The following is a 57,671-nucleotide window of genomic DNA, read 5'->3' as shown; positions in this document are numbered from 1 at the left end:
TAACTACCAGCTGGAGTCCAAAAACAATTCAAACTCTTATCAAGAGACTTGTTTCCAAAAAAGCTCTTTCCTGCGAAAAACAAAGCCGGGTATTTGTCTATACTCCATTAGTCCAAGAAGATGAATATATACGCCAGGAAAGCAATTCTTTTTTAAAGCGATATTATAATGGAAATCTTTCTTCTATGCTGGCTTCTTACCTTGAAGACGATAAGCTCTCTTCAACAGAAATTGATAACTTACGCCATTTATTATCAAAACATCAGAAATAGGAGGTTTTGAATGAGCAACTGGATCATCCACTTTTTAATCAGTAATATCTTCATATGTATTTTTACACTTGTAATAATCGGAACAAAAAAACTTCTGAAAAAATATTTATCTGCGACTACACAGTACCATCTCTGTTTTCTTTTATTTTTATTACTTGCCGTGCCATTTTTTCCTGTACAGATTCATGGCTCACAACTTTTTTCATGGTTACATTTTTTTCAAACTGACTCAGGACTTAACTCTGGTACCGACACGCTATCCGAACTTACCAGTAATACACAAAATATTTTGTTAAACCAGGTGAATGATTTTTCAGTTTCCATCAGTAGTCAATTTTCTGGAGGCTTGAATACCATACTCTTTCTAATATGGATAACGGGTGTTATGATTATGTCAGTCCTCACCCTTCATTCATTAAACTATGTACGTTCCATAAAAAGATCTGCTCTCCCGCTTCAAAATCAGCAGGTAAAAACTATTTATTACAATTGTTTAAAGGAACTTAAAATCTCTCACCCAGTATCAGTCTACAGTACTGCATTTTTAAAATCACCAGTTTTAATCGGAATAATACATCCCAGAATTTACATTCCCATCCATTTAATTTCCGAACTGAATCCTGATGATATGCGTTTTATGCTGCTACACGAATTACAGCATTACCGTCACAAAGATACATTTATTGGCTTCCTCATGGTCATAAGTAATATACTCTACTGGTTTAACCCTTTTGTTTGGTACACTTTAAAAGAAATTCTCTGTGACCGTGAAATAGCCTGTGATTCTGCTGTATTGCAGATGATTTCTGCTGATGAATACCAAGCTTATGGAACTACACTGATTAATTTTGCAGAAAAAATATCCTCTTTTTCCTCTCCACTGGCAGTTGGAATGTCCGGAAATTTCAGGCAGATGAAACGACGTATTCTCAACATCGCCGTTTTTAGGAAAGAAACTCTTTATCAAAAAATGAGAGCATTGATAATTTATCTGGTCATTAGTGCTGTTTTTATTGGATGTACACCCATTTTATCCATTGATGCCTCTACTCAAAACGTATATCATTTTAGTGATACAGACAAAAATATCTCCCTGTTAGATATATCCGAAACATTTGGAACATATGATGGATCATTTGTTTTGTATGACAATAATTTGGATTCCTGGAAAATATACGATCTTGAAGAAGCCACCAAACGTATTCCGCCAGAGTCTACCTACAAAATATACGATGCATTATTAGGGTTGGAATCCGGAATCATCACACCAGAACACTCTTCCATGACATGGAATGGTGATGCCTTTCCTTTTCCATCCTGGGAAGCTGATCAGGATTTAAACTCTGCTATGCAAAATTCCGTTAACTGGTATTTCCAGGCAATTGATTCGCAGCTCGGAATTAACAGAGTCCAGGAATTTTTGAATAAAATAGAATATGGAAACCAAACAACCAGTTCAAATCTGGATTTATACTGGTCCGATTTTTCATTAAAAATCTCGCCTTTAGAGCAAGTAACATTATTAAAAAAATTTAACACAAATGAATTCCATCTAAATTTCCAAAATGTATTTTCTGTTAAAAATGCTATAAAAATTGCCAGTACACCTAATGGTAATTTCTACGGAAAAACTGGAACCGGTCGTGTCAACGGACAGGATATCAACGGCTGGTTTATCGGATATGTAGAAACTTCCGATAACAGCTATTATTTTGCAACCAATATCCAAAGTGATTCTAATGCAACTGGCAAAAAAGCATTTGAAATCACTTCTGATATCTTAAAAAAATTACATATATGGAATTAACAAATATGAAAGGGCTGATAGTTGTTATCAGTTCTTTCTTTTTATTCTATATTGATATTTGGGAACTTCTTTCGTACCATTATTCAGAATTTTATTCCCCATATATTTAAAACTCTTATCATCGTTGAACTTAACAGTCAGCTCACTTGTAATAACGGCATCATTACATATAAATGTATCACATACAGCATCAACAACCAACACACTGTTTCCCTCTCCGCTATCTCTTATTTCAACGACCTCCGGTAAAGATGTTCCAAAATGAGTAGGGCTATAATTTAAACAGCCTAATCGTTCCCAGTCATAAGTTTGATGTTCCGAATCAAATACTGCCCATTTTTTAATTTGATCTGCTGTTATCGGCAAAAACTCCATTATCAGATTTTCAAACTCTTCTGCCGGAATTCCACTTGAGTTACCTGAAAACTCATATCTCTCCCCGTATTTCATTCGATATAAATATTCATATAAACCATTATAATCTAACCCTTCCATATCAGATCTATCCCAATCAGAACATAAAAGATTATTCCCCTGATATCCAAGCAAATACACACACCTCTTTGAAACTTCCCTGCATTCATCACTTAAAGGTTTAATTCTTATCATAGAACTGCCATCAACCGCTTCTGATACTTCCGGATACTTTGGAACGCATAGCGTATAACCAAACCAGCCTTTTTCTGTATATTTCCATTCTTCTATCCTTGTATACGAAACATATACAATAGATGGATTGTCGTTCATACCCCAAACAGCTTTCACAGCCAGCAAATACATATCTGTCCCATCATAATTGAATTTGAGTCTTTCTATCCCACCATCCCTGTTAATCCTATATAAGACGATATCTCCTGTCAGATCCTGTTCTGCCCTGAAAAGAAATTCTTCCATTTTAGAATAATTAGCCATATTTGAATACGGTGCTGATGTAATAACGGGGACATTTTTTTCCTTTAATACTTCCTGCATTTCTTCCATTACTGTCTCAGAAACTACTATATTCGATGAAGTCCCTTTATCCGCCTTTTGATAAATGACTTTCATCTGATTCATAACATTCTTACAATCTTCAATAGCTTCTTCTTTCACGACTTCATCTACTGGCAAATCATATCCTCTTTCTTGTACAGCATAATTCGCAGTTTCCTGTGAAATATATTCTAAATCAGCCCCTTTACATTTTGTATTTCCTATGAAAAAGCATCCCGAAATAAATAAAACGCTCATCATCTTTTTCAGTTTTCTTTTTGTAATCATATCAATTATCTCCATAACATTCCTCCCACTTTTCGTCTGATAATCTTTCCGTATACCAGGTAACCTCTATTTCTGACCTTGATACATAATTGGATACATATTGAAATCTATCTTTATCTAACAGCCGAATGGTTACGCTATGACAAAACGCCTGATCTAATTCTTTTTGTGGCCATACCGCATTTACTTCCAGTGTTATTGTTCCATCTTGATTTTCTATGTAGGAAACAACTTCCGGATATGGAATATATGGTGTGGGAGCAAAATCATATACGATTCCTCTGGTTCGATACCGATATGTCTGTATTTCTGTGTGAAATACCGTTCCTGTCTGCAGTATCTCTGCGCTTATATTAAAATATTTTTGAAATATCGTTTCAAATGATTCTTTTGGGATTTCATAAGTCTTTCCTTCCTTAAATTCATCAGTTTTTTCTTCCATTGAAAGTAAACGATCAAAAACATCATAAAAATTTATTCCATCATAATTTTTTTCACTCCAATTAGAAGTAAACAATTTATTAAGTGTATATCCAAAAGGAAGTATATATTTTCGATTCAACTCCCGACATTTTTTATTTAACGGTGCTACCCGAAAGTCCCGATATCCAGACGGTCCATCATATCCTGCCGGATGATATTCTTCTATAAAGAAATGCCCGTTTTCTGTATATTTCCATGAATTAGCTCTAAACTCATGATAATATGTTTCCTGCCAAGTGTCCTCTTTCCATTTAAAAGAGCTTACTTCAACGTCTATTTTCCCCTGTTTGGTTTTCAGATCATACCGGATAAAATAATCCCCTGCTATAACTTGAAATATAGTAGTTTTTCCATTCTTCTCTTTTTCTGCTTTTTTCAAAAAATCATCTACTTTAATACTTTGAACCATATCCAGCTGATTGTAGGAATCAATTACTGCATATCCATATTTTCCAAAATAATCCATACTTTTTTGTATTGTACTCAGCTCATATAGTGCATTTTCTTTCACAGCATTCTCATATATGTTCCGATAGCCTTCTGCTAGCATTTCACACTCTCTGTAAATTTTTTCTTTCGTATCTTCAATTGTCTTTTTCTGCTCTTTCTTTATGCCACATCCACTACAGACAGCAAGAAAAATAACTCCCACAAATATTTTCCAAATTTTTTTCATATCATTTTCCTCTTACATTTGTAATATTTAAAGGTAAAAATTATTCATTACCAAGATATTCATCCAGTATCGCCTTATCCTTTTCCACCACATAACCGCTTCCTCCAATATCTTTCACATTCTCTACCATACTGATGAGCAAAATAGGATTCTTTGTATCTCTATCTGTAGTAAAAACTGTAAACCAGCCAATTTCTGTTCCAGATGTATCTTCTTTTGTAGCTTTCAGTTCCGCTGTTCCGGTTTTTCCTGCTAATCTAATGTCTTCCCGGCATGCTCCATAACCAGTTCCTTCCGGGTTATTCACTACACCCTCTAACCCCTCCATAACCTCCGAAACAATTTGTGGTGAAAAAGCATCTTTTATCCAGATTTCACTGGAAGTGCTTCCACCATCCGCGTGAAGATATGGCTTTATCATATTTCCATCATTTAGAAAAGCCGTATAAATGCTTGCAAGATGCAAAGGATTTACCAGAATCTGTCCCTGTCCATACCCACTGTCAGCAAGCTGGATTTCTGTTTCTATCTTGTCCATATTAGAATATTGGGACTCTGACATTTTAATATCAAATGGAAGTTCCTGATTAAATCCTATTTGATTTAGAGACTGCATCAGTTGATCCGCACCAATTTTTAATGCTGCTTTTGCAAAATAAATATTATCTGAATAAATAAGCGCATTTTTCAAGATCACAGGTTCATAATCATGAAGTGTAGTCACTGTATAATCTCCCCACGAGGAATCTTTCTGCCACGCCAGACCCTCATTTCCAAAATCGTCATTTGCAGTAAATGCCCCCACTTTTAATCCAATTGCAGCAATTACAGGTTTAAAAGTTGAGCCAGGACACCATGTCTGGCGAAAGCGGTTGTATAAAGGCCTGTCTTCATTTTCATTTAATGCACTCCACTGGCTGTTGTCCATTCCACGTACAAAATCATTATTATCATAAGATGGCGTACTTACCAACGCCAATACTTCCCCTGTATAAGGATTCAAAGCTACAGAACATCCTCTGTCTTCTTTAAATTGTTCATAAAGAGTACTTTGAAGATCACCATCAATCGTAATATGGATATCTTCTCCATCTTTTCTAGGCTCATATGCAATAACACTTTTTTTATTTCCATTTGCATCTACAATACAGATTTCACACCCATCTGTTCCTTTTAGTTCTTTTTCATAAAGCGTTTCCAGTCCAGTCTTTCCAATCACACTGTTTGTACGATACCCTTCCCCTTTATGTTCCTGCAAATCTTCGGCTGTAACCGCCTGTACATACCCTACCAGATGAGAGGCAGCTTCTTTTAGATAATAAGTTCGTACTTTTACATCAGATAACATAATACCTGGAATCTTCAATAATGTGTCCTGCTTTTCTTTTTCTTCCAGAACAGTTTTATCCGGATTCACTGTCAAAAGATCGACCTCTTGTATTTTAGGAATTGTTGCTACTGGTACAAAAGAATCTGCTTTTACCCAACCAGCTTTTAACTTATCCTCAATTTCGTCTGCTCCAATTCCAAGATACTCTGCCAGTTTTTTTATTGTATCTTCTCTGTTCTCCATCCTGCCCGGAACAATTCCTACCGAAGATGCAGTTCCCTCTCCAGCCAACTGACGACCATTTCTGTCTAAAATATCTCCTCTCTTTGCCTCTTCTGACGTTACCTGAACTTTATCCGTTGCAGATAACTCTGGAAAAATCAACTGATCCTGCCAGATTAAATGATATCCTGTCCAATCATGTGAAAATACCGCATCGTTGGTAAATTCTACATTTCCTGCAGCAGTCTGCATATTTGTTGTATAGGAAACTGCCGCATTTCCGTTTTCTTGTCTTTTTACTGTAATATCGGTTATGGACAGATCAGACATCTCAATGCCTTCATATATTTTAGAATTTCGTTCTATAAATTCTTCCTTACTGTTCATGCTGCTTTTTTTCTGATCCAGCATGGCATACATTTGCTCATATTCCCCTTTTTCAATATATTTCATATATTCCATTAGTCTTTTTTCAGGAACATTACAATTCATTATTGTTACAATACCGATTCCACCACCAATCAATATACCGCTAAATAAAACTATTTTTGTAATAATCTTCGTGTGTTTTTTTCTTTTCTTTTTTCTCATATAGTTTTATTTCTCCTTTTTTCATATTTTCTTAAATATTACACTTGTAATATTTAAACGTCAAGCTTTTTCTTAGGTTTATATATGTAGACAAGAGAAAAGATTTGCATAAAAAAGAAAGGGCATCTCAAAGCCTTCTTTGATAAAGAACTTTACGACACTCTGAGGTAATGGTTTCTCCGGATGTTTCCCAAACGCTATAATCACTCTCCAGAAGAACCAAAAACGATTTTTAATTTTCTCTCAGAAAAAAAAGAACTACTCTAAATCTGCTGATCTTTGAAATAACCCTGCTCGTTTCTTATAATCACAAACATATTCAGACAACACATTCTTTGCTGGCAGATTATTATAGCAGAAAACGCAACAAATCCCTTTATTAACTTTTGTTCCATATATTTCCTGTACCAATCCTATTGTTTCATCATCTGAACAAAAGCTCTTCGGAATCTCCCTACAATCCCTGATAATAACGCAAATCTGTTTACTATGTCCTCTCTGTTAGTATACAAGCCAGCTAATCTCTTTATTATAGTATCTAAATACTTCTTCCCAATTCCACTACTCAAAATTTCTTCAGTCACTATTTCTGCAGATGTGTTTTTATATCAGCCAGAGTTCCCCTGGCTGAATTCTTCCAATATATACCTGTTAACACTTCTCAAAGTTCCCGACATTGGGGTCAGACCCTATTAAACATACTGGACAAAAACGATATTGGCTCCGGCCCAAGCGGTTCGGACTCCATCCGACAGCGAAAGGTGCAGAAGCGATGGGGCAAGAGCCACCAGCGGTAGGATGCTCACAATGAGCGCAGCGATACTAACTGATTGAAATTTTTTCTTTTCCATAGTTTTACCTCATTTCTTTTTTCCCAAATTGGGTGACAGCCAACGCGAAAAACAGGCCAAACACTACAATCGCGCACGGCAGGAACGGAAACACCGAAAACGAAAAAGCGGCGTCGGAAGTTTCTGCTGTAAAGTCATGGAGAGAGCAGGAAACGAGATAACCGCTGTAACAGTACGGGTAGGCGATCCACAGCGGCGTATTCGCAACCAATACACCGGGAATCACAAGCAGCAGATTTAATCCCACAGAAAGAAGCGGTTTTTCAAACAGCACAGTGATGGCCCACATAGCCGCAATGCACGGCAGCATAGTCAGAAACAGCCCCAAGCACCATTTCAGAAGATATAGGATCGGCAGGGTTTCTGTTACTCCCATTGTCTGTGTCGCAATCAGCCCAGCGATTACAAATACGACAAGAAACACCACCATCTCCATAAACAGATAAAAGGTAAGCACACAGAATTTGGCAATGGATAATGCGCAGCGGCTGACCGGTAGCGCCAGCATTTTCAGAATCCCGTTATTTCCTGTTTCTCGTCCTGCGATCATCACGCAAACCACGATCATGCTGAATGGAAGCAGATAGTAGGCGTAAACAAGCGCACTTTGAATAAACATGGCAGGCCACGCATTGGTGTATTCCGGTGTAAAGTAGTTGCTCAAATTCGCAACCCCGGAAACCACCACCAATAAAGGTGCAATGAAAATCAGGGGTACGATTTTGGAGCGTTTTACTTTCATAAACTCGATTTTGAGTAAATCCAAAAAGCTCATTTCTTATTATCCCTCCTTACTCGTAGCGTCTGTACTTCGCCAGCCACAAGCCCACAGCAAGGAACAACAGTGTTTCCACCAAAGCGACAAGGGCAACCGTCGAATCAGGCTGGGCACTCATGGCTACTGCTGGTTTCAGAATAATCACAAAAGGATGCACCAGCAAAAGCATCAGCCCCGAATTTGCAAGGGCCATACCACTCAGAAAACCGGCAACACCAATTCCAAGCGGCACCCACATATTTTCAAAGCGCGAGAAAATCAACAGCATAAACGACAGTACCGGCATGGATGTGAGAAAAGAGTATCCGGCAAAGCGTACCAGCGTACCCATCTCAAATGCTCCGTCCGGCAAGTCCGTCATTCCAATCTGTGCAAGTGCCAGGTTTTGCAGCACGATTGCAACCAAAAACATGACCGTCAGAATCAGAAATTTGCACAGATACATGACTGGGACGCTGACGGGAAGCATATACATCTTCTTTACGGCACTTCCCTTAAATTCCATGTTGTAGATCATGCAGGTAGCAACCACGATACCGAACAGATTCAGCACCATAATCATGCCGTAGAGCTGGGTCAACAAGACATCCATCGGGGCCAGCGGCAGATTCAGAAGTGTGTCTTTCCGCACAATGAAATTGACAAATGCGTAGGCGGCTCCCAAGACACCAACGGCCAGCAGCACAGGAATCACGCCGGTTCGCTTTTCTTTCCGAAGTTCGATTGCCAGCGTTTTCATAATTTTGCCCTCTGCTTTCTGTCCATGTTATCTTTCTCAACCATAGAAAGGAACACATCTTCCAGATTGTCCGCAGCGAAGCCGGATTGCAGGGCGTATTGACGCAGATCATTCATGCTTCCCTCAAACAGCAGCCGCCCGTGGTTGAGAATTCCAATGTCATCTGCAATCAATTCGATTTCAGACAGCATATGGGACGAGATCAGCACCGTGCAGTCGTAAAGGCTGGGCAAGGATTTTACCAGATTGCGGATTTCATGGATACCAGACGGGTCAAGACCGTTTGTGGGTTCGTCCAGAATCAGAATCGGCGGACGCCCCAAGAGCGCCCCGGCAAGGCCCAAGCGTTGCTTCATTCCCAGCGAATACTGTTTTGCCAGCCGGTCGCCAAACTCGGTCAGCCCTACCAGTTCCAGAGCATCTTCCACATCAGCTTTCGGCAGTCCCAAAATGCGGCGGATAATGTCAAGATTTTCCCGCCCGGTGAGATTCGCGTAGAAAGACGGCGCTTCGATGAAAGAGCCGATCTCTTTGAGAATGGAAATCCGATCCTGCGGAAACTGTTTCCCATCAATGGTAAAGCTGCCTTTTGTGGGAGTGGTCAACCCCAACAGCATTTTCATGGTAGTGGATTTGCCTGCCCCGTTCGGGCCAAGAAAACCATAAATGCTGCCCTTGCGAATATGAAGCGAAACATGATTGACCGAAGTGAAGTTCTTATATTTCTTGGTCAACTGTTCCGTTGTAATGATATAGTCCATAGAAACATCTCCTTTCGATGCTTCTATGGTACAACTTCAACCTGACATCTACATTCTCCCGTCCTTACTTTTACCTTACTTTTCAAGGAACAAGAACGCAGAATGGACAGCCCATGATATAATAGAAACAAACAAAATCAGATTGGAGAAACTGCTATGGATAATTCCTTTTTACATACTAAAAGGCTCCTGTTGGTAGATGATGAACAGGAACTATTGAAAATGGTTTCAGATATATTGAAAGATGCAGGATTTGAAACTGTCCTTACCGCAATGACAGTCAAAGAAGCTATTTTGACCGCAAAAGAGGAAACTCCCGATTTAATTGTTTTGGATGTCATGCTGCCGGATGGGGATGGCTTTTCTCTGATGCAACATTTCCGCACTTTTACCAATGTGCCGATCATTTTCTTAACAGCAAAGGACGAAGCAGCAGACAAATTATCGGGATTGGGGCTTGGTGCAGATGACTACATTTCTAAGCCCTTTATGCCGCAGGAACTGTTACTGCGTATCTATGCGGTACTGCGGCGGACCTACAAAGAGGATTCACCGCTGCTTGTTTTGGATGGATGTACGATTGATTTCAGCCGGGCCGAAGTCCATAAGGGCAGCGAAATTATCTCCCTGACAGCCAAAGAACATACTTTACTTGAAACGCTTGCCCGTAATGCTGGAAAGATTGTTACCGTAGATGCGCTTTGTGAAGCCCTCTGGGGGGATAATCCTTTTGGCTACGAAAACAGCCTCAATGCTCATGTCCGGCGCGTCCGGGAAAAAATTGAAACCGATCCATCAAAACCCGTGTCCCTAATAACCATTAAAGGATTAGGCTATAAGCTGATAGCAAGGAAGTGATGTCATGAAATCATTCGGAAGTTATATATCTAAATATCTTGTGTCGTTCGTTGCCTTTATTCTGATATTGCTTTTTCTTAATGCAGTAGTATTCGGTCTGACTTTTCAAAAGATTGTGACCGAGGATTATGGCGATTCATCCCCGCAAGCCATGTTGGAAATGACTGCTACCGCTGCTACACCGGAACAATTATCGGATGAGGCGGTGCAAATGCTCCGACAGAATCATATTTGGGCGATCTACTTGAACACAGATGGTCAATGTTATTGGTCGGTTGATTTGCCGGACAATGTGCCGAAAAATTACACAATTCAAGATGTCGCACTATTTTCAAAAGGGTATATTGAGGATTACCCGGTTTTTATTTGGAACACCGATGATGGGTTGTTGGTGCTGGGCTATCCCACAGACAGCTACACAAAACTCACCAGCAATTACTATTCCATTGCAGCACTTCAACGACTCCCCATCTTTGTGCTGGGGATGCTTGGCTTGGATTTGCTGTGCCTCTTTTCAGCCTATTACTTTTCCAAACGCAGAATCATTCACAATACCGAACCGATTGTGTCCGCTGTGAAAACTTTGGCAGACGGAAAGCCAGTTTCACTTCATATCAGCGGAGAACTATCGGAAATTGCAAGCAGTGTAAACAAAGCTTCTTCCATTTTGAATAGGCAAAATGAAGCGCGGGCGAACTGGATCAGCGGCGTTTCCCATGACATCCGCACACCTCTCTCCATGATTATGGGGTATGCGGACCGTATTGCAGAAAGTAAAGCTGCCAGCAAGAGCATCCGTGAACAGGCGGAAATAGTACGGAAGCAAAGTGTAAAAATCAAAGAGCTGGTGCAGGATTTGAATTTAGTATCGCAGTTGGAATATGAGATGCAGCCGCTTCATAAAGAGATGGTTCGCTTATCCAAACTACTGCGATCCTATGTAGCAGACCTGTTGAATACAGGAATTTCCGATAGCTACAACATCGGAATTAAGATCACTCCTGACGCCGAAAATGCTGTGTTGGAATGTGATGCCAGATTGATTTCGCGAGCTGTAAACAACCTTGTCCAGAACAGCATGAAACACAACCCACAGGGCTGTGAAGTCTGCCTTTCGCTTACAGCATCGCAAAACCATCTTATCTTGGCGGTTACGGATAACGGAACGGGTCTGTCTGCTGAAAAGCTGCAAGAGCTGGAAGAAAAACCGCATTATATGGAAAGCACAGATGAACGGCTTGATTTAAGACATGGGCTTGGATTGCTGATTGTCCAACAAGTCGCCATAGCTCATAACGGCACTTTCAAACTTACTAATGTTTTCCCGAAAGGGTGTGAAGCCACTTTAATATTCCCGTATATCGGATAAACAGGCAAGTACAAATCTATAAGACAACGCCAGATGCAGAGGTGCTACGCCCCTGGATCTGGCGTTGTCTTAATAAGCGCACTTCAAATCGGTATAACCTTCTTATTAACACTGACAAAAAACAGGCTCATCAAATGAAATTTTATCAAAAATATTTTACAAGCTGCTTTAATCCACGGCGGATACTGTCTCGGACACGGCTTGGGTCTACACCTTCTACTTCGGCAATTTCGTTTACCGCCATTCCCAGATAGTATCGGGCATGCAGAACAGTTTTCTTATGGTATTGCAGACAAGACCAATCATATCCGCATCGCCTTTTAAAAAAGGAATGATATGGTCGATTGCCTCCATCGTGTCATTTCTGTTTCCTTTATCAAACATTGCGGTTACTAAACATTCATCCGCATCAAAATTCATCGCCAGATCCATCATAATTCCACCTCTCCTTTCTTATGTGTCTTGGATTTTTCTGTTGTCTTATTCTGCTCCTGTGCTTTTGCCTTTGCCTGAAAATCTTTTAAAGACTGCAGCACAGACTTCTTCACTTCACCTTTTGCTCTGCTTGCAGGTTCCGCCTTTTGTGTCTGACTCTGACTTACAGATACCGGTTCCTGCTTTGCCCTTCTGTCTGCCGTAACCGCAGAAGGTTTCTGTCCACTTCCTATTACTGTTTCTGCCGTATGTTCCGTTTCCTTTACCCTTCCATGCTTTTCATCCAGATACTTTTCCATGTCTGCGATTGCTTTCTGCACCAGAGAGCTTTCTTTATAGTGAGGAATCATATCTATCAGATCACGCTGTATCCGGTCTGCACTCATCAACTCATATTCCCCGGAATAATCTTCATCACCATCTTGCAGATCAAATCCGATTCCTTTAATCCCATGCAGTCTCTCTGCTGGGATACTCTCATATATTTTAATGGCTTCTTCTAAAGTGAGGTTATTATGGTACTCTCCCATGACTGGAAACTCCATGCACTCTGCGACATAAAAACTGATCGTAGCTTCTGGCTGTTCCTGTTCTGGCTGTTTGTCAAAGATAGAAAGTCGCTCTGTATCTTCCAAACGGGAAAGTAAAGAACGGGCAGTTATCACATCGCTGTCTATATCGGATTCCTCGGATACCTCAAGCAGCCAGTCCTTGATAGCTTCTGTTTTCTTATTCAAAATATCCTCCGTGAGTTTTTCCACCTGTTCTTCTCTATTTTCAATCGTATCGTTATACTCATAGGTATCAACGTCATAACTAAAATTATCCAGATCCGCAGCGAGCTTTTTAATCTCCTGCTGGTCAAGATATTTTTCAGATTCTTTTATATACTCTGCCAGAGTGATTCGCTCCTCTGCTATCGGATTAATGTCCACCTGGATTCCTGCCATCGCTATACCAGATTCATTTAAGGCATTGAAAAAGCTATCTTCTCGAATATCACCTTTATAGGAAAGAGCTATATCAAGGTCAGAATCTTCCCGGTAAAGATCTTGTCTGCTTCTGGAACCATACACTCTTGCAGCAAGCAGCTCTACCTCCTGTTCCATTCCCATATCTTCTAATACTGCCTGTGCATGATACAGAACCCCTCTTTCTACTTCTGCCCTGCTCAGGCTATTTAATGCCAGTTCATTTCTTCCAATCTCAGAAGTCACACGAAGTTCCCCCTCCTGCAATAAATCTTTAGAGTGCTGGATCGTCATTTCCTCAAATTCTTTATAATCCACTTTGACACATTCCATGTCATCCATTCTCTCACTTTTAAGAATTTCATAAGCGGCTTCCTGGATAAATGCGTCGGGATTATCATAATCACCTCTCTGGATTTCATGCAGGTCAAAGTCATAAAAAATAAAAGAATATCCTTCTTCTGTTGCCTGTATGGTCAGATACCCTTTACTCCTGGTAAACTGCATTGCGATTCCCTCATAGGTTTGCAGTGCTTCTTCTCTGCGAAATCCTTCAAAAATACTTGCCGGGCAGTTCTTTTCTAATTGTATCCGCTGCATCTGTTCTTCCTGAACTTCTTCCACATCTGCCATCAGTTCTTCATAATCCACTACTTTTGCATCTTCCAGTGAGTACCCTTTATCTTCTAAAATATCACTGGCAGCTTCATCCACATAGATTGTCGGATTGTCATAGATTCCTCCATCATCCTCCTGATAATCTTCATTGTAAAATGTATAGTCATAGCCATCTTCTGCGGTCTGGATTGTAAAGTATTGTTTTCCAATCTGATATGCAATCTGTACCTCATTCCAGTCCAGCATGTTTTCCATTTTATTTACCGCTTCATATATTTCTGGATTCAGCCACCCTCCGATCTGTTCATACGCATGGGTCAGCCGATCTATCCCGTTTTCACATCGGATAAAATCCATGCTTTCCTGCATCGTTTCCGTATTCTGGATACCAAGCACTTTTTTCTGATGATTTGGCAGACGTAAATATTCCTGCATCGCTTCATCCAGTGATTCATACCGGTTTACTTTTACTACACCCTCTGCATTTACATCTTCCATCACATAAAAATTATCAATGTAATGAATCTCTGGCATTTTTAACTTTATGCCTTCCGGCAGCTGCACCTCACTGACTGCATGAAAATTAAACCGGACATCTGTTCCCGATTCATTTTTTCCTGCCATCGTTTCTTCCCATATGTCTTTCTGTACTGCCTGTATTTCTTCGATTGTAAGTGTCTGTCCACTCCGCAGGGTTACAACAGAATCTTTCGGGAATTCCGTCAAGTCATAAAGTGTTGTTCCATTTTCCTGCAGATATTCTGATACAGTTTCTAACGCTCCTTCATCAAATCCATTCCATAAGTCCTCCGCTACAAGCTGTCCATTTTCTGCTACGATAATGCCAGCCACATCGGAGCCAAATTCATCATGTTCCATTAAGAAAAACTTTTCCCCAGCATATTCCTTTTTATCAACCGTATGCCATGTCCCGTTATGTCCTTCTGCTTCATATCCTCTTGTCTCTGCTGTGATCGTCACTTCGTTTTCTCCTATCGCCTGTTCTATCCTCTGCATCCGGATCTCAGCTCTTGCCATGTCGATAAACCCATCTAAAACTGCCGGGTGGCTTTCAATCACATAATCCAGGTTCAGATTTCTGCCCCGGCTGATATTTTCCGGGATTTCGATATGCTCCGCCCAGTCTTTGTTCTGTCTGGAAAATCTTCCATCATGAGAAAGTTCACGGATGGTGTTTGCCATAACAAAATTCATACGTTCTTCCCCAAAGCGTTCCACGACTTCTTTTGCCGCACCCTGCTTTAAGTGCAGTCCGTCAAAATTCTCCCGGATGGCTTCTTCGATGGCTTTCTTACAGTCCAGGTTTAACTTTCTGGAATCCAGATAAGCATCCACATCCCGTTCTCCCATTGCCTGTTCCAATGTTCCTTTATAAACTGGCGGATATGCCCTGACGGAATTATGTTCCAGCATGTTCATTCTCTGCTGGACAAACTCCGGAAGTTCCTGAAATCCAAAAGAATCTACATAATAGGCTGTAATCTCTGCACCCCTGTTTATCACGATCACATCACTTACCGATAAGGAATGACCACGGAAATCTTCCGGTCGATCAATGTTAAATCGTTCAAATATATTGTCTAACGTGATCGTTGGCATCCATGGTGCTGCATAAACCATCCGGTAATCCTTTCCATCAATGGTATAGCCCAGACTCTTTGCGGATTCTATTCCCATAAACTGATAAGTATGCTCATCTCCACTATCCATCTGATAAATGGCAAACCTTCTGCTTTCTCCATGCAGAAGAAGTGTCTCATCAATCTTTTCCGCACTGTCCTGTTCCAGTTTTTCCTGTCTGGCGGCAGTTGCTTCTCTTTCTTTATGTACTTCCCATTCTGCTTCCGTGATACCAAAAATACCGTCATGTCCCAGGATTGCATTTTCTGTTTCTGCAAGAATCTGTCCTGCCTGCTCTGGATTGTCTGGATTTCCATGTAAGAGAAAAACTTCCGCACCCTCACGATACAATTCTACTGCCCTGTTTTTTTCAAGAGGATACATGTGTTCCAGTCGGATTCCTGCTTCGTGCATTTCTATAAAACCGATCATGCCATCTGGGAAATTGTCAATCTGTGCCTGTGTTTCATTCATAAGGTTTCTCGTATATTCACTTTCCGGTCTGCGGATTGCGGTCATCATACGGTTCACCAGTCCAAGCACTTCGTCTTTGTCATCCATCTTATATGCAAAATTCACAATAAGATTTCTCTGGGAATCTGTGAAATTTCCTGTATTTGCAGCTTCTGCCGTTTCAATCAGACGGTGGGCATACTGCATGGCTGTTTCTTCTGCAATCTCCGGTTCCTTCACTGGGAAGTTTGCCCTTGCTGCCTGGATCACTTCATACACCAGCTTTGAACCGGCTTCATCGTAAGATTCCCTCATATCCCATACCAGGTCATTCAGTCTTTCCACCTGTCCGGGGAAGGTTTCTGCATATTCATTTACAAATGCCTTTTCATTTTCCGAAAAAATATTTCTTGGAAACTCTGCTTTTTGCACCAACATCTCTGCCTGATCTTTCGGAGAAAGGTCAGAAAAAGAAGTAACGCCTGTGTCCGCATCATATTCCACATCATAAAAATCAATCGGATAGTTCTCTCCGTGCCCACTGCTGTCATAGAGTGGTGTGACGGCAGCACCTTTTTCTTCCAGAAAACTTTCCAGTGGTTTCTCATTTTCCTCTATCTCACCACTTTCCAGAAGGCGGACGTATTCACCCACATTCTGTTCTAACTGTTCCCTGCTCATATTTTCGATCAGATCATAAGTAAACTCGGAACCCATGCTGCCCGAAAGATGCAGAATCAAATCTTCCTTATGGAAGGTATCCCGGATTGGTCTTTCCATTTCCAACTCGTACATCTGTGCCTCGATATTCTCAATGATCTCTGCCGATGTTTTTCGGATGGTATCCATAGATGCTTTCAACGCCTTCATATCCCTGCTCTCGCACCAGCTGGCGATATAGGTAAACGAATATTCTGAAGTATCCAGACCAAAATGGTTGCAGACAATATAAGCAATACTTTCTGCTTCCACTTCCTTTGTTGTCTGGTCTTTTAAGACTCCTTCCGCATCCATTACTTCCCGGTCATGCAGCAATGCGTGGCTCACCTCATGGACTCCGGTTTTCATCGTCTGTACATTACTCATATCTTCCTTTATCGCAATATATTTTTCTGTCTGGTGATAATAGCCTTTTGCATCCCCTTCCACATTCATCATACGGATCGGCACAGGAGAAATATTCTGCAATGCCTGCATGAACGTATCATAAAACTGTACACTTCCGGTAAGCTCCGGCACCTCCAGTTCTGCGATCGGTTCCCCCTCTGTCTGGCTGACATCAAACACTGTCGTTACACGGAATCTCGGTATCACCATCTCCACGATCTCTGTTTCCGGCTGTCCATCATCCCCGATCACAGGCTCTTTTGTTACCGGGTCGATCTTTTCAATCTCCTGTTTCTCCCGTATCGGTGCTGGTGCGATGATCTGGATTCCTTTCTCTCCACGTTTTACATGACGGTTAAATTTCTTCTGCCATGCATGATACCCGGCCACCAGTGTTGCTTCCGGTTTCTGCATGGTGATCAGCAGCGTGTTATTAAAGCTGTAATTGTGGAACTTTGACATGGTATTCAGATATTCGGTATATCTCTCCGAAGTAAAGATTTCTTTTACTCCCTGCTCCAGCCGTTCCGATATTTCTTTTAACTGTTTTTCTATATTATTTGCCATAAACAAACCCTCCATTTTATGTCCCGCCAGAGAAAACTCTGACGGGAAATCTTTTATAACTCCTGTTCGTGTTTTTTCTTTGCAGCTTTCTGTGTAACGGTCGGTTCCGCTGTATTCTGCTGTGCCTTCTCCTGTTTTAAGCGTTTCAGAATAGACGGCTTATGGATTCTGTCTGCTGTTTCCGGAAGTTCTTTTTCTTCTACGGCATCCCTGCTGTCTGTGCTGCTTCCTTCTCTGCCAATATCCTCATCTGCCATAATCGTCTCATTGCCCTTTTCATCCATGTTCAGCAGGGCATTTAACTCGGATAATCGTTCCATCTTTTCATTCAGCTCTGCTTCTTTCGGGAATGGCTTCTTTACCTCTTCCTGTGCAGTAGCAAGCTGCTGTTGTACAGTTTCCAATTTCTGCTCACTTTCCGTCAGCTTCCTGTCGATAGAAGAAAGGGTGTTATGGATACGCTGCATATTTCCTACCGGGTCTTTTCCAATCTCCAGCTTATAAGAGCATTTTCCTTTGATCGTCAGTTCAAACACATTGGAAAACATATTGTAGGAAGCAGATAACGTAAACCCATGATATTCCCCAACTTTTCCGCCGGTGCTGACGGTTTTTAACCCTGCACAGGCGGCAATCAACGCTTCGCCTGCTTCTTTCTTATCTTCATAAAGAACATTCCCTACCGTCATGGCAAACGTGTCATTATCCTGTAAATCCACGCTTTTTACTACCTGCGAATCCACCTGCATCCCGGCAATCCGCTCTTTCAATGCACTGATCTGTACCGGGAAATTCTTTGCAATATCGGATTCCAGACGGTAAATCTGACTGGTATGGTTTGCCTTTAAGAGTTTCAGCTTACTCACCTGCACATCCAGATCCATTTTTTCTTTAATGTACGGATTGCCTGTGGCAAGTGCCTTTATTTCCGCATAGGACAGTGCCGTATCATCCACATCTTCACAAGCCCTGACTGGTGATTTACTGGTCATGATCTGGCTGATGAACTTCTGCTTATTCTCCAAAATCTGCCACATATACGCATCAAAAGTGTTCTCCGTCACATACCGGAATATCTTTACTTTGTCATTCTGGTTTCCCTGTCTTAAAATACGTCCTTCCTGCTGTTCCAGATCAGACGGCTTCCACGGACAGTCAAGGTGATGGAGGGCAATGAGCCTGTCCTGTACGTTGGTACCAGCACCGAGTTTTGGAGTGGAACCCATAAGGATTCTCACCTGCCCGGCCCGTACCTTTGCAAACAAATCTGCTTTCTTTGTCTCCGTGTTGTATTCATGGATAAACGCAATCTCTTCTTTCGGGATTCCCCTGGCAACCAGTTTGTTTCGGACATCATCATATACATTGAAAGTCCCATCCCCTTTTGGAGTAGACAAGTCACAGAAGATCAGCTGTGTTGTCCGATCTGCTTTTCCCTCGTCCCATACCTGAAAAGCATTTTCCACACAGGTATTGACCTTGCTTTTTTCTGCATCCGGAAGGAGTTCATTTAATAGCCTCTGATCCAATGCACATTTTCTTCCGTCATTGGTAATCTTGAGCATGTTGTCCACCGTTGGATTCACAAGACCGGCTCTTACTTCTTCCGCACGTTCCGAAAAGGCACTGACCATTTCCTGCTGTTCTTCACTTGGTTTTAAGACTTCATTGATAAACTCTGCTTCCGGTACAGGAAGATTCAGCATATCCGATGTCTGAATATCCGCAGCTTCCTTAAAAATGGAGATCAGCTCTGGAAGATTAAAAAAACGGGCAAACCGTGTTTTCGCACGATAGCCCGTTCCTTCCGGTGATAATTCGATTGCGGTTACTGTCTCCCCAAACGTTGCCGCCCAGGAATCAAAGTGTCCCATACCCATACGCATGAGTGTGTCATACTGGAGATAACGCATGATAGTGTAAAGCTCGGTCATACTATTTGATACAGGAGTACCTGTAGCAAAGGTGATTCCTCTGCCGCCTGTCAGTTCATCCATATACCGGCATTTCATAAACATATCCGAACTTTTCTGTGCATCCGTCTGTGAGATACCCGCCACATTCCGCATTTTTGTATACAAAAAAAGGTTCTTAAAACTATGGCTCTCATCCACAAACAGCCGGTCTACACCCAACTGCTCAAAAGTTACCACATCATCCTTTCTGGTCTGGTCATTGAGTTTCTTCATCCTCGCCTGCAGACTCTTCTTTGTTTTTTCCAACTGCTTGATGGTATAATTCTGCCCTGCCTGATGTGCCGCTTCTTCAATGGAAAACGTAATATCTGCGATCTGATCTTCCAGCATGGCAATCTGCCGTTCTCTTGAAAGAGGGATTTTCTCAAACTGCGTATGGCCGATGATCACGGCATCATAATCCCCTGTCGCAATACGGGAACAGAACCGTTTTCGGTTTGCCGGCTCAAAGTCTTTCTTCGTTGCCACCAGGATATTTGCTCCCGGATAGAGACGTAGGAAATCACTGCCCCACTGCTCGGTCAGATGGTTTGGCACAACATAAAGATTCTTTTGTGAGAGTCCCAGCCGTTTTGATTCCATACCGGCTGCGATCATCTGGAACGTCTTTCCTGCTCCTACGCAATGAGCCAGTAACGTATTATTTCCATACAGCACATGAGCCACTGCGTTTTTCTGATGCGGCATCAAGGTGATCTCCGGGTTCATGCCGACAAACTGAATATGGCTTCCATCATATTCCCGTGGACGGATGCTGTTAAATCGTTCATTATAAATCTTACAGAGATCTTCCCGTCGGTGCAGGTCTTTAAATATCCACTCTTTAAATTCCTCTTTGATCAGCTCCTGCTTCTGCTGTGCCAGCATTGTTTCCTTCCGGTTTAATTCCCGGTGTTCCCCCTCGGCATCCTGTACCGTGTCATAAATCTTGGTATCTCTAAGGTTTAAGGCATCTTCCAAAAGACGGTAGGCATTGGCTCTCTGTGTTCCATAAGTGGAAGTGACAAGGGCATTTCCGTAGCTGTCCACATTCTTTCCCATAACATTCCATTGTCCGGTCACTTCGGCATACTGGACTTTGACCTTGCTCCCTACATAATATCTTGGTGTATGGAATGTCTCTGCCATGAACTGTGTGATATAGTTCTCTGAAATCCAGGTTGCTCCAAGTCTTGCCTCAATCTCTGACGCATCCAGATCTTTTGGCTGTACCTGCTCCAAATACTGCACATTCACCTGATATTCTGGGTGATCTTCTGCAAACTGTTTGGCGATCTGCAGTTTCTCTCTTACATTTCCAGAAAGATATTCGTCCGATGGCTCCCATTTTTCACTAATCGGATTCTTAAAGATTACCCCCGCCAGTTCTTCGGTAAGCTTCTCTTCTGTTTTCCCGGAAAGCTGTGCCATATAGGAAAGGTCAACGCCTGCCCTCTCACCGATAGAAACCGCAAGTGCTTCACTGGCAGTATCTACAGAAGTTACCGTTTCTGCCCTGCGGATTGTCCTTTTGGTAAAAATATCCGCTTTCCGTTTCAGTTCTCCCTTATCATCCAGAAATTCCAGAGAAGTCAAAAGACAATAGCTGCTGTCCTGGCTGAATGCCCGCTTATTGGCATTGCTGCTGATAAGACCATATTTTGCTGTAAAGGCATCATATTCTTCATTGAGTTTTTCCTGCAGCTTTGTGATCTGTTCAGCGCTTCCCTCTTCCATTTGACACTGGATCAGTTCATTCGTAACATCACGGATCTTCACCATCCCTTTGACACGTTCCGCTGTCATTGCCGGAAGCTCCATGCGGTTCATCACAGAATTTTCCCGGTAATAGACTTCATCATTCACTACGGTAAAACTGAAATTCTTTACCTCCGGGTCTGCCGGGATAGAGACAACATCCTCCTCCAGCTCTGTATCCGAAAGTTCCAGTTCCGTGATCGTGCCATGGATATTCTGGACGGCTTCTTTTAACTGTTCTTCTAAGGTAATTCCTTCTTTTGGTTTTACGGTCACTTCCTGCTTTCCATACTGGGTACTTTCTGTAGTAAACTCACCAAGCACCATTTCCGGATGCTCTGCAAAATAAGCATTGACTGAATAGCCTTCCTGTGTTTCCTTTAGATTTAACCATTCCGGTTCCTCAATGGATGCCCTGTCCCTTTTCTGGAAAAACAGAATATCAGAAACAACGCTGGTATTGGCATTTCTCTGGAATGCATTATTCGGTAATCGGATGGCTCCAAGCAGTTCTGCCCGGTTTGCGATATACTGTCTCACTGCCGGATTCTGCTTATCCATCGTTCCACTGGAAGTTACCACTGCAACTACGCCGCCCGGACGCACCAGATCAAGGGATTTTGCAATAAAATAATCATGGATCATAAAATGATGCCGGTCATATCTGCGGTCACTGACCTGATACGCCCCAAATGGAACATTGCCTATCACACAGTCGAAAAAGCTGTCCGGATAACTGGTTTCCTCAAATCCCTGTACTGCAATCTTATTTTTCTGGTAAAGCTGTTTTGCGATCCTGCCCGAAACCGGGTCAAGTTCCACACCATACATATTGGCTTTGCCCATACTCTCCGGGATCAGTCCCATAAAGTTACCGACACCACAGGACGGTTCCAAAATATTTCCCTGTTTCAGTCCCATATTTTCCAGTACTTCATACATACTTCGGATCACGGTCGGGGACGTATAAAAAGCGTTTAAGGTCGATGCCCTTGCTGCACTGTATTCTTCTGATGATAAGGTATTCTTTAATTCCAGATACTCATTCGCCCAGCTGCTGTTACTCTCCTCAAATGCCTGTGGGATGCCACCCCATCCAACATAACGGGATAAGATTTCCTGTTCTTCGGGTGTTGCCAGACGTTCTTCTTTCTCCAAAGTCTGTAACAAATGGATGGCTTCCATATTTGTTTTATACTTTGCCTTCGGACCGCCTGCACCAAGGTCATTATCCTGGATACGGAAGTTGTGTGGTTCTAACACAGCTTTTTCCTGTTCCTGACTTTCCGGAATATCTTCTTTGGCAGTAACCTCTTCCTCTTCTATTTCCTCTACATCTGACATATCTACTACGGTCGGTTCTGTTACCGACTTAGTATCTAAGAAATCAAACATGGTCATCTGATGACCAGACGGCCCCGCAAAGGATGGTTCTGCTTCCGGTGTTGGGAATATTGTGTAAGTCCCCTCTACATACTGATGAAGTTCCGAAAGAAGTTCTGTTTTCTGCTGATAGTTTGTCCCATATGCTTCAAAATCCAATGGCAGAGCTGCCAATGCCGCATCCATCTTCTGTAACAGTTCCTCTGTCTGCTCTGTTCCTTCCAACACTGCCATCAATTCTGCTCTCGACACATCCCCAAAAAAGTCATTGGTAAATGGTCTGTCTATTCCTTCCGGAAGACGAGCATAAAAACTAAGTATCTTATTCGCCATCTGTTCCCGTTCATACTCCGACATATGGACATAATCTTCTGCCTGCAGGAACTGGTCGTTCTTTATCAGATAGGATATTCTATTGGCAACTTTCTTCCAAGATAATGAAATTGAAGTATATGGACTATTATCATCACCTCTTGCAAGAAGCAGTCCTTTCCTATCATAATTTACATAAAACTCATCTACATCAGGCAGTGCATGAATCCTTTTATTGGTTCCATACTTTTCTTTAATAAAATCCGTTCTGGATTTTTCATTTTCATTTAACAAATAAAAAGAATAAGTTTTGAGCCTATCTTTTGAATAAGGGCCACCCCTTGCGAGAAAAGCATCTATCTCATCCTGGGTAATGAACATCTGATGTTCTTTCCATGCAAACCCATCTCTTGCCTGATAAGGGATGACCTCCGCAGCAAACTTCTGAAACTGCTTTGAGATATTTATCGGATTATAGTGATGGAAACGCATAAGAGAGCTGTCCATTTCATAGGCTTCTGCCAGTGCATCCAGTCTCTCATTCAGTTCCGAAAGCCACTGGGGATCTTCTATTTTTTCTTCTAAATAATCCGTGATCTCTGGATAAATACTGCGAAGATGTGGTAAGTCCTCTTCGTCAAAGACAATCTCCGCTACTCCTTCTGCCATATCCCCTTTCATATAGGCAAGAGCCTGGGCGTGTTCTTTTACTGCATTACTTCTTGCCGCATCCAATACAGACTGTGGTGCATATTCACCCTGGTCTAAAAGCTGATGGATACGTCCGCTGACATCCTCCCATGATAAAAATGCCTTATCTAAGATATGGTCTGTAACCGTATGCCCCACTGAGATCTGCATCCCAGTTTCATCAAACCAGACTGAATATTCATTTCCATCAATCTGAAAGCCTTTTCCACCTTTACGGTATTCACGCTTTACAAACTCCGTATATTCCTCCGGTGTCTGTTCGCTCATGAAATTATAGATGATCCGGAGCTGGCTGGCTTTCCGGTTTCCTCCTGTCCGTAAGATCTCATCAACAACTTCCTCTGGAATCGGGATTTCTCCGGCATAAAGGGCAGCTGCCCTTTCCTCGATCTGCCGTCTTTGTTCATTTGCGGTTGGATATTCGGGCAAAGATAAAGCAGAGGCGATCTCTTCCTCTGCTTTACTCAATCCATCTTCTCTTGTATCTTCGACTAACTGTATACCAATTCCGTCAAGATGCTCTCTTCCGCTGTTGCCATCAGTGCGTTCATGTGTGCTGTCCATGCCATCGGATCTGCTTCCTTGTCCGGTGCCGGATTCTTCTCCAGTAATTTCTCCATCTGGCTGTCCATTCTCTCCTGTGCTGCTTTCTCGATCTGTTCCAGATGGCTGTTCAGCTTCCCGGTCAGGAACAGGCTCTGATAAAGGCTGTTCTTGTGTTCCTTCAGAAATGTCCTCCGCAGCATCCCGTATTTCCCGATCGTCACTTCTTCCTCTTCGACGGTCAGATTCGGAAACAGGTAATCTCCCTTGCGATGATATGTCAGTTCCATAATCGGTTCCTCCTTCATTTTCAATATTTTCTTCTTTTTTCGTTTCTGCATCCCGGTTTTTAGTTTCACGCATTAACGTGGTAAAGTTATTATAATTCCTTTCCTTTGAAATTTCAACCTCTTTTCTCGCTTCTTCCAGAGAAATTTTATGTACAATTCTTCCAATATCGATCAGAATACTCTCACTGAGCTGACTCACTGCATTTCCAAGGAATGTAAGGGCAGACAGATGGTTGTAATCTGTGATGTGCATGAAATCCTCTTCTTCCAGAAGTTCCATTGGCTCAATCCCACATCGTCTGGAAAGCATATAGTAAACACTGTCTGTTACCAGCTGACGGAAATCACTGCGGATCGTCACCTCATCCAAATCTTCCAGATAAGTATTTTCTACTGCATATTCCAATCCATCCAGATATTCTTCCAGATTGTCACTGACCATCTCCCTTGCGACCGCCATCAATGCGTCCTGCAAGGTTGCCGTATCCTTTTCTTCCAGACCATAGACCTCTTCCAGATGCGTAAGGATCTCTTCTCTCTGGTGTTCCTGCATCTGCCACAGATACGGGCTTCTGCCTCCGGCTACCATGTGGGTGTCCGAAATATCAAACACATAACGAAGTTTGGTGTTCTGCCAGGTTTCATCAAACAGGGCAATTCCTCTTGCACCACGATTTACCCAGCGTAACATCTTTTCATTCCATAGTTCCAGTGATGCACAGGCTGTTGCGTCTGGACGCTGTGCATGGATCAGAAGCTGGTCTGAAAAAGAATACCGATATAACCTTGATGCTGTGTCCATATAATCCATCCAATCCCCTGGCGAACTGCTCACTGATACGGCATGTTCCTGTATCAAGTTTCGGATGTCCTGTAGTTTAGACATTTAACTTCCCTCCTGTCAATAAAAAACAGCCTACTCTTTTTAGAATTGGCTGCATAAAATGTACTTTACTTTTCGGAGAGAAAATGCTATATTCTAATTGAAAAGAGTAACCGCCCACAAGGTGGATGCTCCTGGATTAGGTTTTAATTTATTTTGCTCTCAAAGAGAGCTGCCTATCCTGTTGGCAGACAGGGTAGGCTATTTTTTTCGCTTGTTGTCCCTATTATCCAAATAGGCAAGCAAAGCAATCAGAAACGTACCGCCTAAGAACAATAAGCTCAAGACTTCGTATGTATCCATTCGCTCCACCTCCCTTCTTCTGTATCCCTTAACGGGATCTGAAAATCCAGGAGGTTTTTACCAACCCTGTACACGGTTACTCCAGTAATATTCTAACAGGTAACTCTCCGCAAAGCAATTCCTTTTTACTTCATACGGTTTTATATTCTGTTTTTCTCTTATCCTCTGGCCAATGCAGTTTCCATTCCAGATATTCCTCTTCTGTGATTCTTCCATCGCCCAGTTTCTGCTTTTTCCCCATCCATTCCTGCAGATAAGACATTGTTTTTTTATCCCTTATTGTGATTCCAACTGTTTCACTTTCTGAATCATTTAGCAGGAACAGATGAAAAAGCCCTCTATTTTCTTCATCCATCCAGAATAAAGTTTCCATTAATTCGTCCATTGTCGCAATTCCAGGACTTAAAAAATTCCGGACATCAACTTCCAATATTTCTGCTATCCGGATAAGCGTTTCCTGCTTCGGTGTACGCTGTCCACTTTCATATTGGGCGATTCTCACATCCGCACTACTTTCCCCATATCCTAACCTGCGTCCCAATTCCTTTTGAGTTATGTTGCGAAACATACGGATTTTTCTTATTCTTGCTCCTAATTTCAATTTCTTCTCCTTTTCAAAATGGGGCTGTGCAGTAACCACAGCCCCAGAACACTATTTATATTATCATTTGCGTTTTCTCTTAACTGTCACTACAGTTCCCAGACATCCTGCTGATACTGCAAGCGCCAGCACAAAAATAGCAATATTTGTATTATCTCCTGTTTTTGGTGAATTGGATACAGAAGTCGCATCAGAACCATGGGAAACAGGAGTGCTGACTCCCTGGTTTTCTGATGTTTCCGGAGTGTCTTTTTCCGGAGCTTTCTTATTTGTCAGATCTAGAGTATATTCAATCACAGGAGTACGGTCATTGACATATTCAAACTGAATCTTATGCTCGGTTTCATCAAGCTGATAGCCATCCAGTGTTTTTGTTTCTTTCAGGATATATGTGATTGCTTTTTTATACTGCCCATTCTTAAAAGTCGCAATCGGATAATTCTTTGATTCTGCATGGCCGGCACTGTCTGTTACCAGAGTTTCCAGAACTTTACCTTTACTGTCACAAAGGGCAAATTCTACACCTTTCATTGGCTTCTTGGTATCTTTATCTGTTTTATTTAAGATCACCTTGCCCATTGCCTGTTCATCTTCCATTTTGGTTCCCTGAATATCTCCGGTGTCCTTAATCTCAAATGTCACTTTATTTGCCACAATGTAACCCTTCGGTGCTGTTTCCTCCAATAATGTATAAGTACCGATTGGAAGTTTCTCCACATAATGGTGCTGATCACCAGACGTCCAGCTTTCCATAACTTCCTGGTTTTCATTAAGGATATACAGCTTCGCACCTTTGACCTCGCTGCTTCCATCTGTCATATCCACCTTACTGATCAGAATTTTTGTTGTATCGTCCTGCATTTCTACTTTCTGTATATCTGCAGTATTTTCTACTACAAACGTAATGGATTCTGCAGTTGCATAGCCATCAGCAGGAATTGTCTCTGTTAATGTATATTTCTTTCCAACTTCCAGTTCCTTAATGATGTGTGGTGTGCTTCCGGATGTCCACTCATCCACAACGTTTCCCTCTGAATCGGATACTTTCAGTTTTGCACCTGGTAATTCTTCCCCGGTTGTAATATCTGATTTTGTGATTTCAAAAGTAGTTGGCTCATCTTCATAAGTGAACTCAAAGGATACTTCTGCAACCTCTTCTCCCGCATAAGCAAAATCAAATTCCTTGATTTCTTCTGTTGTCACAAATCCAGCAGGAGCCTGCACTTCTTTTACATAGTAGTTGCCATTGATTGGAAGATCTGCCGTAAATACAATCCTTCCATCCTGATCCGTAGCTTTCTGCTCGATCATGGTATCTGCTTTCAGGATTACTTCGCCTTCTGCATTTAAAATATCATTCTTTGTATAAAGTGCAAATACTCCGCCTTCCAGAACACGGTCTGTATTTTTTTCTTTCTTAACTACAGTTACTTTTGCTTTCTGGCGGTTATTCTGCCAGTCCTCATCATAAGTCACAACCGGAGTATTCTGATCACGATAAGTCAGATCAACCTCTCTGATTTCTCCATCCAGAACATATCCATCCGCCGTCTCTTTTTCCTTTACATAATATTTGCCTAAAGGAAGATCTTCTGATCTTGCATATCCAAGAGCATCTGTCGTAATTGTTGCTACCAATTCGTCCTTTTTATAATAATCACTGCTTTCCCCATCTGCAGCCTTGATATCCTCCGCTGCATAAATTTCAAAAGTAACATCTTTCAAAGAACCTGTAACATAGCCAAATGCTGCGTCCATGCCGCCTGCCAGCATATCTTTCCAGGTAACTTCCTTGACAAATTCACCTTTTTTATTGATGATGATTCGTCCAACCGGAACAGCATCCTTCATTTCTACTTTTTGAACATCTGCAGTATCAGAAACTGTAAATTTCACTTCCTCCGCCTGCAGATAACCATATGGTGCAAACTCTTCCCGAAGTGTGTAGGTTTTTCCCACATGGAGTCTTTTTATTACATGAGCTTTTCCTTTTACAGAAGTCCATTTTTCTACTTCTTTTCCGTCTGAATCCAAAATCGTCAGTGTTGCTCCGTCAAGTTCCACACCTGTTGTAATATCTGATTTCGTAAATTCAGTTGTTGTCGGCGCATTCCTAAAAACAGTTTCCAGTTTTACTGTTTTTACTTCCTGTCCCTGATATTTCGCAGTCACCTCAATCTGCTCATCAGAAGATACAAAACCATCTGGTGCTGCCAGTTCTTTTATATAATAAGTTCCAAATGGCAGATCCTGCTCAAAAACAGCTTTTCCATCTTCACCTGTTACCGCTTTTGTAAGCAGTTCGTCTGCTTTTACCAGTACCTTATCCCCTGCTTTTATATCCTCTTTTGCGTAAAGACCAAACTCTGCTCCAGAAAGCCCTTTCTCATTTTCAGCATCTTTTTTCACAACTGACACTTCTACTTTCTGGCGGTCATTTATAAACTCTGCACTCTGTGAGATCACTGGTGTATCCTGGTCTGCATAGACGAAAGAAATCTTCTGTTCTTCTTTATTTAATACAAATCCCTCTGGTGCAGTCTTTTCTACCACTTTGTATTCTCCTAAAGGCAGATTATCAAGATCTGCTTTTCCGGATTCATCCGTTGTCAGTTCTGCAACTTTTGCACCCTTTGCATATTCCAGGATTCTTTTTCCTGTGTCATCTTTCTGGAAATCAGCTGTATAAATATCCTCTGCAGCATACACTTCATATACTGCACCGGAAAGATTCTGAACTTCATACTTAAAATCATTCTTATAGGTCGAAAGAACCTCTCCTTTTTTCTGTACAGTGAGTTTTCCTTTCACCGGATGATTCTCATATACAACTTCAATGATTACATCACCTGATACCGGATCAGTCTGATACAGGGTATTGGTGTCCACCTGTATTTCGACATAATTTTTGTTAATGGTATAACCGTCCGGTGCTGTTACCTCTTCGATTCTATAATGACCGATTTTTAAATTCTGCGGCAAGATCAGATATCCGTCTATATCTGTGAAATAAGAGGTATGTGTAACGGTTGTCGGGTATGTAGTTACCTGCTCTACATATTTTTCATGATCCAGATCATAAATTTTAAACTCTGTTCCCGGAATTAAAACTGATTTTTTAGTCTCGTCATCCTGTTTAATGATTTTCAGTTTTGCAGAAAATTCTTTATCCAAAAGAACTCTCCATGTCTGCGGCTCTGTTGGTTTATTCTCTGTAATCCGGACAATAAAATCATCTACAGGTTTGTAATTATGGGGTGTTGTAGTTTCTCTCACCAGATATGTTCCATATGGAATTGCAATGGATTTTACATAGCCTTTCTCATTTGTAAAAATTTCCGTTGCTCCATTTTCACCGATCACAACCGGCTCTGCAGAGGAAAAAACATAATTTCCATCCTCTTTTACCACCAAAGAAGATACCAGATATGCACTAAATCCAGCTCCGGATAGTAATGCAGCATCTGTGTCTCCATTATTGGCAGCTTTAATAAGTTCAAACGGCTGTTTCTTCACCGTTTCCAGTGAGGTACACTCTTTTTCTACAACCGCTGTCAGATCACCTTCATCACTGCATACAAGATCATATTCATGCTCGTCTGCCAGATATCCTACGGATGGGGTAATTTCCTTGATGTAATACTCTCCAAGATAAAGATTCTCTATCCTTGCTTTTCCTTCTTTATCGGTAGTTAGCGTACCAATCTGGCTTCCGGCTTTATAAATAACGCCTGTCTTTCCATCTGGATGGGTAATGTCGTTTCTTGCATAAAGTCCATACACCGCATTTTCCAGGGAAGCATCTCCCTGTGCCTTATTTTCTTTTGTCTCGGCATCTTTTTTATTCAAAGAGATTGCAGCACTGACCCTGTCATTCACAAAAGTATGACTGAAAGAAATTTTTGCCTGTTCATCATTGGTATAACTGAACTGGAAAGAATAAGTATCTTTCTCATTTCTGACATAACCAGCCGGAGCCTGGACTTCTTTTACATAATAAGAAAATCCCACTGGAAGATCTGCTTTAAATGCTGCTTTTCCATCAGTACCAGTAATTGCAGTCTCAATCAGAGCATCTTTTTTTACTGCTACTTTTCCATCCACAGTTTTCATATCCTGCGCTGCAAACAGAGCAAAATGCCCTCCGGATAGTGTATTTTCAGTATCTTTGTCTTTCTTTATCACCTGCACCACTGCTTTCTGACGGTCATTTGTAAAGGTAGTCTCTGAGAAAGCCGCTTCTGCAGTCTGCCCTGCATAAGAAATGGTTACTTTTTTTGTTTCTTTTGCATTATAAAAATTTTCCGGAGCCTGTGCTTCTGTTACATTATAGCTTCCAAGCGGAAGATTCTTTACCGTTACAGAACCGTTCTCATCTGTGATCAGATTTTTCGCTACTTCTGCGCCTTTTTTGTAAACTGTTTTTCCACCTGCTGTTACAATATCCTCGGCAGCATATACGTTATAAACGGCTCCTTTCTGACGGCGTTTCTCATACTGGAATGAAGTTCCATTTTCATCAGATACAGCTCCTACAAAAACTTCTCCCTCTTTATAAACGGTCAGATTTCCTTTCTGCTCTTTGTCCGTTACAGTCTGTTTGGTTGTACTGCCAACTACTAATTTCACTCCATACGAAGAAGCCTGGACAACATAACCTTCCGGTGCTGTGATTTCTTTTAAGTAAACAGTATCCTGTGTCTTGGTAAGAGTTACACGTGAAGAACCATTGCTGTCTGTTGGCGGCATCTTAACAATCAGCTTTGTGCAGGCGTTATCACTATATACTCCATACACGGCTCCGGCCAGATTTTTTCCAGTATCGCCATCTTTCTTTGTAATTTCAATAACTGCTTCTTCCGGCCAGTCAACTGTAATCTGCAGGTCAGAGGAATCTGTATAGTAGCCAAAACCAATGTCCTGTGAACTCTCCAATTTTAAGAGCATTGCATGGAAATCCAAAGGGAAATTAGATGTGATCGCATACTTTCCTTTCAGGCTACCCATATTGGCTGTTGTAGCTACAAGATGGAATTTCTCTCCACCCTTTACAGTGACATTTCCAGATGCCGTTTTTCCTGTGGTTTCATTAACAAGGCTTACTCCGTTCTCCAGATGAATGGTAATGGTAAATGCTTCATTTGCCTTCCAGGTAAAACTTTCTGTTTCCTTTCCCGTTGCATTAACGGAAAGTCCTGGAAGAAGTTTCATTGCTGTCGGATCAGGCATTTTAGCAAGAGCTGCTTTAATCTCTTTCAGCATATTTTTAGCGGTTGTAGAAAGCGCACCTCCAAATCCGGATTCGCCATCATATAAATAGTCAACCAGGTAATGCTGCATGGCTCTTGTCTCAGAACTGCATCCATATTTTTCCATGATGGATTTTACATTATATCCATTGAATGTATGTCCCCATCCTGGACCGCCATATCCATAGAACAAAGCTTTCCGCAGATACTTATCATCTCCGCCCTCATCCAGTTCAACCATATTTTTATATGTTGTCCCACTTGGAGGTGACTGCATGGAGTGCTGCATACAATACGCATTTACTGTATAAGTCTTTCCGCCTGCTTTGTAACGAACATATTTGTAGCTGTCATTTCCACCCTGTCCCATAACTGTATCAAACGGATGAAGCTGGCCATCTGAATAATAGTAATATTTATTTGCTTCAATATTTGTTGCATCATCCCATGGAGTATCGGTTGCAAGTAACATGATACCGTTTTCTGCCTGATCCATGGAAACACTTAGGTCAATGTCATCTGCTGGCATTTCAAAACTGAATTTATCCGATTCTTCGTGATAAGTCACCTCTGAATACAATAAATCTTCTGTATTCTCTGTCTGGTTTGCCTGTACTTTTGTTGTTCCTACTGCAATTAAGCTGCCTTGCGGCATATCTCCGGAAAATACAACGGTTTCTCCTGGCTGATACTGTCCATCTTCATGGTTCAGCTCAATATGAAATTCCTCTCCACGAACAATATTTACCTGATAATTTCCATCTGCATCTTCTGTTTTCTCTGTTCCATCTGTAAAAGAGTCGTCTGTCGCCTCTGGCATTTCTTCCGGATCTGTATCTGTAATTTCTTCAAATGTGCTGTCTGTATCCGGATTATCATCTATGGCAGGTTCTTCTGTTGAAACTTCCTCAGACGGGTTTTCCGGGATTGGTGTATCTATTGGCTCTTCCTCAACCGGAATTTCTGTCGGAGTTACTTCTTCATAGATTTCATCCTCTGACGGAATTTCTACATTTACCTCATCCTGCACAGGTTCTTCACTCTCTGCAGTGCCTATGGCTGGTTCCTCGCCTTCTGCTTCATTCTCATCTTCCTGGTTGCTTACAGATTCCTGATTCTCAGATTCAGCAACCTGCACCACCGCTTCCTTTACAATCAGCTTACGATTGATCTGATAAATTGGGTGGCCACTTACTGGCTCTACATAATAAACAGCTTTGTATGTATCTTCGTAATCTGTTGTAAAATCCTGCTTTTCCTCATTTTTTGCCTCATGGAAAGTGATCTTCACCTTTTTTTCATCTGGTATTTCCAGTCCGGTAAAATCTTTCTCCACTTCAAAAATACTGCCTGTTTCCAGTTCCAGATCTTTTGCTTTTACCACCTCATCTGCATCAAGTTCATTTTTTACCTCTTCGTATAACGGTGGCTCTTCTGGCACTACATCTGCCGCATAGGACAGTATTGGAGATAGAATTGTAGATAACACTGTAAGCATTGCCAAGAATCCCGACAAAAATCTTCTCATATTTTTTTTATTCTTCATTCTTTTTTCCTTTCTTCCGTTCCGGGAAAATCAACTGAAACTTTGGATTTCCGGTTTCTGAAACCTCCATCTTTATAGTTGCTTCATACTTCCTTTTTGTTTTCTCTGATACCAGATCTTTGAAATGCACCTGCTTCTCACTCAGCAGCTTCCTGACAGTTGCTTCATCAAGTGTTTTTCCCTGACTCTCAAAAAATCGGTTATTTTTCCATAAAGTAAAACTGCAATCACTTCCTGAACAATAATAATTTCTCTTTCCCACATAAACCTTATTGCCACATCTTGGGCATTTTCCAATTTCCTTCCGACCATCTGAAAATAGTTTCTGGTATTCTTCCACTGGCTGTCCATTATCACTTACCAATTTGGTAACCATTTTTTCAATTTCGAAGAGAAATTCTTCTACATTTTTCTGGCCTCTGGAAATCAGTGTCAGATCATTTTCCCATTCTGCTGTAAGTTTTGGTGATTTGATCATTTCCGGAAGAATCCTGATCAGATTTCTTCCATCTGCTGTAGGTAATATCTGCTTCTTTTTACGCTCAACAAAGCCTTTCTCAATCAGTTTTTCAATAATCGCTGCCCTGGTAGCCGGAGTTCCAAGCCCTTTTCTCTCTGCGTCTTCTATCATATCCGAGCTTCCAGCGTGTTCCATGGCACTAAGGAGCGTATCCTCCGTATAATGTTTCGGCGGTGCTGTAAAATGTTCACTAAATTTTACAACAACACATTCAAATACCTGCCCTATTTTTATATCTGGAAAATCACTTTCCTCCTCTTCTGGCTTTTCTGCATTTTTCCCATATGATTTAAAGAACCGTTCTTCCACTTCTTTCCATCCATATTGGAGAACATTCTTTCCAGATGCAGTAAACAGTTCTCCATGACAGGAAATTTCAGTCTTAATACTCTCATATATGTATTCCTGTTCCGATGCACATAATAACTTTGATGCAATCAGCATGAGAATTTTCTTTTCTCCACCCGGAAGTGCTTTTAAATCCATGTTTGTAATTTCTACCGTTGGTATAATTGCATGATGATCTGATACCTTTTTACTGTTCAAAATTCTCTTTATATCTGGTTCTGAACCCTTTATTGACATTTCAGGAAACATACTATTTACTGCCCCGACAACTAGAAGAGCATTTTCTTCCATATCATCTGTAAGATATTGGCTATCCGTCCTTGGATACGTCACCAGTTTCTTCTCATAAAGGCTTTGGGTATAGTCCAAGGTTTGCTGTGCCGTAAATCCAAGAAGACGATTTGCTTCCCTCTGTAATGTGGTCAGATCATATAATTTCGGCGGCTGTACCTTTTTCTTCTCTTTCTTTACTGAAAGAATCTGTGCAGTTTCATCCTTCATATCCTCCATCATCTGAACGGCAGCACTTTTCTCTTTTATCCGGCTGCTTACAGCATCCAATCCATCCATCAGAAGATGAACCAGATAATACTTCTCTTTCTGGAAGTTCTCGATGCTCTTTTCCCGTTCCACCAGCATTGCAAGTGTAGGTGTCTGCACCCGACCTACAATCAACCGATGGTGATACAGTACCGTAAACAGTCTGGTGGCATTAATTCCTACCAGCCAGTCTGCTTCACTTCGCGCCACTGCAGAATAATAAAGATCATCATATTCATGTCCATCTTTCAGCTGCTGAAATCCTTCCAGAATTGCTTTTTCCTCCATGGAAGAAATCCACAGTCTTTTAAAGGGAAGTTTACATTCTGCCTGGTTATATACCAGACGGAAAATCAACTCCCCTTCTCTTCCTGCATCTGTTGCACATATAACTTCTGTGATATCTGCTCTGTGAAGCAGTTCCTTTAAAACCCGAAACTGCCCTTTGGTACTTTCTTTAATCTGATATTTCCAATTCTCCGGAATCATGGGAAGTGTTTCATATTTCCATGCTTTCCAGTCATCCCGGTACTGATCCGCACTAGCCAGTTCAATCAAATGCCCAATACACCAGGAAACCAGATATTCTTTTCCTTCCAGGTAGCCATCTTTTACGTTTGTGGCATGAAGCACCTTCGCAATGTTTCTGGCTACGCTGGGTTTTTCCGCAATTACAAGCTGCAATTTTCAATCTCCTTTCTGCACCTGTCGCTGTAATTAAGTGAAACAAAGTTATTCCTCTGATTCTTCGTCTTCTACTTCACCTTCCATTTCATATTCTTCTAATTCTTCATCATCCTCACGAATTGTATCTTCCTCCTCATCGTCGTCCTCGTCCTCTTCATAATCAAAAGAAGTATTTCTTCCTTTCATAAATTTCCAATAATAGTAAGCACCACAAACTCCTGCCAGAACCAGCAGCATTAATAAAATCGTGCCAGAATTATTGCTTTTCTTCTCAGGTTCTTCCTTTTCTTCCGGTATGATCGTAACTTCTGGTTCCGGTATCTCTGTGATCTTCTCTGTTTCAAGTGGCAGTGCGGATTCTGCAATAGCCTGGTTCTGTGGAAGTGTGACCATGTTGGTATCCGTAAAGTTCAAAAGATCATTTTCGCCTACCTCTGTAAGAAGATAAACATTTTCATCCGTTTTATCCTTATCTACGATCAGATAAAAAACCTTATCACTTTTTGTCTTGATCGTATAAAATTCCTTTCCCCCTTTGTCCTGAACTGTTCCTGTTGTCATGCCGGAAGCAGAACTTTCTCCCTGCACCCGTCCGGTATCTGCTTCTGTATCCGTTTCATTTCCTGTGTTTTCTGGTTCTGTTGGTGCAGTAGCAGTCTCGTTCGTTGTCTGATGTTCCGTTACGGTTGCCGTAGCACTGGTGGGCTTACTTGCAGTTCCATCGGCTGGCAAAGAAGCTGCATTCTGCTCCGTTCCGGAAACCTCTGTATTCTCTTTTACTGCATCTGGATTTTCATAATAAGGGTTTCCTACTTTATAGATCTCTGACATATTTCCTGCTTTGTCTTTTGCCTGCAGGGTAAAGTATTCATAGGAAGTATCCGCTTTTTGCAAACGGACATTTAATGTATTATTCGTCAGTTCTGTGAATTCATTTCCATTGACATACAAAGCAGCAATTCCCGATTCCGCATCAACTCCCTGCACGATCAGTATCCCATTCTTCGCAGCCGCAATAATAGTTGGTTTGGTTTTATCAAAACACTCTATGTAACGATTCTGCTCATAAGTATTTCCATTCTGATCGGTAACTCTCACATAAACACTACAATTAGAAGAGATGGATACTTCCATATTTCCGGTTATGTCTGACCATCCTCCATTTTCTGAAAGTCTTGCTTCTACTTTTGCAATAGAAAAAGCACCTGTATTCTTTGTATCTTCCACTTGAATTTTTACGGTTGCCGTATCTGTCTGCCAGCCTTCGGGTTCTGTAAAGGTAATCCCTACTTCCGGTGTTTCCGTCACATCATTTCCTGCATCTTCCTGTGCCTGTTCCACTGGATCTGCAAGAATTTCAGCTTCTGATTCATCTGAAAAATCAACATCTTCCGGGCTGCTTTCTTCTGATGATTCCACTTCTACATTATCTGCCCATACAGTCAGACTTCCGGGCGAACTATAAAAGAAAGCTCCTGCCGGAAGTCCTGCTAACGTAGCTGCGGTTAAAAATACAGATGCTCTTTTATGAAATTTCTTCATTTTCTGTCTGCTCCTTTTCTCTGGTTTCCAATATCTTTTTTTGTTCCTCCTTACTGATATCAATCATCAACTGAAGTTCCTCTGCGGAAACTCCATTGCTTCGGATAATTTTCAGATACTCCATATCCTCTGCCTGTTTCTTCTGTTCTTCCAGATCCCTTGCTTTTTTCTGTAGCTTTTCAATCTTAGCGTAGGTTCTTGCAAGTTCTTCTTTTATTCGTTCAATGTTCAAATACGCCCCTCCTTATGGCCTGCCAAAAGCATAAAAATGAGACTGCCAGTATGCAGAATTAATGGACGTATACTGAATTGGATTTCCACAATGGATCATCTGTCCATCTCCGGCATAAATTCCTACGTGGGTAACCGGCTCTCCCGCATCATACGTCCCAGTGAAAAAGATAATATCTCCTGGCCTTGCTTCTTCTGGTGATACAGGCATACAAATGTCATAAATTCCCTGTGCAGTAAGTCTTCCCATATTGCAGACACCCGAATTGGTAAACACATAGCTTACAAAACCAGAACAGTCAAAAGAAGTCTCCGGGCTGGAACCGCCCCATACATACGGCATACCAAGATATTTGTCTGCTTCCGCAAATAATCTCCGCACAGTCTCATCATCATAACTGCCTCCTCCAACATACAGCCCGCTATCTCCGGTACTGATATAAAAAACAGGATTATAATATTCCCCATCTTTGACCAGTTCCAAATATAACTGGCTTCCGGTTGCACTTCCTGTACTTCCCGTTGTACCAATTACAGTATCTGTTGTTACTTCCTGACCATTTGCTACCGAAATGCTCTGCAGATAAGCGTATTTAATCTGCACACCTTTTTTATCCTGCGTAACTACATAATTTCCAAAAGTTCCGCTATATCCTACATCTACAACAAAACCATTCATCGCTGACTTCACTTCTGTTCCCTGTCGTACATTAATCGTCACACCTCTGTGAAGTTGTGTCTGCCCGGTTCCATTGTTTACAGAATACCCATAATAGGTACTGATATAGGCATACCAGTTTAACTCAACCGGAGTTTTATATGTCTGTAAATTTCCTCTGTTGGAATAGACCTCTTCATAAATTTCCTGCTCATCCTCTTCCATTCTGGACAGAATAACACTTCTAAGCGGTTTTGCCTGAACAGAAACATTCAGTACATCTGCAGTTACTGTACGGGTAACTTCCACAGAGTTCTGATTGCCCTCTGCCAGAAAACATTCCCAGATCTGATGACCATGTGCCTCAGCTACTGCGTGATTATCATAATAAACATCAAACTGGACACCATACTGGGCAAAGTTTCCAGTATCTTCTACGGTGTACTCAATCCCATTCATCACTACTTTCGTCCCCATTGGAAGAAATGGGTTTGCAGCATCAACCGCAAGCGTATGATTAGCCTGTGGCATTGCCCCTGAAGCAGTAGGTCCTCCACTCCACACGCCACAGCAGATGGGACAATTACAGTATCCACTGGTCACAACATTTCCCAATGACTGCCCTACCTGTATTGTAGATGTTTCCTGCCGGGTTTCACTTTTTTCCTCTACGGTGATTCCGTACTGTAAAGAAAAAATTGTTTCCAGTTCTCCTTTTATCTCATCAAACTTAAAATCCCCATAACTGGCAGTCAGATAACTGATCAATGTATGAGGATCATGGCCGATTTCACCAATGTTATATCTGTATTCATCTTTTCCTGGATACCGGGCTTCCATCTGGTTTATTTTCTGTTGAAGACTGGCTTACATCGCTTGACAAGGGCACACAGCCCTTTGTCGTGTGCGATGGATAAGTAAAAGTCAAATTTTCCACTCAATCGAAACGTGTTCGTCGGTTGCGCGGATCTGTGAGATCAGGCCGTCGGCAACCTGCCGCCTGTCCTCGAAGTCAATTTCTTCCCATTGGTTCAGGTAGACCGACAACCGCTCAATCTGTTCCGGGGACATGGTTTCCGCTGACAGCGCCGCGATCTCTTTTGTCAGGGCTTGGCGGCGTGTGTCCAGCTCCTCGATTTTGCTGTTGGCATAGGACAGCAGCACCGCATTAGCCCCGGTCAAAGTATTCAGCAGCTTTTCAATCTCGTCCTCCACGCGGGCAAGCTCCATGTTCAGCGCGGTCAATTTGGGATTGACCGTTTCTCGCTTTGCCGTCAGCGTCTGGAACTCAGACAGCTTCTTGACCATCTCGCCGTACAGAAACCTTTCAAATTCCCGTGTGCGGAGCGTCCCGCAGCCGTCACAGCTTTTACTGTCAGCCCGCTTGGAGCAGCGGAGATACTGAACACCTGTTGGATTGCCGACGCTCATAAGCGCGTACCCGCAGCGGCCACACTTGACCTTTCCGGCAAGCCATGTGTTCTTTGCCTTGCGCCCGCCTTGGAACGTCTTGTTTGCCATGAGCTTTTTCCGGCAGCGCAGCCATGTATCAGACGATACCAGCCCCTCGCTGGGAGCCAGAACAAGTATCTGATCTTTCAGGTGCTTGTTTTTTCTTTCTTGCACGTCCCGGCCCTGATAGAGATAGCAGCCGTTTGTCCCGGCAAAATCTGTGGCTTCATTGACTACCACCGTACCCTGGCTTTTGAAGAACTCGTACATATCGAGGTCAGCCTGTGCGTAAATGGGGTTTCTCAAAAGTTGGGAGATAAAGCCCCGTTTCATTTCCTTGCCGTAGATCAGGATGCCCTCGTCGGCAAAGTAACGGGCAATGTCCCCGAAAGAAATTCCGGGCTGAGAGTACATTTCAAACATCAGCTTTGCAATATCTGCCGTTTCCGGGTCAGGCTTCATCATTTTTGTGCGGATGCCCTCAATGGTGGTCGGCTCCAGTTGGAAGCCGTAGGGGGCCGCGCCGCTCATGTGAAAACCGTGCTGGCAGCGGGAATAGTAGGCATCGGTCACGCGCTTCTGGATGGTTTCACGTTCGAGCTGGGCGAACACGATGCAGATATTCAGCATGGCCCGCCCCATCGGGGTGGACGTGTCAAACTTTTCCGTGGAAGAAACGAACTCGACATTGTATTCCTGAAAAGTTTCCATCATGGTTGCGAAGTCCAGAATGGAACGGCTGATACGATCCAGCTTGTAGACCACCACGCGCTTGATCAGGCCCCGGCGAATATCGGCCATCATTTCTTGGAACTTGGGTCTATCGGTATTCTTGCCGGAATAACCCTTGTCTGTGTACTTGCGGAAATTGCCTCCTCTCAATTCATACTTGCAAAACTCGATCTGGCTTTCAATGCTGATACTGTCCTTGCGGTCAACGGACTGTCTGCCATAAATGGCATCTTCACGAATAATCATTTGGTGCTCCTTTCCGTGTAGGAGCTACCAAACCTTACACCTATATTATACCTCTGGCAGCCCCGTATCTCAAGGATGTCCCGCATTAGTGCATCTGCGCCCGTCCCGGCGCATACTTCACAAAGACCTCATACAGACAGCTTTCAATTTCACGCTTGCGCTTATCCCGTGCTCGGGGAGAGAGCATCGGGGTCAGGTTTTCCACGGTGATGGATTTGCCCTGAAAAGACGCGGTTTTGACTTCCTTGTGATAGCCGACTCTTGCCTCCGTCATCTGAAAACCTCCTATAACAATCAGCGGTGTGAATAGATTTGATGGTTTCCCGTTGTCCGTGGGGAAACGTGAAAGGACGGCACAAAAGCGCCGTCCTTTGACCTTGCCCCACCTCTGGCCACGATGACCAGAAGCAGCGGGACAGTTGTTTTCCGTTTCAATCCACAAAAGAGGGAGCCGCCGCGCCGAAATGGTTTGGGCTGTCATAAGACAGAAAGACCCGGTTTGACGGCTCCCTGTATGATTGTTGTGTGCCGTATTTGCCACGCATCCCCGGCACGGGGAGTATTCCAGACCGCCGATGGCTTCGGCTGCATAGCCCCACAGCATCGCTGCCCGTGGAGGGCTGGCGCATACCGCAGGAACTCCCCCTCAAGTCTGTGGGAGGGCGTGAGCAAGTTTCATTATCCTCCGCGCTGTCCTCGCGCCCGGTTTGCCAGCACCGGGTCAAAGGCTGCGTTGATCGCTCGGCCAGCTTGTCCATCACCTCCTGAACTGGCTGTCGTGGCGGCGCACCTTACGTCGCTATCACGCGGATTTCGTATCGGGAATACTGTCTATTCAGTTTTCAAGGCGAGGAAGAAAACTCCTCTCACCTATCAGGAGGTTTCGGGGGCAAATGTACTCCCTCTTACAGAGATTTTTTCAAATTATTTTTCATAGCGGCCAGCCCACGCTCAACGGAGCAGCAGATGCGGCTCCGGCCAACGCCCTCGGCTGCCGCGATCTCGGCCTTGCTCATGCCGAGAAGATAGTGCTGGTACACACGCCGGGCCTGCGTGGGCGGGAGCTGGGCCAGCGCGTCATAGAGGGCAAAGGTGGTTTCCCGCGCCTCAATGTACTCGTCCGGGGTCAGGGGCTGGCGGAGCACGTCGGCCTCAAAGCCGGGATCGGTGTCCAGCGAGCACTCGCCATTTCTGCGCTTCTGCCGCTTGTAGCTGTCGCATAGACGGCCTCCCATCGAGAGGGCGGCGGCGATCTCGTCCGAAACTTCCAGTATCACATTTTCGGTCATATAGGGGTAATACCGTTTCAGGTTGATAGTCGTCATAATTGTCCTCCATTTCAAAAGGTGGTTGGTGAGTGCGGATTGAAATGGAGAACAGGCGGCCCGCGGCACCTTGGAGCCTCTGGCCACCGTGACCAGAAGCAGGGGCATATAAAAACGCCCGCACAGCATGACACTATGCGGACGCAAGCAAATGAATATCTTGTTACATGATGTTTAATTTCACTTTCAAAGCCGGACTGCTCCGATGGAGGAGCTACGCTTTTTTTAGCTGGTGCAGATCACGCGAACAATGAAATAATAAAATGGACACGGCAAAATAACCTCCAATCGGCTACCGTGCCCCTGCAAGTCGTCATTGGTTTGTGTAGACGCAAAGAAACGGCGGCTCTGAAAATCAAAGCCGCCGCTTCAAATGGGCGTGTTGATAGGCTGCTGTACGACGGCTTTTTTTCTTTTGCCGTCGTGCGGCAGCTTGTTCCTTTTGCGTTTATCTTAACAAGCAATCCTCACAGAAATGTCACCGACACACGCTGTTTCGACAGAATAATGGGCTGAAATCTCACGAACCTGTGAGATTTGAAAAACCGGGAGAATAATCTCCCGGTTTTCATCGCAAATATTTAATTCTGCCGCAGTCTCTCTACAACGCTTTGCTTAACATTTTGCATGAAAGTTATGACGGGAGTTGCCAAGCAGACCAGTAAAACAATAGCTGCGACAACCAACAGAGAAAATACAGGATAGTGAAAAGCTGCATAAGGAACCATTTTTCTAAAGGCTGAGTATATCGGAATATATATCGCTGTTCCCAGTGTGGCAAGCAGTAGGAAAGAAATACTCCAATAATACCCGCCTTCCCAAAGCAATACATTTCTAATTTGCTTTTTCGTCATTCCTATACTTTCAAGTGTGGCAAATTCATGTTTCCGAGTATTTACACTAACAACCATTGTGTTAATGAAATTCATAATTCCTATCAGCAAAAATACAGTGGACAACCCTGCGGCTATAATCCTTGAGGTCAGCAAATATCCGGCCATTTCTTGCTGCTTTTCATATCGTGACAGAATCGTAATGCCCGGTGACGAAGCAGTAATGGATTGAAGCTGCTCCATAATCCCTTTATCATAACTGCTATCAATAGTATCAAAAGCAATCCGAAAGATTTTAGTTTCTCCAGACAACTTCTCTAATGCCTGCTCACTGATATACAAATCAGGGGCAGTACCTCTCTCATTTCCTCGACCACTTTGAAAATCAGCGTCCAGAAAGCCAGTTGCCACTGTAAAGGCCAGTTCTCCGGACTCACCGACAACGGTGATTGCTTGCCCTGGCTGAATCAATGGGTTTCCCTCAGCATCCGTCATAGCGGACAAAACCACCAACTCTCCCTTTTCAAAGGCTGTTAAGTCAATAGGCTTATCAAGCGTTTTATTAAGTTCTTCGATATATCTGGAATCTATTCCGTAAACGCCGCTCCAAAAATTATCTGTATAGTTTTTCCGTGTTTCCGCATTTGAAAAATCAAGACCCGATACGCCATCCAAGGAATCAATATATTTCCCGAATACATTTTCGCTGTAAATGACATCCATAGTGGGCCACGGTGAAGCGGAATAAGTGACGCGCAGATTTTCAATTCCCTGCATTGTTGCAACTTGCTGCAACATTTCATCAGAGAGCAGGTTTCCTTCTTCGAAAATGCTGTAAGTCAATGCGAAATCACTTTCTCCCCATTGATTTACAAAATTGTCTGGACTTAGGCTTGATAGTAAACCAGCAGAAACCAAAAACAATATTAAGCCTAAAAATAAGGACGCAAAAGTAAGGACAGCGCTTTTAGGGTTTCTAAAAATATTATCTCGTGCCATCCGGGATAATTTTGTTCTATGGCTCTTATGATCTCGGTAACTCCTTGTATTTGCCTCCGTATAGCGTAAAGCCGCAACAGGAGAAATACTTGCAGCTATTTTCGCTGGTTTCATGCTGCCGATGATTGCGGTAAAAAATGTGAAGATTGCGGCACCCGCAAAAATAATGGGGGAAAAGGACACTATCTCCCCAAGGTCTGTATCGCCTGAGTACATTATATTCATGGCAAACGGAACAAGTCCAAGCGAAACAATACCACCGACAATCAGGCCGCTGGGAATACCGATCACCGCCGTTCTGAATATTTGAGAACGCACGATTCGCTTGATTTGTCTTTTTGTCGTGCCTATCGTTTTAAGCTGTCCATAGAATTGTGTATCTCTTGAAATTGAGATATACAGAATGTTATAAATCAGCAAATAGCCGCTGATAATGATAAAGACGATAATAGCAGCCAGTGGAAGAACAATGGTGGTGGAATTACTCTGAGCAATAGGTACAATTTCAAAGGACTGACTTTCTGTAAACGAAATCTTCCGTTTTAGTTTTTCACAGGATCGCAGGGCATTACTGTCATCAGAAAAAGAAATCATTGCGGTAGACACACTATCAAAGGGAAGCCCTGTTTGTGTTGCAAAAAGCTCCGAAACATAAGCAGCACCACGGTTGCCTGCACGCGAAGCCGAATAATCTGTGTAATAGCCTGACAAAACAAATTCATCGGAGCTGTATTGATAATCTGTTCCGAGCTGATAGGAAAGGGAAATATTCATCCCTATCTGTGGATCATCAATCCCCATTGCACGCAAAGCCCATGTAGGGAGCATAATTTCATTTTTTGCTTGCGGATAATCTCCGTGTATATCCGAAATTGTTGGTACACGGTGTTCTTGCCATTCTGTTTCGTCTATCCAAGTAATACTCAGCAGGGCATCGTCCATTCCAGATGTATCAATGCTGCCCAATCTCTGACTGACACCAACTACGGATACCAAGCCGGATCGGCTCAATTCTTCATATTGTTCTTCTGAGAGGCTTGTAATTGCCACATCCGCAGTCGTGCCCATCGCACGAATTTGCTGCATTTGATAGGTTTCAAAATAACTGCACCCCAAACTAAACACAGATGTAATCATAAAGGCGGTCAAGAATAATGCGATGGTAACGAAAACATTTCTCTGCTTATTAGCGCGGTAGCTTCTTTTGGCAAGACGATTGATTGTTGTCTGATTATTGTTCCCAAATAAAATATCATCCATCAATGTCACCCCCTGTCACTGTGCGATTTTTCCGTCCTCAATACGGATAATTCGGTCGGCAAGCTGGGCAATTTCATTGTTATGGGTAATCATTACAAGCGTTTGATGGAACTTCTGACTTGTAACTTTCAGCAAACCAAGAACATCACTACTTGTCCGGCTATCCAAATTGCCTGTCGGTTCATCTGCAAGTATAATAGCTGGTTTGGAAACAAGGGCGCGGGCAATCGCTACACGCTGCTGCTGGCCGCCGGACAGATTGTTAGGCATACTGTTCAGCTTCCCATCGAGAGCCAACATTTTCACGACTTCATCCATAAACCGCTTGTCCACGGTATCACCATCCAGCTCCACCGGCAGGACAATATTTTCATAGACATTTAGCACAGGAACAAGATTGTAATTCTGAAAGATAAACCCGATGTTACGTCTGCGGAAGATGGTAAGCTGTTCATCCTTGAGTTTCGATAATTCTTTCCCTTTTACTTTAATACTGCCGGAAGTTGGCGTATCTAACCCGCCCATCATGTTCAGCAAAGTAGACTTACCGCTGCCGGAAGTACCAACAATGGCAACAAATTCACCTTCCTCAATGGATAGGGTCACGCCATCCAATGCTTTTGTAATGTTCGGTTCGGTGCCGTAATATTTCTTCAAATCTGTCGTTTGTAATATGTTCATATAGAACACCACCCTTTCTTTTTGATGGCTCTATCATAAAAGGTAAACCTCACAGAAATGTCACGGGAAACAAAATACCTCTGTTTAATTAAATCTCAAATGTCATAGGCCTGTGACATTTTGTTTTTTAGCGTACTTATTTTATTGTCGAGGCAGAAAGACGGAAAAAGTTGAACCCCTCCCAACCTCGGATGTTACCCGGATATAACCGCCTTGCAAGGTTACGATCTCACGAGCCAGATATAGACCAATACCAATTCCATCTACATCATGTACGATGTCCTCCCGATAGAACCGCTTGAAAATTGCCCCCTGATGCTGTTCTGAGATGCCAATGCCTGTATCAGTAATGTCAATTTTCACATACATTTCCCAACTTTCAACCGAAATCCGGATTTGACCGCCCTCCGGCGTATATTTCACCGCATTATCCAAAATGTTGAACAGCGCTTCACCTGTCCATTTTCTGTCATGAGAAACGATCAAGCTCTCCGGGCAGTCCACTTGAACATTGATCTGTTTTTTCTCGGCGTTCAGAAGGATACCTCCCAATGCGGCGGCAAGCGTGTCATAAAGCGGCTGGCTTTTCTTTTCCAGAGAAATGACACCTGTTTCCAGACGCGAGGTTTTAATCATAGCCTGCATGAGAAAATCCAGTTTATCAAGTTGGGTGGCCTGTGCTGTAAGAAACTCTTTTTGCTTTTGCACCGGGACTTCATTTTCAAGCAGGGTGCTGTTAATCACTTTCAAGTTCGCAATCGGGGTCTTGACCTGATGGGAAATATCAGAAATAAGTTCTTGCAAGTCAGCCCGCTCTTGTGCAATGCTGTTCTTGTTTTCCTGCATGACTTCATACAAACGGTTCAACCGATATTCAATTTTATAGAAAAGACTTTCTTCTTCCACAGTCTGTTTCGGCTGCATATTCCCGGACAACATATCATCCATCAAACTGCAAAAAGCATCGGAGAACATCGCCAATTTGCGGTGAACCAGCACCATAAAACAAATAGAACAAAACAGCACAAAGATGCCGAACAATAGTACATACCAAACAGCGGTTATATCTTGGGTCAACGCATATAAAGCCACTGAAACCGTCACCATTGCCGCCAGCAGGAGAACAGCTAAAAAGATACAGGCTTTGTTGACGGAAAGTTTTCGAACATTCATTTCAGCGCCCCTCCGATCCACATATAGCCCATACCATATACCGTTTTGATGTACTGACGGTCGAGTGTTTCGATTTTGTTTCGTACCCGGCTGATAGCCGCAGTCAGAGCGTGTTCATCCACAAAATTTCCGTCTGCGTCCCACAGTTTTTCCAACAAGACTTGCCGCGTCAAAACGATCTGTGGATTTTTCATCAGGATTTTCAAAAGTCGATATTCCAGTGGGGTGAATGTAAGTGGCTTTCCTGACAGGGCAGCACTCATCTCTGAAAAATTGATGGTCAGTGTGCCATCCTCATAAGTATCACCACCATATTGTTTTGTCAGCCGCCCCAGCACCACCGCCAGTTTCTTTTGAAAGACGCTCATAGGGAAAGGTTTTGTCACATAATCCTCTGCGCCCAGTTCATACCCTTTGAGCATATCGCTTTCCATATCATTTGCGGTCAGAAAGATAATAGCGGTATCAGGGCGGCGCTCTTTTACCTCCCGGCAGAAGTCAAAACCGTTCCCGTCCGGCAAATTTACATCCAGCACAATCAGGTCATAGTCCTGCTTCGTCAAGAAACTACCGGCCACTGATTTTGTCAGTGCAGAATCAACCGTATAGCCCGCAGTATTCAAGTTATAGCATAAAGTATGATTCAAAAGTCGATCATCCTCGACTACTAAAATTCGCATGGTATCACACTCCTTTATTTTCAGTGTAGCACCCAAATGTCACAGAAACCTCACAATATTTCTGATTTTATTTTAGATACCAACTTCTGATCTTCGGGACAAATTTAATTATAAGTACATTTTACATCACATTTTCAGCGTCATCAATTCTCTTAGCATGAAATTAAATATGCAGTGAAATGAAATTTTACGCCGTTCAAATGTTGCCACATGAAATGTAAAATTACATTAGGTGGTGATGCTATGAAAATTGAACGTGACGAACGCAAATTTGACTTTCACGGGATCGGACTTGCTATCAAGAAAGCCCGTGAGCGTGAAGGCATGACGCAGGAGCAATTAGGATACATTGTTGACCGCGATCCGCGTACCATTATGTATCACGAAAATGACGGACAGCATCCGAGCCTAAACGCCTTTTTCCAAATGGTAACAATGTTCGGTATCTCCGTGGACGAATACTTTTATCCCGACATGGGAGCCGATGAAGCCGCAAAGAAGCGGATCGGTATTCTGCTTAATTCTCTCAGTGAGAACGAACTACGGCTCGTCGAGGGGATTATCAATGCAATCATAGAAAACCGTGGAACGGAGGAAGCGTAAGAAACGGCGCTGCCTCCGTTTTTCGCGAGGGTTCCGGGGGAGCGCGTTAGCGGCAAGCAAGGCAAGTGTATTGACACTTGCAATTTCCGCGCTGCGGAAATGCTTGTTGGGGTGCCCCCAAACCCGCTGGACTTCTGGCCACCGTGACCAGAAGAAACATTGTCTGCGTCGCCGTCCCTAACGGGCCTGCTCCTTATTGCGCTGGTTGTCCGTCAGCCCGTGCAGGTGATCCACGCTGCCCTTAACCGCCACCAGCTCCCGCATATCCTGCTGGGCCTTGCGGTATTCCAAATAAAGAGCCTTTTTCCGCGCTGCCAGTTGGCGGCGTTTTTCTTTTAGTACGTCCATTTTGGGGAGCTTCTCGCCGCCCAGCAGCTCGGCCATTGTCGCCTTGGCTGCCCGGTAGTCGGCCAGTTCCGCCTCGTGCTCGGCAAGGTATTTCCGGCTGTACTTGGCGGCCTTGTACCCATCGAACGCGGGGCGGGTCTTGGCGTACTGCACCACGGCGGCCATCAGATCGGACACACGGGAAAGCTCCGCCTCGGTCTGTTGAATGTCCCCGGCCAGCGTGTGAAAACACTCTGTGGCGGCGTCGGTTTTTGCAGCCAGATCGTCATATTCAAAGAGCTGGTGCTCTTTCAGATATTGCAGCGCGGCAGCCATCTGTTTAAGGTTATACACCTTGGCCCAGCGTTCATAGGCGGGGCCTTTGCCCTGACGCATCCGCTCCTGAATGTCAATCAGCAGATTGACACGGCGGGGTGCGGGCGCTTTCCGCGCCGTGGCCGTTCGTGTGGGAGCCTTGCCGTCAATGACGGCCTGCACGTCCTCGGGGCCGTAGCCGTCCCCCAGCGTGGACGCCCGGAAACGGGCCGCCCGCTGTTGTCCTGGCACAAGGAACGAGATCACGCCGCCGCGCCCGTGCTTGACCTGTATGCCTGCCGTTTCCATGCGCCGGAGAAAGTCTGCAAAGTCCTTGGGGCGCTCCGTCAGAGCCGCGTCAATGGCAAGGCGAATCTGTTCTTTCTGTGAGAGCTTTTGATTTTCGCCCAGCCATTGACCGTAGTGCAGATACCGTCCCTTGCTGTGGAGCTTGGGATTTGCGATCACGGATAGGTCGTGCTCCAGACATACCCGGTCAGACAGCCGCCGCAGGGCGAACGAGGAGCCGATGAAGTTGCGAAACTTCCGGGAGCGGTCATAGGCGGTGGAATTGTAGTAAATGTGATTATGAATGTGCTCTTTGTCTATATGGGTACAGACGAAGAATTGATACTTCCCCTTTGTCCAGCGCATCGCCGTTTCATAGCCGATGCGGTTGGCCTCCTCCGCCGTCACCTCGCCGTGAGGGAACGCCTGCCGGATCTGGTAGCACAGCGCCCCGTGTCCGGCCCTGCGGTCGGTTTCGCCCTGATACTGATTTTTGACCAGCATGAACTCGGCGTGTGCCGTGGCCGGATCGCAGAGGTAGGAGGAAACGGCCCCCAGCTTCTCCGGGTTCAGGCCATAGTCAAAGCGGTCTTTCAGGCTTTGCAGGGCCGTCCGCTTATCGGCCCGCTTGTGAGATTTGAGGTAGGTTGTGGCCGTAGGCAGCCCTCCTTTCCATACGACAAACGGCGGCTGGGATCAGCCGCCGTTTTCTGCATCTTCTGGCCACCGTGACCAGAACTCAGCCCGTGATGAAGCCCCTCAGAGAGCCGTTCAGCTCGTCCAGCTTGGCAAGCAGCCATCCGGCCAGCGCAGGCAGGCCAAAGGGCGAAATGGCAAACGCCATCAGAAGCCCCGCGATCCCTGTGGAAATGTCTTTCTCCACAAACAGCATCAGGACACTCAGCAGCCCCAGCACCGACGCGAGGATGGAGAGCAAACCAGCGGAAAGACTCAGCAGGAACGAGAGCACGGCCACAAGCAGGGTCAGCACCAGCACAAAGGGAGCGGCAAGAATTTTGAATATGATCCGCATAGGGGGTTCCTCCTTTTTCCTGTATATGTCTATTATAACTCTGAAAAAATCGGCACTCAAGGATGTCCCGGCCCTCCGCACTTCTGGTCACAATGACCAGAAGCAGGGACAGCCGGGGAACGGCGCGGGGCCGTTCCCCCTGTGTCACATCGTTACAATGGCGGAGAGCTGGGCCAGCAGATCAGACAGCGGCCCCCACAGGTCGGCATAGTCCTTTTGCAGCCGCTTCAGTTCGTCCGGGTACAGGCCGCCGTAGCTGTTGGCATGGATAGCCGCCTGATTGAGATTGTTTGCACAGCGCCTCTGGAGCGACACAAGCTCCTTGACGGGTTCAAGGTCAACGTGGAGCACATAGCCGCCCAACGCCATTTTTCGGATATAGGCGCTCATGTTGCGGATACCCGCCTCGGCCATGCGCTCCCGAATGACCTCCAGCTCGTCAGGCCGTACCCACACATAGATGGGGACGCTGCGGACGCGCTTCTTTGTCAACGCTCCTCACGCTCCCGGCTGCGGCGCTTGGGCGGGTGTTCCCGTACCTTGTCCAGCGGCTTTTCTGCCGGGGGCGGCGCAGGCAGATTGTTGATGATGCCGTCGATCATGTTCCCGTTCTGCTCCATAGAAAGCTCGGCGTTCTTGTTGGGATTGCGTTCCTGCTCCATAAATGTCCTCCTATCTGTCGCCCCGGTCAGGGGCATTTTTCTTTGGGGCAGCTTGGCCCCGGTCAGCCTCGGCCTGCTTTGCGGCGGTTTTCATCTGTTCCCGGATCGAACGGGGCCTGTCGGGATTGTCAGGCGCAGGCCGCAGCTCATAGTCAGACGCCTGCCGTTTCGTCAATGGCCGCGTGTAGGTCAAATGCCCCCACGCCAGAAATGATCCATTTTCAACCGGGACGCGCTGATCGTAGTTGACGATCTCATCCGGGGCGTTGCGGGGCGGCTTGGGGAATGTCCCAATGTCCACAGGGCGCTGGGTAGAGTAATACTTGTAAAGGCCGGGAGCCTCGACCTGCCTGACATCGACATTGTAAAGGCGCTGGTATTCCTGCACCCGCGCCGCAAAGTCCTGTTCCAGAGCGGCACGGTCGCTGCCGTAATGCCCCCATTCATACTGCCGCTGGCCGTTCTTGTCGTCATAGCAAGCCCATGTGACATAGGGCGAGGGGGCTGCTGGGTTATGCCCCAGCGCAAAGCCCCTGCCATTTTCCAGCATGACGGCCTGAATGATCTCATAGCCTTGGTTTTTGTCCATACGACCTCCTTTCCAAAATGTTAGCAATATTTCTGCAAAACCGGGCGGGGCTATGAAATCATACACCCCGCCCATGAAGCGGCCCCGGAAAGCCCTGCAATCAAGGGTGTTTTCCGGGGCCAAATGCTCACGGTCTACCCCCGGTATTTCCGCATATAGCCGCGCTGCTTCTGCCGCCTTGCAGCCCCGGCACAGGCCGGGGAGCAGTACCGCTGCCGCCCGTCCGGGAGAAAAGCCCTGCCGCACACCGGACAAGGCCGGGTTTCCGTGATACGCTCCACGGTCAGCGACCTTTCCAGCACCGGATCAAGGGGCAGCACCGCAGAACGGAAATAGCGGCAATAAGCGCCCGTCCAGCATTTCCCCAGCATATAGCACTCGCAATCCAGCGGCAGGCATCCAACGTCTTTGTCATAGTTGGCACACCACCGCTTCACAAGGGAGCGGATCGCCGCCTTTTCCTGCCGGGTCAATTCACGGCTCATGTTTGCCCCCTGTCTTTGACCGAAGCTGCTCCCGGTAGCAGAACACGCAGCCGATCCCGTGCCAGTAGGGGCAGCCGTCACAGCGGGAGCCTTTGGGCGGCAGGTTGGGCAGGACGCCCTTGAAGTAGCTTTTTTCTTTCATAAAGTCCTCATAGGGGCTGTTGGTAAACCTCATTCCTCACCGTCCTCGTCCCACGGCGGCCCGTCATCCTCGGAATCGGTTTCGTCATAATCCTCCGCGCCGTCATACTCGCCGCCGTAGTCAGCCTCGGACTCAGCGGCCCGCTGCTTCTTGGGACGGTAGATTTTGAAGTACCAGCCAGCGCCGCCGCCAATGACCACCACGGCCAGCGCCAGCAGAAGCATACCGCCGCTGCCCGTGGCCTTGGGCTGCTCCGGCTCGGGGGCAGGCTCCGGCTCTACCACAGGCGCAGGCTCCGGGGCCTTGCCCTGGCACTCGCTCAGATTGACCGCGCAGACGGTACAATCCGTGTTGATAGCACCAACGGCGCATTTATCGGCACAGGAACACTCCGGCAGCTCACCGCCCGCCGCCTGCATCGCCGCCAGCAGGTCAGCCTCGTCCACCATGTTCAAAAAGTAGGTGTGATACTGCTCGCCGTCCTCGTCGGTGGGCTTGTCGTAGTCGATGACGATGTAAAAGGTATTGCCGCCGCTGGTCTGCACCGTGATGAACTGCTTGTTGGTGGCCTCATCGTAGAGCAGGTCACGGGTCACAAGGTTGCCGTCCTCGGTAAAGCCCTCGCCGGGGTCAACGGTTTCGGCGGGCAGCGGCTCCACCGGGGCAAGGCCGTCCCATTCCTCGCCGCCTCCGGCGTAGGCCGTAACCGCCATACTGCCCATGAGGGCGGTCACACAAAGCGTTATCAGCAAAAGCCGCAGTTTTTTCATTCCGTCACCTCCGCCTGTTCTGTCGGCTTCTGGCCACTGTGACCAGAAGCGCCACCCCGGAGCTGCTGGAGCACCAGCGGCAGATCGGCAAGGGAGATACTCATGCCGCGCACGATCTCCACGATCTCGCTGTTTTCCGCCTCCAGCTTCTTCTGCTCCAGTTCCTTAAGCCGTGCCTGTTGCTCGGCAATTTTGGCCTTGACCTTTTCAATCTCGGCCTCGATCTTTGCGCTTTTCGTAATTGCCATATCAAAAAACCTCCTTTACGGTAGTCGCCCGTAGGCGTAAAGATGGGACTGCCAATAGCTGCTGTTCAGGTTGGCATAGCTGATAGGGTCGCCACAATGGAGCATCCAGCCGTCGCCCACATAGATGCCCACATGAGAAATACCCGCTGTGTCATAGGTGCCGACAAAGAACACCAGATCACCGGGGCGGGGGCTGCTCGTCCGGGAGCAGATGTTATAAAGGCCCTGCGCCCCCAGCCGCCCGAAGCTCCAGCCGCATTGATTGTAGACATAGCTGACGAAGCCGGAGCAGTCAAAGGATGTGGACGGACTGCTGCCGCCCCACACATAGGGGAAACCGAGATATTTTTCCGCTTCTTTCAGAATGGCGGCAAAGGTTTCATCATCCAGATAGGACTCCGGGACTTCATGCTCCGGCGGGCGGTTGGTGATGTATTTCCCGATATAGCCGGACGAGGGAAACAGATCGGGGCGGTTCCCCAACGTGGACATATACAGGGCGTACATGGAAAGCTGCTCCTCGGACATCATGTAAACCGGGACGTGGGAGAGGTTGAAGTTTTCCAGCGTGACATAGCAGATGTAATAGTTGTACGGCACCTCCACATCGTAGTCGTTGCCCTCGCTGTCCGTCCTTGTGACCGTGCGGTAGCGCACCTCGACAACCACATCCTCAGTCAAAATGTACTGGCGGTCAAAGAGGTCTTGCAGCGTCCCGCGCACCTCGTCCAATGTCCACGCGCCCTCATGGAGCGCGGAGATCATGGAGATCAGCACATAGGGATCGTGTTCAATGGTGTCGAGGTCAAAATGGTACTCGTCATAATCGTGGGTACGGGTGTAGGTGTCGAGGTAGCGTTGCAGCTCGTCCTCCAGAGCGCAGTAGGCGGCCTCGGCTCCCAGCATATCCGCGTCCTCCGCCTTATAGGTGCTGGCGGCGATGGCCGCAAGGGTGCTGTTTCCCACGGACACCATCGAGGACATACACGATTGCAGGGTCAGCACCACCAGCAGGCAGCCCAGCGCAAGCAGCGTCCCCACGGGATGCCGCTTGACGAACGCCGCCGCTTCCCGGACAAACCGCTCTGTGGCCGATACGGTTTGTTCGGCGGCCTTGGCGGTCTGTTTGGCGGTTTCCCGCGCCTTGCGCTGGTACTCCCGTTTCAGCTTGTGGCGATGCCATAACCGGGCGGCGGCGCTCTGCGCCTCCGGCTGCTCCTGTGCAAACTTGCGGGAATGGTAGTCCGCCGTGGCCTTGATGTACCGGGACTCCGCACGGGCGGCAGCCTTGGCCGGGTGCTCCCGGATGGCCCTGCGTACCTTGTGCCGCCCATAGTGCAGCGCAGCCTCGCCGGAACGCTCCACAAAATGGCCGCCCTCCACGCCTACATTGTCGCGTTCCTCCTGATACACCTTTCCATGCAGAAAAGCGTGGGTTTCGTGTCCGGCAATCCGGGCGATCCGCTTGATGGGGCCGGGCTTTTTCGGCGGCTTCTGCTTTGCCAGCCTTTCACGGGCCTTGTTCAGCCGTTCCTCCCGGCTCTCCATGCGGAGCTTGGACTTGTGGAGCTTGGCCTGTTCGCTGTCGGTATGGAACTTCTGGTCACCGTGACCAGAAGCAGCCCCGCCCTCGGGCGGCTTATTCTGTCTGTTTTCCATTGGCAGCGTCCTCCGGCTTGGTAGTCAGCAGGTCGTAAATCTCGCCACGGGGGAAGCGGTCAACAAACGGGATGGTGACGCTGCCATAGAACAGCAGGCCCTCGCCGGAGTTGGACTGCGTGATATACGATAGCTGGTGCTCTGAAATACCGATCTGCTTGGCAAGAATGGCGCGGTCACTCTGCGCCTGCGACAGCAGGATCATAAAATCTGTGTTGTCCAGAATGTTCTCGATCTCCCGGCTGGCCAGCAGGTCTTTCACATTCTGCGTCAGGGCCGAGGGGACGCAGCCCTGTTTGCGGAGCATCTTCCAGACGGTCACGAAATAGCTGGCGGTCAGCGGATCGCGGAGCAGGATATGGAACTCGTCAAAATAGCACCATGTCGCCACGCCGTTTTTGAAGTTGGTTCCCACCGCAGAGGTGACAAAGTCGTTGGTGATGTGCATGGCGATCTTGCGGAGATTTTCGCCCATACCTTTCAGCACGAAGCATACCACGCGGGAATTGAGGTTGACGTTGGTGGGGTGGTTAAAGAGATTGAGGGAGCCTGTGCAGTAAAGCTCCAGCGCCGTTGCGATCCGCTTGGCCTCCGGCTCCGGCTGGCGCAGCAATTCCTCATACAAATCTAGGAGCAGCGGCGTTTTGGCCGTTTCCAGCCCCAGCGCCATCTCCCGGTACACCTGACGCACACAGCGGTCAATGACGGTTTTCTCGATGGGCTGCAAACCGTCCCGGCCTCCCACCACCAGCTCACACAGCGACAGCAGAAAATCCGCTTTCAGGGACAGGGGGCTGTCCCCGCCGCCCATGTCCATCTGAACATCCATCGGGGAAATGTGGTTGGGGCTGTCCGGCGCGATCTCGATGACCTGACCGCCCAGCCGTTCCACCAGCGGAGCATATTCGCCCATCGGGTCAACCACGATGATGCGATCCTGCGGGATGGCAAGAAAGACGTTCAGCAATTCACGCTTGGCGGCAAAGCTCTTGCCGCTGCCCGTGGAGCCGAGGTATAAGCCATTGGCGGATTTCAGCTTTTTGCGGTCAGCCATGATGACGTTATGGGATAGGGCGTTCATGCCGTAGTAGAGGGACGGGCCATCCATGCGAAGCTCCCTCGTCATAAAGGGAACGAAGATGGCCGTGGAGCTGGTGGTCATGCCGCGCTGAATTTCAATGCCGTTGTAGCCGAGGGCCAGCGAGGACATATAGCCCTGCTCCTGCTGCCAGTCCAGCCGCTTGACGACGCAGTTATATTTCTGCGCGATGCCGTTCACGGTGAAAATGTCGTTTTCCAGCCGCTCCCGCGTGGGGGCGGTGTTGACGATCAGGAACGTCAAAAGAAACATTCGCTCGTTGCGGCTTTGCAGGTCGGCCAGCAGCTCGGCGGCATCCTTGGAAAAGGTGACGAGATCGGGCGGGAGAATGTCAGGATCATATCCGGCGCGGGTAGCCTTGCGCTGCTCCTCCACTTTCATCTTGTCAATGTCGGAGATTTTGCCCTTGACCGTTTTAATGGCCTTGACCTGATCCACCGTCTGAATGTGCATGGTAACGGTCAGCTCGGCGTCCAGCTCCAAAATCTCCAATAGCAGCTTGTCCGACAGCTCCGACGCCATGATCTGCAAGTAGGACGCCGCGCCCCATGTCTGGCCCACGCGGAACGAGCGGCTCTGCCGGAAGTCAAAGCTGTCCGGCACGATAAAGTCTTTCGTCCCCATGCCTGTATGGGCGATGTCCGCCCACTTGAAGCGGAACGGCTCCCGGCTGCCGGGGTGAAGCTGGCCATGCAGCAGGGCCAGACGCTCCCGCCCGTCAAGGGGCTGGCTCTGTACCCCCAGCCGCTTAAAGTTGCCGATCACGTCCGCCTCCACACGTTCCAGACGGGGACGGGCGGCGGCCACATTTTCAGCGGGGATGCAAAAGGTGACGTACTTGGCCCGTTCGATACCGTTGTTGCTTTTGGCGATCTGGTTTTTCAGCATCCCCGTGTATTCCGTGCGGACGCTGTTGAAGCGGTCATCCGCCTCGGAGATATTCACCTTGTAGCGGCTCCCGGAGCGGCTGCGGCGGTTGACAAAGGAAAGCTGGAACGGCAGCGAACTGTCAAAATAATTCAGCCACGAACTCCAGCCTCCGAAAATGGCCGTCTGATCCTCGGCAGACGCAACGGAATAGTTGATGTCCTCATATTCCAGCGTTTTTGTGTAGACACCGCCGGGGAGCTGACAAATGCCGTCCGGCAGCATCCGCACATAGGGAATGGTCTGCTGGGCCGATATGGTCGCCGGACGATTACCGGCCCGCGTCAGGCTTTTTGACTTCTTGGGGCTTTTGATCAAGTGTGACCTCCTTTCCCGCAAACGGGGCGTAGATATTCTGCGTCTGATAGGGCCTCACACCGGGCCGCAGGAACTTGGCCCGGATGATATTCCGGGCCACCTTTTCAAAGGGCAGGCCATCACGCTCATACATCGCCATGAAAAAGGCCGGGAGCATGAGCGCGATCATCAGGAACATCGCCCCGGTGCCACCCAGCGCGTGACGGGTCAGCAGATACACGGGGATACCCACGGCAGCCGCGCCGCCGAAGCAGATAAGCTGGCGGCGGGTAAGGTTAAAGGCAATTTTCGTCTTGATCTTGGAAAGATCGTTGGGAACATTCACATAGGGCAAGTAATGTCCTCCTTTCCGCTATCTTCTGGCCACCGTGACCAGAGGCCCGCTGTCGGCTCCACCTCGTTGCCCCACACGTCCCAGCCGGGAGGGGTCTGCCGTGCGAACAGCTCCACGCGGAGCCTGTCGCCCATGAGGGCAACAATCTTGTCCCGCGTTTCGTCCGGCTTTTTGCTGTGGGCCTCGATGGGAGAAATGATAAATTGGTGAATATCGGCGGCCTGCCGCTTGGGGTGTCCCTTGGTCGCCAGCAGGCAGACCTCGGCATTTGCCCTCGTCCAGAAGCCCAGCCCATAAAACCAGCTATCCGCCTTTTTGTTCTTTTTGAGCCAGACAAAAGCGACGCTTTTATAGGTGAAGCCCCACGCACGGATGAGCCGCAAAGCCTCCGGGAGCTGCGGGAACGTGGCCCACATGAAAAGGGCGCTGTCCTTGGCCGCAAGCTCGGCCACAGGCAGCGCGCACAATTCATCAATGCTCATGGTGGGGTAATGGTTTTCTGCCGCCCCCTGCACTTTCTTTGCGGAGTAGCGCCACGGGGGATCGGCGTAAATAATTTCGTAGGTTCCTGTCATCATTCTCCTTTCCCGCCAGATGCCACAGCCTCCCGCGCCCGCCGGATGCGCTCCGTGGCGGGGCCGT

General features: G+C 45.4%; 43 protein-coding genes and 2 pseudogenes (1 of these 45 only partly in view). 5 read left to right on the top strand and 40 right to left on the bottom strand.

The window, feature by feature from the left end; translation table 11 throughout:
- On the top strand, positions 1-272 hold the 3' portion of the coding sequence (locus BN3261_RS04370) for a BlaI/MecI/CopY family transcriptional regulator (RefSeq protein ID WP_026077000.1). Its footprint begins 103 nt before the window's first position; the window shows 272 of its 375 coding nt (coding positions 104-375); its start codon lies off the left edge, out of view; the stop codon is at positions 270-272.
- Positions 273-282: 10 nt separating this feature from the next.
- Positions 283-2,079 carry a BlaR1 family beta-lactam sensor/signal transducer gene (locus BN3261_RS04365; RefSeq protein WP_015541271.1) on the top strand — a complete coding sequence of 599 codons (1,797 nt, stop codon included), beginning with the start codon at positions 283-285 and terminating at the stop codon, positions 2,077-2,079.
- A 27-nt stretch (positions 2,080-2,106) separates the two neighbouring features.
- Here BN3261_RS04365 and BN3261_RS04360 read toward each other — a convergent pair whose 3' ends face one another.
- The 7 genes from BN3261_RS04360 to BN3261_RS04335 all read right to left on the bottom strand — a co-directional run bounded on the left by BN3261_RS04360 (position 2,107) and on the right by BN3261_RS04335 (position 9,770).
- Positions 2,107-3,354: a DUF6070 family protein gene (locus tag BN3261_RS04360; RefSeq protein WP_059085548.1), complete on the bottom strand. Its 1,248-nt coding sequence runs from the start codon at positions 3,352-3,354 to the stop codon at positions 2,107-2,109.
- A complete protein-coding gene (locus BN3261_RS04355; protein ID WP_015541269.1) occupies positions 3,341-4,498 on the bottom strand; it encodes a DUF6070 family protein in 1,158 nt (385 codons plus the stop codon). Before BN3261_RS04355 ends, BN3261_RS04360 begins: the two co-directional genes overlap by 14 nt.
- A gap of 40 nt (positions 4,499-4,538) precedes the next feature.
- The gene (locus BN3261_RS04350; RefSeq protein WP_059085547.1) at positions 4,539-6,641 is read right to left on the bottom strand and encodes a penicillin-binding transpeptidase domain-containing protein; all 2,103 of its coding nucleotides are present in this window, start codon (positions 6,639-6,641) and stop codon (positions 4,539-4,541) included.
- 692 nt (positions 6,642-7,333) lie between these two features.
- Positions 7,334-7,492 carry a hypothetical protein gene (locus BN3261_RS17640; protein WP_171030307.1) on the bottom strand — a complete coding sequence of 53 codons (159 nt, stop codon included), beginning with the start codon at positions 7,490-7,492 and terminating at the stop codon, positions 7,334-7,336.
- A 4-nt stretch (positions 7,493-7,496) separates the two neighbouring features.
- Positions 7,497-8,267 (bottom strand): ABC transporter permease, encoded by a 771-nt coding sequence (locus BN3261_RS04345; protein ID WP_059085546.1) that lies wholly within the window; start codon positions 8,265-8,267, stop codon positions 7,497-7,499.
- A gap of 16 nt (positions 8,268-8,283) precedes the next feature.
- Positions 8,284-9,009 carry an ABC transporter permease gene (locus BN3261_RS04340; protein ID WP_059085545.1) on the bottom strand — a complete coding sequence of 242 codons (726 nt, stop codon included), beginning with the start codon at positions 9,007-9,009 and terminating at the stop codon, positions 8,284-8,286.
- Positions 9,006-9,770, bottom strand: coding sequence for an ABC transporter ATP-binding protein (locus tag BN3261_RS04335; RefSeq protein WP_059085544.1), 765 nt, complete (start codon positions 9,768-9,770; stop codon positions 9,006-9,008). Before BN3261_RS04335 ends, BN3261_RS04340 begins: the two co-directional genes overlap by 4 nt.
- A 156-nt stretch (positions 9,771-9,926) precedes the next feature.
- On the opposite strand from BN3261_RS04335, the gene BN3261_RS04330 reads away from it, so the two are divergent.
- Both BN3261_RS04330 and BN3261_RS04325 read left to right on the top strand, forming a co-directional pair.
- On the top strand, positions 9,927-10,628 hold the full coding sequence (locus BN3261_RS04330; protein ID WP_015515120.1) for a response regulator transcription factor: 702 nt from the start codon (positions 9,927-9,929) through the stop codon (positions 10,626-10,628).
- Between the two features lie 4 nt (positions 10,629-10,632).
- Positions 10,633-11,997 carry a sensor histidine kinase gene (locus BN3261_RS04325; protein ID WP_059085543.1) on the top strand — a complete coding sequence of 455 codons (1,365 nt, stop codon included), beginning with the start codon at positions 10,633-10,635 and terminating at the stop codon, positions 11,995-11,997.
- Between the two features lie 145 nt (positions 11,998-12,142).
- Here the strand turns inward: BN3261_RS04325 and BN3261_RS17140 are convergent.
- From BN3261_RS17140 to BN3261_RS04245, 20 genes and pseudogenes are all read right to left on the bottom strand, one after another.
- Positions 12,143-12,265, bottom strand: a pseudogene (locus tag BN3261_RS17140) (sigma-70 family RNA polymerase sigma factor); the annotation flags it as partial.
- Positions 12,232-12,432 carry a transposon-transfer assisting family protein gene (locus BN3261_RS18235; RefSeq protein WP_059085542.1) on the bottom strand — a complete coding sequence of 67 codons (201 nt, stop codon included), beginning with the start codon at positions 12,430-12,432 and terminating at the stop codon, positions 12,232-12,234. The pseudogene BN3261_RS17140 and the gene BN3261_RS18235, both read right to left, overlap by 34 nt.
- On the bottom strand, positions 12,429-17,789 hold the full coding sequence (locus BN3261_RS04315) for a DUF3849 domain-containing protein (protein ID WP_059085541.1): 5,361 nt from the start codon (positions 17,787-17,789) through the stop codon (positions 12,429-12,431). Before BN3261_RS04315 ends, BN3261_RS18235 begins: the two co-directional genes overlap by 4 nt.
- A gap of 53 nt (positions 17,790-17,842) precedes the next feature.
- Positions 17,843-24,058, bottom strand: a complete 6,216-nt coding sequence (locus BN3261_RS18145; protein WP_334292508.1) for a DEAD/DEAH box helicase family protein — start codon at positions 24,056-24,058, stop codon at positions 17,843-17,845.
- A gap of 341 nt (positions 24,059-24,399) precedes the next feature.
- A complete protein-coding gene (locus tag BN3261_RS18230; RefSeq protein WP_118049814.1) occupies positions 24,400-24,741 on the bottom strand; it encodes a TnpV protein in 342 nt (113 codons plus the stop codon).
- 431 nt (positions 24,742-25,172) lie between these two features.
- Positions 25,173-25,301 (bottom strand): hypothetical protein, encoded by a 129-nt coding sequence (locus tag BN3261_RS18225; RefSeq protein WP_259893456.1) that lies wholly within the window; start codon positions 25,299-25,301, stop codon positions 25,173-25,175.
- 524 nt (positions 25,302-25,825) lie between these two features.
- Positions 25,826-25,927, bottom strand: a complete 102-nt coding sequence (locus tag BN3261_RS17880; RefSeq protein ID WP_015524590.1) for a putative holin-like toxin — start codon at positions 25,925-25,927, stop codon at positions 25,826-25,828.
- 130 nt (positions 25,928-26,057) lie between these two features.
- Positions 26,058-26,528, bottom strand: a complete 471-nt coding sequence (locus tag BN3261_RS04305) for a helix-turn-helix domain-containing protein (RefSeq protein WP_110925748.1) — start codon at positions 26,526-26,528, stop codon at positions 26,058-26,060.
- Between the two features lie 63 nt (positions 26,529-26,591).
- The gene (locus BN3261_RS04300; RefSeq protein ID WP_059085539.1) at positions 26,592-33,323 is read right to left on the bottom strand and encodes a SpaA isopeptide-forming pilin-related protein; all 6,732 of its coding nucleotides are present in this window, start codon (positions 33,321-33,323) and stop codon (positions 26,592-26,594) included.
- Entirely contained in the window at positions 33,313-35,415 is a 2,103-nt protein-coding gene (locus BN3261_RS04295; protein ID WP_055066058.1) for a DNA topoisomerase 3, read from the bottom strand. The genes BN3261_RS04300 and BN3261_RS04295 overlap by 11 nt, the downstream gene beginning before the upstream one ends.
- Positions 35,416-35,463: 48 nt before the next feature.
- Positions 35,464-36,960, bottom strand: a complete 1,497-nt coding sequence (locus BN3261_RS04290) for a CD1107 family mobile element protein (protein WP_059085538.1) — start codon at positions 36,958-36,960, stop codon at positions 35,464-35,466.
- A complete protein-coding gene (locus tag BN3261_RS04285) occupies positions 36,944-37,192 on the bottom strand; it encodes a DUF4315 family protein (protein WP_055066060.1) in 249 nt (82 codons plus the stop codon). The genes BN3261_RS04290 and BN3261_RS04285 overlap by 17 nt, the downstream gene beginning before the upstream one ends.
- Before the next feature lie 12 nt (positions 37,193-37,204).
- Positions 37,205-38,716, bottom strand: a pseudogene (locus BN3261_RS18220) (NlpC/P60 family protein); the annotation flags it as partial.
- Between the two features lie 57 nt (positions 38,717-38,773).
- Complete coding sequence (locus BN3261_RS04275; protein ID WP_021886980.1) at positions 38,774-40,279, bottom strand: recombinase family protein; 1,506 nt, start codon at positions 40,277-40,279, stop codon at positions 38,774-38,776.
- A gap of 85 nt (positions 40,280-40,364) precedes the next feature.
- Positions 40,365-40,553 carry a hypothetical protein gene (locus BN3261_RS04270; RefSeq protein WP_021886981.1) on the bottom strand — a complete coding sequence of 63 codons (189 nt, stop codon included), beginning with the start codon at positions 40,551-40,553 and terminating at the stop codon, positions 40,365-40,367.
- A gap of 631 nt (positions 40,554-41,184) precedes the next feature.
- Positions 41,185-41,604 (bottom strand): RNA polymerase sigma factor, encoded by a 420-nt coding sequence (locus BN3261_RS17635; protein WP_097785026.1) that lies wholly within the window; start codon positions 41,602-41,604, stop codon positions 41,185-41,187.
- 581 nt (positions 41,605-42,185) lie between these two features.
- Positions 42,186-44,696, bottom strand: coding sequence for an ABC transporter permease (locus BN3261_RS04260; protein ID WP_059085535.1), 2,511 nt, complete (start codon positions 44,694-44,696; stop codon positions 42,186-42,188).
- Positions 44,697-44,711: 15 nt separating this feature from the next.
- Positions 44,712-45,377: an ABC transporter ATP-binding protein gene (locus BN3261_RS04255; protein WP_005335790.1), complete on the bottom strand. Its 666-nt coding sequence runs from the start codon at positions 45,375-45,377 to the stop codon at positions 44,712-44,714.
- 141 nt (positions 45,378-45,518) lie between these two features.
- Positions 45,519-46,550 (bottom strand): sensor histidine kinase, encoded by a 1,032-nt coding sequence (locus BN3261_RS04250; protein ID WP_059085534.1) that lies wholly within the window; start codon positions 46,548-46,550, stop codon positions 45,519-45,521.
- Complete coding sequence (locus BN3261_RS04245; RefSeq protein ID WP_059085533.1) at positions 46,547-47,230, bottom strand: response regulator transcription factor; 684 nt, start codon at positions 47,228-47,230, stop codon at positions 46,547-46,549. The genes BN3261_RS04250 and BN3261_RS04245 overlap by 4 nt, the downstream gene beginning before the upstream one ends.
- Positions 47,231-47,473: 243 nt before the next feature.
- Here BN3261_RS04245 and BN3261_RS04240 point away from each other — a divergent pair, with 243 nt between their 5' ends.
- Complete coding sequence (locus tag BN3261_RS04240) at positions 47,474-47,833, top strand: helix-turn-helix transcriptional regulator (RefSeq protein WP_059085532.1); 360 nt, start codon at positions 47,474-47,476, stop codon at positions 47,831-47,833.
- A 177-nt stretch (positions 47,834-48,010) separates the two neighbouring features.
- On the opposite strand, the gene BN3261_RS04235 is transcribed toward BN3261_RS04240, so the two are convergent.
- The 13 genes from BN3261_RS04235 to BN3261_RS04180 form a co-directional block, all read right to left on the bottom strand.
- Positions 48,011-49,360 carry a relaxase/mobilization nuclease domain-containing protein gene (locus BN3261_RS04235; RefSeq protein ID WP_059085531.1) on the bottom strand — a complete coding sequence of 450 codons (1,350 nt, stop codon included), beginning with the start codon at positions 49,358-49,360 and terminating at the stop codon, positions 48,011-48,013.
- A gap of 142 nt (positions 49,361-49,502) precedes the next feature.
- Positions 49,503-49,796: a CD1845 family protein gene (locus tag BN3261_RS04230; RefSeq protein WP_059085530.1), complete on the bottom strand. Its 294-nt coding sequence runs from the start codon at positions 49,794-49,796 to the stop codon at positions 49,503-49,505.
- Positions 49,797-49,940: 144 nt separating this feature from the next.
- A complete protein-coding gene (locus tag BN3261_RS04225; protein WP_021887816.1) occupies positions 49,941-50,288 on the bottom strand; it encodes a plasmid mobilization protein in 348 nt (115 codons plus the stop codon).
- The gene (locus BN3261_RS17130; RefSeq protein ID WP_110925747.1) at positions 50,285-50,458 is read right to left on the bottom strand and encodes a DUF4316 domain-containing protein; all 174 of its coding nucleotides are present in this window, start codon (positions 50,456-50,458) and stop codon (positions 50,285-50,287) included. The genes BN3261_RS04225 and BN3261_RS17130 overlap by 4 nt, the downstream gene beginning before the upstream one ends.
- A gap of 10 nt (positions 50,459-50,468) precedes the next feature.
- Positions 50,469-51,047, bottom strand: a complete 579-nt coding sequence (locus BN3261_RS04220; RefSeq protein WP_059085529.1) for a defense against restriction DarA-related protein — start codon at positions 51,045-51,047, stop codon at positions 50,469-50,471.
- Positions 51,048-51,181: 134 nt separating this feature from the next.
- Positions 51,182-51,532: a cysteine-rich VLP domain-containing protein gene (locus BN3261_RS04215; protein ID WP_059085528.1), complete on the bottom strand. Its 351-nt coding sequence runs from the start codon at positions 51,530-51,532 to the stop codon at positions 51,182-51,184.
- Complete coding sequence (locus BN3261_RS04210) at positions 51,522-51,707, bottom strand: hypothetical protein (RefSeq protein ID WP_059085527.1); 186 nt, start codon at positions 51,705-51,707, stop codon at positions 51,522-51,524. Before BN3261_RS04210 ends, BN3261_RS04215 begins: the two co-directional genes overlap by 11 nt.
- Positions 51,704-52,444 carry a DUF4366 domain-containing protein gene (locus BN3261_RS04205; RefSeq protein WP_059085526.1) on the bottom strand — a complete coding sequence of 247 codons (741 nt, stop codon included), beginning with the start codon at positions 52,442-52,444 and terminating at the stop codon, positions 51,704-51,706. Before BN3261_RS04205 ends, BN3261_RS04210 begins: the two co-directional genes overlap by 4 nt.
- The gene (locus tag BN3261_RS04200; RefSeq protein ID WP_021888762.1) at positions 52,441-52,692 is read right to left on the bottom strand and encodes a DUF4315 family protein; all 252 of its coding nucleotides are present in this window, start codon (positions 52,690-52,692) and stop codon (positions 52,441-52,443) included. Before BN3261_RS04200 ends, BN3261_RS04205 begins: the two co-directional genes overlap by 4 nt.
- 15 nt (positions 52,693-52,707) lie before the next feature.
- Positions 52,708-54,351 (bottom strand): C40 family peptidase, encoded by a 1,644-nt coding sequence (locus tag BN3261_RS04195; protein ID WP_059085525.1) that lies wholly within the window; start codon positions 54,349-54,351, stop codon positions 52,708-52,710.
- Positions 54,332-56,665, bottom strand: a complete 2,334-nt coding sequence (locus BN3261_RS04190) for a VirB4-like conjugal transfer ATPase, CD1110 family (protein ID WP_420313730.1) — start codon at positions 56,663-56,665, stop codon at positions 54,332-54,334. Before BN3261_RS04190 ends, BN3261_RS04195 begins: the two co-directional genes overlap by 20 nt.
- Complete coding sequence (locus tag BN3261_RS04185; protein WP_059085524.1) at positions 56,649-57,029, bottom strand: PrgI family protein; 381 nt, start codon at positions 57,027-57,029, stop codon at positions 56,649-56,651. Before BN3261_RS04185 ends, BN3261_RS04190 begins: the two co-directional genes overlap by 17 nt.
- Positions 57,017-57,607: an MT-A70 family methyltransferase gene (locus BN3261_RS04180; protein WP_059085523.1), complete on the bottom strand. Its 591-nt coding sequence runs from the start codon at positions 57,605-57,607 to the stop codon at positions 57,017-57,019. The genes BN3261_RS04185 and BN3261_RS04180 overlap by 13 nt, the downstream gene beginning before the upstream one ends.
- Positions 57,608-57,671: the final 64 nt, after the last annotated feature.

Source organism: Blautia massiliensis (ex Durand et al. 2017) (assembly GCF_001487165.1).
GTDB classification, from domain to species: domain Bacteria; phylum Bacillota; class Clostridia; order Lachnospirales; family Lachnospiraceae; genus Blautia_A; species Blautia_A fusiformis.
Note: the sequence above shows the minus strand (reverse complement) of the source record. Positions and strands in the feature narration are given on the sequence as shown.

Excerpts from the sequence above, each read along its gene's own strand:
- BN3261_RS04335 (WP_059085544.1), bottom strand. The coding sequence starts at position 9,770 with ATGGACTATATCATTACAACGGAACAGTTGACCAAGAAATATAAGAAC.
- BN3261_RS04270 (WP_021886981.1), bottom strand. The coding sequence starts at position 40,553 with ATGACGGAGGCAAGAGTCGGCTATCACAAGGAAGTCAAAACCGCGTCT.
- BN3261_RS04330 (WP_015515120.1), top strand. The coding sequence starts at position 9,927 with ATGGATAATTCCTTTTTACATACTAAAAGGCTCCTGTTGGTAGATGAT.
- BN3261_RS18145 (WP_334292508.1), bottom strand. The coding sequence starts at position 24,058 with ATGCAGATCTCAGTGGGGCATACGGTTACAGACCATATCTTAGATAAG.
- BN3261_RS04230 (WP_059085530.1), bottom strand. The coding sequence starts at position 49,796 with ATGCGGATCATATTCAAAATTCTTGCCGCTCCCTTTGTGCTGGTGCTG.
- BN3261_RS04275 (WP_021886980.1), bottom strand. The coding sequence starts at position 40,279 with ATGATTATTCGTGAAGATGCCATTTATGGCAGACAGTCCGTTGACCGC.
- BN3261_RS04205 (WP_059085526.1), bottom strand. The coding sequence starts at position 52,444 with ATGAAAAAACTGCGGCTTTTGCTGATAACGCTTTGTGTGACCGCCCTC.
- BN3261_RS04210 (WP_059085527.1), bottom strand. The coding sequence starts at position 51,707 with ATGAGGTTTACCAACAGCCCCTATGAGGACTTTATGAAAGAAAAAAGC.
- BN3261_RS04260 (WP_059085535.1), bottom strand. The coding sequence starts at position 44,696 with ATGGATGATATTTTATTTGGGAACAATAATCAGACAACAATCAATCGT.
- BN3261_RS04355 (WP_015541269.1), bottom strand. The coding sequence starts at position 4,498 with ATGAAAAAAATTTGGAAAATATTTGTGGGAGTTATTTTTCTTGCTGTC.
- BN3261_RS04300 (WP_059085539.1), bottom strand. The coding sequence starts at position 33,323 with ATGAAGAATAAAAAAAATATGAGAAGATTTTTGTCGGGATTCTTGGCA.
- BN3261_RS17640 (WP_171030307.1), bottom strand. The coding sequence starts at position 7,492 with ATGGAAAAGAAAAAATTTCAATCAGTTAGTATCGCTGCGCTCATTGTG.
- BN3261_RS18230 (WP_118049814.1), bottom strand. The coding sequence starts at position 24,741 with ATGGAACTGACATATCATCGCAAGGGAGATTACCTGTTTCCGAATCTG.
- BN3261_RS04195 (WP_059085525.1), bottom strand. The coding sequence starts at position 54,351 with ATGGAAAACAGACAGAATAAGCCGCCCGAGGGCGGGGCTGCTTCTGGT.
- BN3261_RS04215 (WP_059085528.1), bottom strand. The coding sequence starts at position 51,532 with ATGAGCCGTGAATTGACCCGGCAGGAAAAGGCGGCGATCCGCTCCCTT.
- BN3261_RS04350 (WP_059085547.1), bottom strand. The coding sequence starts at position 6,641 with ATGAGAAAAAAGAAAAGAAAAAAACACACGAAGATTATTACAAAAATA.
- BN3261_RS04180 (WP_059085523.1), bottom strand. The coding sequence starts at position 57,607 with ATGATGACAGGAACCTACGAAATTATTTACGCCGATCCCCCGTGGCGC.
- BN3261_RS17130 (WP_110925747.1), bottom strand. The coding sequence starts at position 50,458 with ATGGAGCAGGAACGCAATCCCAACAAGAACGCCGAGCTTTCTATGGAG.
- BN3261_RS04325 (WP_059085543.1), top strand. The coding sequence starts at position 10,633 with ATGAAATCATTCGGAAGTTATATATCTAAATATCTTGTGTCGTTCGTT.
- BN3261_RS04365 (WP_015541271.1), top strand. The coding sequence starts at position 283 with ATGAGCAACTGGATCATCCACTTTTTAATCAGTAATATCTTCATATGT.
- BN3261_RS04315 (WP_059085541.1), bottom strand. The coding sequence starts at position 17,789 with ATGGCAAATAATATAGAAAAACAGTTAAAAGAAATATCGGAACGGCTG.
- BN3261_RS17880 (WP_015524590.1), bottom strand. The coding sequence starts at position 25,927 with ATGGATACATACGAAGTCTTGAGCTTATTGTTCTTAGGCGGTACGTTT.
- BN3261_RS04200 (WP_021888762.1), bottom strand. The coding sequence starts at position 52,692 with ATGGCAATTACGAAAAGCGCAAAGATCGAGGCCGAGATTGAAAAGGTC.
- BN3261_RS04340 (WP_059085545.1), bottom strand. The coding sequence starts at position 9,009 with ATGAAAACGCTGGCAATCGAACTTCGGAAAGAAAAGCGAACCGGCGTG.
- BN3261_RS04290 (WP_059085538.1), bottom strand. The coding sequence starts at position 36,960 with ATGAAGAAATTTCATAAAAGAGCATCTGTATTTTTAACCGCAGCTACG.
- BN3261_RS04220 (WP_059085529.1), bottom strand. The coding sequence starts at position 51,047 with ATGGACAAAAACCAAGGCTATGAGATCATTCAGGCCGTCATGCTGGAA.
- BN3261_RS04345 (WP_059085546.1), bottom strand. The coding sequence starts at position 8,267 with ATGAGCTTTTTGGATTTACTCAAAATCGAGTTTATGAAAGTAAAACGC.
- BN3261_RS04255 (WP_005335790.1), bottom strand. The coding sequence starts at position 45,377 with ATGAACATATTACAAACGACAGATTTGAAGAAATATTACGGCACCGAA.
- BN3261_RS04250 (WP_059085534.1), bottom strand. The coding sequence starts at position 46,550 with ATGAATGTTCGAAAACTTTCCGTCAACAAAGCCTGTATCTTTTTAGCT.
- BN3261_RS18235 (WP_059085542.1), bottom strand. The coding sequence starts at position 12,432 with ATGATGGATCTGGCGATGAATTTTGATGCGGATGAATGTTTAGTAACC.
- BN3261_RS04360 (WP_059085548.1), bottom strand. The coding sequence starts at position 3,354 with ATGGAGATAATTGATATGATTACAAAAAGAAAACTGAAAAAGATGATG.
- BN3261_RS04240 (WP_059085532.1), top strand. The coding sequence starts at position 47,474 with ATGAAAATTGAACGTGACGAACGCAAATTTGACTTTCACGGGATCGGA.
- BN3261_RS04245 (WP_059085533.1), bottom strand. The coding sequence starts at position 47,230 with ATGCGAATTTTAGTAGTCGAGGATGATCGACTTTTGAATCATACTTTA.
- BN3261_RS17635 (WP_097785026.1), bottom strand. The coding sequence starts at position 41,604 with ATGACGACTATCAACCTGAAACGGTATTACCCCTATATGACCGAAAAT.